Genomic DNA, 55964 nt, shown 5'->3' with positions numbered 1-55964 from the left:
CCGACCGGCCCGGGCGGGTGGCAGGGCCAGGCGCTGGCCCGACGACCACGACTGCACACAAGGAGACACGCAGATGGCACAGCGCAGCAAGGCGTACCGCCGTTCCGAGGAGCTGATCGACCGCTCCCGCCTGTACGCCCCTCTCGAGGCGATCCGCCTCGCCCAGAAGACCTCGACGATCAAGTACGACGCGACCGTCGAGGTCGTGTTCCGCCTCGGGGTCGACCCTCGCAAGGCCGACCAGATGGTCCGCGGAACCGTCAACCTGCCCCACGGCACCGGCAAGACCGCCCGGGTCATCGTGTTCGCGACCGGTGAGCGTGCCGAGCAGGCTCGGGCCGCGGGTGCCGACGAGGTCGGCGGCGACGAGCTCATCGCCAAGGTGGCCGACGGCTACACCGACTTCGACTCCGCGGTCGCGACCCCGGACCTGATGGGCAAGGTCGGGCGCCTGGGCAAGGTCCTCGGGCCCCGTGGGCTGATGCCCAACCCGAAGACTGGCACCGTCACCATGGACGTGGCCAAGGCCGTGGGCGACATCAAGGGCGGCAAGATCGAGTTCCGTGTGGACAAGCACGCGAACCTGCACTTCATCATCGGCAAGGCCTCGTTCAGCGACGTCCAGCTGGTCGAGAACTACGCCGCGACCCTCGACGAGGTCCTGCGGCTCAAGCCGTCGTCGTCCAAGGGGCGTTACATCATCAAGGCGTTCGTGACCACGACGATGGGTCCGAGCATCCCGCTCGACCAGAACAAGACGCGCAACCTCACGTCCGAGGACGACGCCGCCTGACGGCCCGTCCCGTCACGTCACCGCAGGCCGGTCCCGCTCGGGACCGGCCTGCGGTCGTCCCGGGCGGGTGCGACGACGCCCGTGCCTGGCGAAGGGGACCGACCCGATTTGGTCCTGGCCGGCCGATCCCGTAACCTGCTTGAGCCCAAGACCGCAGGTCGTCGTTCGCAAGCCTCCGGGCCAGTGATCGACCGAAGCTCCGCACTGAGCGGGGGCCGGCGCAGGTGAGTGACTCCGATGTGGTGGACCGTCAGCGGTCGTGCCCTACGAGCCCCGCGCCTGCGCGGGGCTCTTCTCATGTCCGGGGCGTGCACGACGCAGACCTGCGGCACCACCACCGGAAGGATTGCCATGGCGAGGCCGGACAAGGCAGCCGCAGTCGAGGAGCTCGCGGGTCAGTTCCGCGACTCCAACGCTGTCATGCTGACCGAGTACCGCGGGCTCAGCGTGGCGCAGCTCAAGCAGCTGCGTCGGTCGCTGAGCGGCAACGCAAGCTACGCCGTGGTGAAGAACACGCTGTCGGCCATCGCGGCCAAGCAGGCGGGCGTCGAGGGCCTCGACGACCACCTCAAGGGCCCGTCGGCCGTCGCCTTCGTGACCGGTGACCCGGTCGAGGCGGCCAAGGGACTGCGTGACTTCGCCAAGGCGAACCCCCAGCTCGTCATCAAGGGCGGTGTCCTCGACGGGCGCGTCCTGAGCGCGGGGGACGTCACCACGCTCGCGGACCTCGAGTCCCGCGAGGTGCTGCTGGCCAAGCTGGCCGGCGCGTTCAAGGCGTCGCTCTACCAGGCGGCGTACATGTTCACCGCGCCCACGGCCCAGGCCGCGCGCACCATCGATGCCCTGCGTGAGAAGCGGGCGACCGAGGACCAGGCAGCCTGACCTCAGGTCGGCACCTGCCCTCGACACACCACCCCACCTGCTCACGTGAGCAGGGCAACCAGGAAGGAACGCCACCATGGCGAAGCTCACCACCGACGAGCTGATCGACGCTTTCAAGGAGCTCACCCTCATCGAGCTCTCCGAGTTCGTGAAGGCCTTCGAGGAGGTCTTCGAGGTCACGGCGGCTGCCCCCGTCGCCGCTGTTGCCGCCGCGCCCGCCGGCGGCGGCGGCGAGGCCGCTGCCGAGGAGGAGAAGGACGAGTTCGACGTCGTCCTCGAGGCTGCCGGTGACAAGAAGATCCAGGTCATCAAGGAGGTGCGTGCGCTGACGAGCCTGGGCCTGAAGGAGGCCAAGGACCTCGTCGACGGCGCCCCCAAGCCCGTGCTCGAGGGCGCGAACAAGGAGACCGCGGAGAAGGCCAAGGCTGCCCTCGAGGGCGCCGGCGCCACCGTCACCCTCAAGTGATCGACGGCGTGCCCCACGAGGGCGCGCCGCGTTCAGCACCACCACGAGGCCCGCACCGATGGTGCGGGCCTCGTGCGTGCCGGGGCCCCGGCACCTGGGGACGACACGTGGCTGTCGGTCTCGGGCGCTAGCCTGGCGAGTGGCGGCTCGAGCCTGGGCTGGACACGCTTTGGGCGACCGGCTACGCTAGCGCTTTGCGCTGGCTTGTGCCTGCCCCCCTCAACTCGACCCTTCGGACCGCCCCTCGTGCAGTGGCCGGACCGAAGGTCGTGGGTGTGTGAGGACGGGCGTGCTGTCGGCCCGCGCGCGTGCACTCGATCCGCAGGGAAGGACCCCTCTTGGCTGCCTCGCGCACCCCTTCTGCTCCGTCCGCTGACGCTATCGCGAACCGCACCGCTTCGCGTCGCGTCTCCTTCGCAAAGATCTTCGAGCCGCTCGAGGTCCCTGACCTCCTCGGGCTGCAGACCGAGAACTTCGACTGGCTCCTGGGCAACGCCGCGTGGCAGGAGCGTGTGGCGGCCGCTCTGGAGGCGGGCCGACAGGACGTCCCCGAGACCTCGGGTCTGGAGGAGATCTTCGAGGAGATCTCCCCGATCGAGGACTTCGGCGGGACGATGTCCCTGTCCTTCCGCGACCACCGCTTCGAACCGCCCAAGTACACGGCGGAGGAGTGCAAGGAGAAGGACTTCACCTACGCGGCGCCGCTGTTCGTCACCGCGGAGTTCGTGAACTACACCACCGGCGAGATCAAGAGCCAGACGGTGTTCATGGGGGAGTTCCCCCTGATGACCGAGCGCGGCACGTTCATCATCAACGGCACCGAGCGCGTGGTCGTCTCGCAGCTGGTCCGTTCCCCGGGCGTGTACTTCGAGCGGACGCCGGACAAGACGTCCGACAAGGACATCTTCACCGCCAAGATCATCCCGAGTCGTGGTGCGTGGCTGGAGTTCGAGATCGACAAGCGCGACGCCGTCGGTGTCCGCGTGGACCGCAAGCGCAAGCAGTCGGTCACGATCCTACTCAAGGCCCTGGGCCTGAGCGAGGCGGAGATCCGCGAGGAGTTCGCCGAGTTCCCGGCGGTCCTGGAGACCCTGGAGAAGGACCACGTGTCCACCCAGGACGACGCGCTGCTGGACATCTACCGCAAGATCCGTCCGGGCGAGCCGCCCACGGTCGAGGCCGGTCGGGCGCTGCTCGAGAACTTCTACTTCAACCCCAAGCGGTACGACATGGCCAAGGTCGGTCGCTACAAGGTCAACAAGAAGCTCGGCATCGACGCACCCCTGTCGGACTCGGTGCTGTCCGTCAGCGACGTCGTCGCGACGGTCAAGTACATGGCGGCGCTGCACGCCGACGTCACGGCCCTGCCGGGTACCCGAGCGGGCGAGAGCGTCGAGGTCCGTGTCGAGACCGACGACATCGACCACTTCGGCAACCGCCGCATCCGTGCGGTCGGTGAGCTCATCCAGAACCAGGTGCGTACGGGTCTGTCGCGCATGGAGCGCGTCGTCCGTGAGCGGATGACGACGCAGGACGTCGAGGCGATCACCCCGCAGACCTTGATCAACATCCGCCCGGTCGTGGCGTCGATCAAGGAGTTCTTCGGCACGTCCCAGCTGTCGCAGTTCATGGACCAGAACAACCCGCTCGCCGGCCTGACGCACAAGCGTCGCCTGTCGGCCCTGGGCCCGGGCGGTCTGTCCCGGGACCGCGCGGGCATGGATGTGCGTGACGTGCACCCCTCCCACTACGGCCGCATGTGCCCGATCGAGACCCCTGAGGGTCCGAACATCGGTCTGATCGGCTCGCTCGCGACCTACGGCCGGATCAACGCGTTCGGGTTCGTCGAGACCCCGTACCGCAAGGTCACCGACGGCAAGGTCACCGACGAGGTCCACTACCTCACGGCCGACGACGAGGACCGGTACGTCATCGCGCAGGCCAACGCCGAGCTCGGTGAGGACGGCGGGTTCGTCGAGGACCGCGTGCTCGTGCGCGTCAAGGGCGGCGAGGTCGAGATCGTGCCGCCCACGATGGTCGACTACATGGACGTCTCGCCGCGCCAGATGGTGTCGGTCGCCACGGCGATGATCCCCTTCCTGGAGCACGACGACGCCAACCGTGCGCTCATGGGCGCGAACATGCAGCGCCAGGCCGTGCCGCTGGTCCGCTCCGAGGCGCCGCTGGTGGGTACGGGCATGGAGCGCCGTGCCGCCGTCGACGCCGGCGACGTGATCGTCGCGACCAAGCCGGGCGTGGTGACCGAGGTCTCCGCCGACCTGGTGACCGTCGCGAACGACGACGCCACGACGTCCACGTACCGGGTCGCGAAGTTCCGCCGCTCGAACCAGGGCACGTCCTACAACCAGCGGGTGCTGGTCGACGAGGGCGCCCGGGTCGAGGTCGGCTCGGTCCTCGCCGACGGTCCGGCCACCGACGAGGGCGAGCTCGCCCTGGGCCGCAACCTGCTGGTCGCGTTCATGTCCTGGGAGGGCCACAACTACGAGGACGCGATCATCCTCAGCCAGCGCCTGGTGCAGGACGACGTCCTGACCTCGATCCACATCGAGGAGCACGAGGTCGACGCCCGTGACACCAAGCTCGGGCCCGAGGAGATCACCCGTGACATCCCGAACGTCTCCGAGGAGGTCCTCGCGGACCTCGACGAGCGCGGGATCGTGCGGATCGGTGCCGAGGTCAGTGCCGGTGACGTGCTGGTCGGCAAGGTCACCCCGAAGGGCGAGACGGAGCTGACCCCGGAGGAGCGCCTGCTCCGCGCGATCTTCGGCGAGAAGGCGCGCGAGGTGCGCGACACCTCGCTCAAGGTGCCGCACGGCGAGTCCGGGACGGTCATCGAGGTCCGCACCTTCAACCGTGAGGACGGCGACGAGCTGCCCGCCGGCGTGAACGAGCTGGTGCGGGTGTACATCGCCCAGCGCCGCAAGATCACCGACGGTGACAAGCTCGCCGGGCGTCACGGCAACAAGGGCGTCATCGCCAAGATCCTGCCGGTGGAGGACATGCCGTTCCTCGCCGACGGGACCGCCGTGGACATCGTCCTGAACCCGCTGGGTGTGCCTGGCCGAATGAACGTCGGCCAGGTCCTGGAGACCCACCTGGGGTGGGTGGCCAAGCAGGGGTGGGACATCGAGCTCGCCGCGGACGGTGCGCAGTGGGCGGCGGACGTCCCGCCGGCTGCCGAGCGCAGCGCGCCGGGGACCCCGGTCGCGACGCCGGTGTTCGACGGTGTGCCCGAGAACGTCCTGACCGGTCTGCTGGACGTGACGCACACCAACCGTGACGGTGACCGGCTGGTCGACTCCTCGGGCAAGACGCGCCTGTTCGACGGCCGCTCCGGTGAGCCGTTCCCGGAGCCGGTCGCGGTGGGCTACATGTACATCCTCAAGCTCCACCACCTGGTGGACGACAAGATCCACGCGCGCTCGACCGGCCCGTACTCGATGATCACGCAGCAGCCGCTGGGTGGTAAGGCGCAGTTCGGTGGTCAGCGGTTCGGTGAGATGGAGGTGTGGGCGCTGGAGGCGTACGGCGCGGCCTACACCTTGCAGGAGCTGCTCACCATCAAGTCCGACGACGTGCCTGGTCGCGTCAAGGTCTACGAGGCGATCGTCAAGGGCGAGAACATCCCCGACTCGGGAATCCCGGAGTCGTTCAAGGTCCTCCTGAAGGAGATGCAGTCGCTCTGCCTGAACGTCGAGGTCCTCAACTCCGAGGGCGGGCACATCGACATGAAGGAGTCCGACGACGAGGTCTACCGGGCCGCGGAGGAGCTGGGCATCGACCTGTCCCGCCGCCCCAACGCCTCGAACGTCGAAGAGATCTGATCCGCTGCGGCCGGGGAGCGTCCCACGCTCCCCGGCGCCAGCCACCGGCTCCCACCGGCCTTGAACGGTGATACGGACTGACGAAGGAAGTAGGAACCTTGCTCGACGTCAACGTCTTCGACGAGCTGCGCATCGGCCTGGCGACCGCGGAGGACATCCGCAGCTGGTCGCACGGTGAGGTCAAGAAGCCCGAGACCATCAACTACCGGACGCTCAAGCCGGAGAAGGACGGGCTCTTCTGCGAGAAGATCTTCGGTCCCACCCGGGACTGGGAGTGCTACTGCGGCAAGTACAAGCGCGTGCGCTTCAAGGGCATCATCTGTGAGCGCTGCGGCGTCGAGGTGACGCGCTCCAAGGTCCGCCGTGAGCGGATGGGCCACATCGAGCTCGCCGCCCCGGTGACCCACATCTGGTTCTTCAAGGGTGTGCCCTCGCGGTTGGGGTACCTGCTGGACCTGGCTCCGAAGGACCTCGAGAAGGTCATCTACTTCGCGGCCTACATGATCACCGAGGTCGACGAGCAGGGCCGGGACGAGGACCTCCCCAACCTCCAGAACGAGATCGACCTGGAGAAGAAGGAGATCACCAACCGCCGCGACGTCGACATCGACAAGCGCGCCCGTCGCCTGGAGGAGGACCTGGCCCAGCTGGAGGCCGAGGGCGCCAAGGCCGACGCGCGCCGCAAGGTCCGCGACTCCGCCGAGCGCGAGATGGCCCAGCTGCGCAAGCGTGCGGATGCCGAGCTGGACCGCCTGGACCAGGTGTGGGACAGGTTCAAGAACCTCAAGGTCGCCGACCTCGAGGGTGACGAGCTCCTGTACCGCCAGCTGCAGGACCGTTACGGCAACTACTTCACCGGTGCGATGGGCGCTGCCGCGATCCAGAAGCGCCTGCAGGACTTCGACCTCGTGGCCGAGGCGGAGAACCTCCGCGAGATCATCCGGTCGGGCAAGGGGCAGCGCAAGACGCGTGCGCTCAAGCGCCTGAAGGTCGTGAACGCGTTCCTGACGACGACGAACAACCCTCAGGGCATGGTCCTGGACGCCGTGCCGGTCATCCCGCCGGACCTGCGTCCGATGGTCCAGCTCGACGGTGGCCGTTTCGCCACCTCGGACCTGAACGACCTGTACCGCCGGGTCATCAACCGCAACAACCGGCTGAAGCGTCTGCTGGACCTCGGTGCACCCGAGATCATCGTCAACAACGAGAAGCGGATGCTCCAGGAGGCCGTCGACGCGCTGTTCGACAACGGCCGCCGCGGACGTCCGGTGACCGGTCCGGGCAACCGGCCGCTCAAGTCGATCTCGGACATGCTCAAGGGCAAGCAGGGGCGTTTCCGCCAGAACCTGCTCGGTAAGCGTGTCGACTACTCGGGCCGTTCGGTCATCGTGGTCGGCCCCGAGCTCAAGCTGCACCAGTGCGGCCTGCCCAAGCAGATGGCTCTCGAGCTGTTCAAGCCGTTCGTGATGAAGCGGCTCGTGGACCTCAACCACGCGCAGAACATCAAGAGCGCCAAGCGCATGGTCGAGCGTGCACGCCCGCAGGTGTGGGACGTGCTCGAAGAGGTCATCACCGAGCACCCGGTTCTGCTCAACCGCGCGCCGACGCTGCACCGTCTGGGCATCCAGGCGTTCGAGCCGGTGCTGGTGGAGGGCAAGGCCATCCACCTGCACCCGCTGGTCTGCGGTGCGTTCAACGCCGACTTCGACGGTGACCAGATGGCGGTCCACCTGCCGCTGAGCACCGAGGCGCAGGCCGAGGCCCGCATCCTGATGCTGTCGAGCAACAACATCCTCAAGCCGTCGGACGGCCGTCCGGTGACCATGCCCTCGCAGGACATGATCATCGGCCTGTTCCACCTGACGACGGACAAGGACGAGGCGCTCGGCGACGGGCGTGCGTTCTCCTCCGTGGCCGAGGCGATCCTCGCGTTCGACCAGGGGACGTTGGACCTCAACGCGCGCATCCAGCTGCGCTTCCCCGAGGTCGTGCCGCCCACGGGTCTGGAGGTGCCCGAGGACTGGGCGCCGGGCGACCCGCTGCGCATGGAGACCACGCTGGGTCGGGCGCTGTTCAACGAGCTGCTCCCGGTCGACTACCCGTACATCAACGAGGAGGTCGACAAGAAGCGCCTCTCGGCCATCGTCAACGACCTCGCCGAGCGTTACCCGAAGGTCGAGGTCGCGGCGAGCCTGGACGCGCTCAAGGACGCCGGGTATCGGTGGGCCACGCGTTCGGGTGTGACCATCGCGATCTCGGACATCCCGATCCCTGAGGCGAAGACGGCCATCCTGGAGGACTACGAGGCGCGTGCGGCTCGTATCCAGGGCCAATACGACAAGGGTCTGATCACCGACGACGAGCGACGTCAGGAGCTCATCGAGATCTGGACGCAGGCGACCGACGAGGTCGCCAAGGCGATGCAGAAGAACTTCCCGCGCCACAACGGGCTGAACCGCATGGTCGGTTCGGGTGCGCGAGGGAACTGGATGCAGGTCCGTCAGATCGCCGGTATGCGTGGCCTGGTGGCCAACCCCAAGGGTGAGATCATCCCGCGGCCCATCAAGTCGAACTACCGTGAGGGTCTGTCGGTCCTCGAGTACTTCATCGCGAGCCACGGTGCGCGTAAGGGTCTGGCCGACACCGCCCTGCGTACCGCCGACTCGGGCTACCTCACCAGGCGCCTGGTCGACGTGTCGCAGGACGTCATCATCCGCGAGGACGACTGCGGTACCGAGCGGGGCCTGACCCTGCCGGTGGCGGAGAAGCTCGCGGACGGCACCCTGGTGCGCCACGAGAAGGTCGAGACGAGCATCTACGCCCGGACCGTCGCCACGGACGTGACGGCCGCTGACGGGTCCGTCGTGGCCCACGCCGGCGACGACGCGGGTGACGTGCTGATCGGCACGCTGCTCGAGGCCGGCGTCACGGAGATCAAGGTCCGCTCGGTCCTGACGTGCGAGTCGCGGGTGGGCACCTGTGCCCGGTGCTACGGCCGGTCCCTGGCCACGGGCAAGCTGGTCGACATCGGTGAGGCCGTGGGCATCATCTCGGCCCAGTCGATCGGTGAGCCCGGCACCCAGCTGACGATGCGGACGTTCCACACCGGTGGTGTGGCCTCGGCCGACGACATCACCCAGGGTCTGCCGCGTGTCCAGGAGCTGTTCGAGGCGCGCACCCCGAAGGGTGAGGGCACGATCGCGGAGTTCTCCGGGCGGGTCACGATCGACGAGTCCGAGCGGACGCGTCGAATCCTGCTCACCCCGGACGACGGCTCCGAGGAGATCGCGTACCCGATCACCAAGCGGTCCCGGCTGCTGGTCGAGGACGGTGACCACGTCGAGGTCGGCACCCAGCTGGTCCAGGGTGCGATCGACCCGAAGAAGGTGCTGCGGATCCTGGGCCCGCGTGCGACCCAGAAGCACCTGGTGGACGAGGTCCAGGAGACCTACCGTTCCCAGGGTGTGGACATCCACGACAAGCACATCGAGGTGATCGTCCGGCAGATGCTGCGTCGGGTCACGGTGCTGGACTCCGGGGACACGGACCTGCTGCCGGGCGAGCTCGCCGAGCGTGGGCGCTTCGAGGACGCGAACCGTCGGGCCATCGCCGAGGGCGGTCAGCCTGCCTCGGGTCGTCCGGAGCTGATGGGCATCACGAAGGCGTCGCTCGCGACGGACTCGTGGCTGTCGGCGGCGTCCTTCCAGGAGACGACGCGGGTGCTCACCGAGGCCGCGATGAGCGGGCGGAGCGATCCGTTGCTCGGCCTCAAGGAGAACGTCATCATCGGTAAGCTCATCCCGGCCGGTACCGGCCTGCCCCGGTACCGGAACGTGCAGGTGGAGCCCACCGAAGAGGCGAAGGCCGAGCTGTACCCGAGCTTCGGGTACGACGAGATCGACTTCCCGCCGTTGGGTGTCGGTTCCGGTGAGGCGATCCCGCTCGAGGACATCGACTTCGGCGACCTTCGCTGACAGCGTCCTGATGCGTCGGGGACCTGCCGTGCGGCAGGTCCCCGACGGCGTTGCGGCGCGCTTTGACGCTGTAGGGACCACCGGGTAACGTAAGCCCCTGTGCCCGCGTCGTCGGGCTCTCGTGCGTGCACCGCTCCGTTCGTAGCCTCCCGTGGGGAGGTCAGGCGGGTGCGGGGCCGGGGTGCAACCCGTGGGCACGGCCCCAACCGCTCTGCTCAAGGCGGTCGGTGTCGGGCCCGAACGGGGCGACACGCCCGGGTGCGGGGGTCGGAGTATGGCGTCGACGGGACGAAAGACCCCAGGAGCGGCGTCGTCGCTCCTCGTGACCGACCATCCGGCGGTCGACCAGACGAGCAGTACCGAGAGACACGGAGATGTAGTGCCCACGATCCAGCAGCTCGTGCGCAAGGGGAGGACGTCGAAGGCGTCCTCCTCGAAGACGCCGGCCCTCAAGGGCAGCCCGCAGCGGCGCGGTGTGTGCACCCGCGTCTACACCACCACACCCAAGAAGCCGAACTCCGCACTGCGCAAGGTGGCGCGTGTGAAGCTCTCGAGCCAGATCGAGGTCACGGCCTACATCCCCGGCGTGGGGCACAACCTGCAGGAGCACTCGATCGTGCTCGTGCGTGGCGGCCGTGTGAAGGACCTTCCCGGCGTGCGCTACAAGATCGTCCGCGGTGCTCTCGACACGCAGGGCGTCAAGAACCGCAAGCAGGCACGGAGCCGGTACGGCGCCAAGAAGGAGAAGAGCTGATGCCTCGTAAGGGCCCGGCCCCCAAGCGGCCGCTCGTCGCCGACCCCGTCTACGGGTCGCCCGTCGTCACCCAGCTGATCAACAAGGTGCTGCAGGACGGCAAGAAGTCCGTCGCAGAGTCGATCGTGCACGGCGCCCTCGAGGGTGCGCGCGAGAAGACCGGTGGCGACCCCGTCGTCGTCCTCAAGCGCGCGCTCGAGAACGTGCGCCCCGCGCTCGAGGTCAAGTCGCGTCGTGTCGGTGGTGCGACCTACCAGGTGCCGGTCGAGGTCCGTCCCGTCCGCGCGACCACGCTCGCGCTGCGGTGGCTCGTCGACTTCGCCCGCGCCCGTCGCGAGAAGACGATGACCGAGCGCCTCATGAACGAGATCCTCGACGCGAGCAACGGCCTGGGTGCCGCTGTCAAGCGTCGCGAGGACATGCACAAGATGGCAGAGTCGAACAAGGCGTTCGCGCACTACCGCTGGTGATCCCGGCGTCGACCCGGCGCCCCCGACTGCTTCGAAGAAGGGCTTCACACCGTGGCACTTGACGTGCTGACCGACCTCAAGAAGGTCCGCAACATCGGCATCATGGCCCACATCGACGCCGGTAAGACGACCACGACCGAGCGGATCCTGTTCTACACCGGGGTCAACTACAAGATGGGCGAGACGCACGACGGCGCCTCGACCATGGACTGGATGGAGCAGGAGCAGGAGCGCGGCATCACGATCACGTCGGCCGCGACGACCTGCTACTGGAAGAACAACCAGATCAACATCATCGACACCCCTGGTCACGTCGACTTCACCGTCGAGGTGGAGCGGTCGCTGCGGGTGCTCGACGGTGCGGTCGCGGTGTTCGACGGCAAGGAGGGTGTCGAGCCCCAGTCCGAGACGGTGTGGCGCCAGGCGGACAAGTACGACGTTCCGCGCATCTGCTTCGTCAACAAGATGGACAAGCTGGGCGCCGACTTCTACTTCACGGTCGACACGATCATCAACCGGCTGAAGGCGAAGCCGCTGGTGATGCAGCTGCCGATCGGGTCCGAGAGCGACTTCGTCGGCGTCGTGGACCTGCTCGAGATGAAGGCCCTGACCTGGCGTGGGGAGACCCCCCTGGGTGAGGCCTACACGACCGAGGAGATCCCGGCGGACCTCCAGGCCAAGGCCGAGGAGTACCGCGGCCAGCTGGTCGAGGCCGTGGCCGAGGCTGACGAGGAGCTCCTCGAGAAGTACCTCGGCGGGGAGGAGCTCACGCTCGCCGAGCTCAAGGCGGGTATCCGCAAGCTCACGGTCTCGAGCGAGGCGTACCCGGTCTTCTGCGGCTCGGCGTTCAAGAACAAGGGCGTGCAGCCCATGCTCGACGCCGTGATCGACTACCTGCCGACGCCCCTGGACGTGGCGTCGGTCTCCGGTCACGCGGTCGGCAACGAGGACGAGGTGATCACTCGCGACCCCTCGACGTCGGAGCCCTTCTCGGCACTGGCGTTCAAGGTCGCGACCCACCCGTTCTTCGGCAAGCTGACCTACGTCCGCGTGTACTCGGGCAAGGTCCCCTCCGGTGCCCAGGTCGTGAACTCGACCAAGGGCAAGAAGGAGCGCATCGGGAAGCTCTTCCAGATGCACTCCAACAAGGAGAACCCGGTCGAGGAGGCCATCGCCGGCCACATCTACGCGTTCATCGGACTCAAGGACGTCACCACGGGTGACACGCTGTGCGACCCCGCCAAGCAGGTCGTGCTGGAGTCGATGACGTTCCCCGAGCCGGTGATCGACGTGGCCATCGAGCCCAAGACCAAGGGCGACCAGGAGAAGCTCTCCACCGCGATCCAGAAGCTCGCCGAGGAGGACCCGACGTTCCGCGTCCGCCTCGACGAGGAGACCGGCCAGACCGTCATCGGCGGGATGGGCGAGCTCCACCTGGACATCCTGGTGGACCGGATGCGACGCGAGTTCAAGGTCGAGGCGAACGTCGGCAAGCCTCAGGTCGCGTACCGCGAGACGATCCGCCGCAAGGTCGAGAAGATCGACTACACGCACAAGAAGCAGACCGGTGGTTCGGGCCAGTACGCGAAGGTCCAGATGACCTTCGAGCCGCTGGAGTCCGAGGACGGCGAGCTGTACGAGTTCTCGAACGCCGTCACCGGTGGCCGCGTCCCGCGTGAGTACATCCCGAGCGTCGACGCCGGGATCCAGTCCGCGATGGAGCTCGGTGTGCTCGCCGGCTTCCCGCTCGTCGGGATCAAGGCCACGCTCCTGGACGGCGCGTCGCACGACGTCGACTCCTCGGAGATGGCGTTCAAGATCGCCGGCTCGATGATCCTCAAGGAAGCGGTCCGCAAGGCCGACCCGGTTCTCCTCGAGCCGGTCATGGCCGTCGAGGTCCGTACTCCTGAGGAGTACATGGGCGAGGTCATCGGCGACATCAACTCGCGTCGCGGCATGATCCAGTCCATGGAGGACGCGACGGGCGTGAAGGTCGTCCGCGCTCAGGTGCCCCTGTCGGAGATGTTCGGCTATGTCGGTGACCTGCGTTCCAAGACGCAGGGTCGCGCGGTGTACTCGATGCAGTTCGACAGCTACGCCGAGGTTCCTCGGGCTGTTGCCGAGGAGATCATCAAGAAGACCCGGGGCGAGTAGTCCCACAGGTCGACCACCAGTAACAACCATCAACCTGTAGAGACAGCCGCGCCCCGCAGGCGTCATCCGGCACCTGCAACGTTCGGCACAACTACCCGAGTCCGAGGAGGACCCCAGTGGCGAAGGCCAAGTTCGAGCGGACCAAGCCGCACGTCAACATCGGGACCATCGGTCACGTCGACCACGGCAAGACGACGCTGACCGCTGCGATCTCGAAGGTGCTGCACGACCAGTACCCCGAGCTGAACCCCTTCACGCCGTTCGACGAGATCGACAAGGCGCCTGAGGAGAAGCAGCGCGGTATCACGATCAACATCGCGCACGTCGAGTACCAGACCGAGAAGCGTCACTACGCGCACGTCGACGCTCCCGGTCACGCGGACTACATCAAGAACATGATCACGGGTGCCGCGCAGATGGACGGCGCGATCCTCGTGGTGGCCGCGACCGACGGTCCGATGGCGCAGACGCGTGAGCACGTGCTGCTCGCCCGCCAGGTCGGCGTTCCCTACCTGCTGGTCGCCCTGAACAAGTCCGACATGGTCGACGACGAGGAGATCCTCGAGCTCGTCGAGATGGAGGTGCGTGAGCTCCTCTCCTCGCAGGGCTTCGACGGGGACGACGCCCCGGTCATCCGGGTCTCGGGTCTGAAGGCGCTCGAGGGCGACGCCACCTGGGTCAAGTCGGTCCAGGACCTCATGGAGGCTGTGGACGAGAACGTCCCGGAGCCCGTTCGCGACATGGACAAGCCGTTCCTCATGCCGATCGAGGACGTCTTCACCATCACGGGCCGTGGCACCGTCGTCACCGGCAAGGTCGACCGCGGCAAGCTCGCGATCAACTCCGAGGTCGAGATCGTGGGTATCCGCGAGGCTCAGAAGACCACGGTCACCGGTATCGAGATGTTCCACAAGCAGATGGACGAGGCGTGGGCCGGCGAGAACTGCGGTCTGCTGCTCCGTGGTACCAAGCGTGAGGACGTCGAGCGCGGTCAGGTCGTCGTGAAGCCGGGTTCCATCACCCCGCACACCGACTTCGAGGCCCAGGTCTACATCCTGGCGAAGGACGAGGGCGGGCGTCACAACCCGTTCTACTCGAACTACCGCCCGCAGTTCTACTTCCGCACCACCGACGTCACCGGCGTCATCACGCTGCCCGAGGGCACCGAGATGGTCATGCCCGGCGACAACACCGAGATGACGGTCGAGCTGATCCAGCCGATCGCCATGGAGGAAGGCCTCGGCTTCGCCATCCGTGAGGGTGGCCGCACCGTGGGTTCGGGCAAGGTCACCAAGATCATCAAGTGACGTCCACGAGGGCCCGGGCGCTGAGGCGCCCGGGCCCTCGGCCTGTGCGCCCGTCAACGGGCGCGGCGGCACCCGCCCCACGTCGACCGTCCTCGGAGGATTGGTCAACGCGGCGGATGTCTGGCACACTGTTCAGGTTGCCCGGCGCGGTCATGTCCGCGGTGCGGTGCCCGGAGGCGCTCGTCGCCTGCAGGACGGTCGCAGGCCGGCAACCACGTACGAAGACAGACGTTGAGGATCAGGTTCTGCGCGAAGCGCGGAGCGGGTCCAGACAGCATCCAACGACCTCGTGCCTCACGGTGCGCAGCGCAAGGATGTGTCGCGACAAGCGACACGCCCGAGTGCGGGGGTCGGACAGCTAGCGGTTCGAGAGAGAGAGTCAGACGACGCCATGGCGGGACAGAAGATCCGCATCCGGCTCAAGTCCTACGACCACGAGGTCATCGACAGCTCGGCGCGCAGGATCGTCGACACGGTGACGCGCGCTGGTGCGACGGTCGTGGGTCCGGTGCCGCTGCCGACGGAGAAGAACGTGTTCTGCGTCATTCGGTCGCCTCACAAGTACAAGGACAGCCGCGAGCACTTCGAGATGCGCACGCACAAGCGCCTCATCGACATCATCGATCCCACGCCGAAGGCAGTCGACTCGCTCATGCGACTCGACCTGCCCGCGGACGTGAACATCGAGATCAAGCTCTGAGGCCGGGCAGGAGATCACGATGACCACCCTTCCCCAGAACGCGAAGCCCGTGACCGCGGCGCTCGGCACCAAGCTGGGCATGACCCAGGTGTGGGACGAGGCCGGCAAGCTCGTCCCGGTGACGGTCGTGCAGGTGGGCACCAACGTGGTGACCCAGGTGCGGACCGCTGAGACCGACGGCTACGCCGCGGTTCAGCTCGCCTACGGGCAGATCGACCCCCGTAAGGTCACCCAGCCCCTCAAGGGCCACTTCGAGAAGGCCGGCGTCACGCCGCGCCGGCACGTGGCCGAGATCCGGACGTCGGACGCCGCCGAGCACCAGCTCGGGCAGGAGATCACCGCCGAGGCCTTCACGGCCGGGCAGCAGGTGGACGTCGTCGGGACGACCAAGGGCAAGGGCACCGCCGGTGTCATGAAGCGTCACGGCTTCGCCGGCGTCGGTGCCTCGCACGGTGCCCACCGCAACCACCGCAAGCCCGGGTCGATCGGTGGCGCGTCCACCCCGTCCCGCGTCTTCAAGGGCCTGCGCATGGCCGGCCGGATGGGCCACGTGCGCCAGACCACCCAGAACCTGACCGTGCACGCGGTCGACGCCGAGAGGGGTCTTCTCCTCGTCAAGGGTGCCGTCCCCGGCCCCAAGGGCGGCGTCGTGCTGGTGCGCTCTGCCGCGAAGGGGGCGTGAGCATGACCACGCTGACCGTCGACGTCGTGGACGCCAAGGGCAAGAAGGCCGGCACCGCCGACCTGCCTGCCGAGGTGTTCGACGTCCAGACCAACGTCCCGCTGATCCACCAGGTCGTCGTGGCGCAGCTCGCGGCCGCCCGGCAGGGGACGCACGCCACCAAGACCCGCGGCGAGGTCCGCGGCGGTGGCAAGAAGCCCTACAAGCAGAAGGGCACCGGCCGTGCCCGCCAGGGCTCGACCCGCGCTCCCCAGTTCGCCGGCGGTGGCACCGTCCACGGTCCGCAGCCACGTGACTACAGCCAGCGCACGCCCAAGAAGATGAAGGCGGCTGCGCTACGGGGTGCCCTCTCGGACCGTGCTCGCGCCGGTCGGGTGCACGTGGTCGACGGCTTCGCGGTCGAGGGCAACCCCTCGACCCGTACCGCGCTGGCGACGATCGACGCGCTGACCACCCGTCGCCACGTGCTCGTGGTGCTGGAGCGGGGTGACGAGCTGACCTGGAAGTCGCTGCGCAACGCCGAGCGTGCGCACCTGCTCTTCGCGGACCAGCTCAACACCTACGACGTCCTCGTCTCCGACGACGTCGTGTTCACCCGCGGCGCGCTCGACGCGTTCCTCAACCGCCCCGCCGGACGTGGGGCCAAGGCCGTGGCGACCTCGACCGAGGCTTCGGCCGCCGACGCGGAGGAGACCAAGTGACCACCGTGAACAAGGACCCACGCGACATCCTCATCTCGCCGGTCGTCTCGGAGAAGAGCTACACGCTGCTCGACGAGGGCAAGTACACCTTCGTCGTCGACCCGCGCGCGAGCAAGACCGAGATCAAGATCGCCGTCGAGCAGGTCTTCGGCGTGAAGGTCGCATCGGTCAACACCGCCAACCGCAAGGGCAAGGCCCGGCGGACCCGCTTCGGGATCGGTAAGCGTAAGGACACCAAGCGCGCAATCGTGACGCTGCGCGAGGGCACCATCGACATCTTCGGCGGACCGGTCGGCTGACGCCGGACCGACGAGACACAAGGGACTGACCTCCATGGGAATCCGTAAGTACAAGCCGACGACGCCCGGGCGCCGCGGCTCGAGCGTGGCCGACTTCGTCGAGATCACGCGCTCGCAGCCCGAGAAGTCGCTGGTGCGTCCGCTGCACAAGACCGGTGGTCGCAACAGCACGGGTCGCGTGACCATGCGCCACCAGGGCGGTGGCCACAAGCGCGCCTACCGTGTCATCGACTTCCGTCGCCACGACAAGGACGGCGTTCCGGCCAAGGTCGCTCACATCGAGTACGACCCCAACCGCACCGCACGCATCGCGCTCCTGCACTACGCCGACGGCGAGAAGCGTTACATCATCGCGCCCAACCGGCTCAGCCAGGGCGACATGATCGAGAACGGCCCCGGCGCGGACATCAAGCCCGGCAACAACCTGCCGCTGCGCAACATCCCCACCGGTACCGTGATCCACGCCATCGAGCTGCGACCCGGAGGCGGCGCGAAGATCGCCCGGTCCGCCGGTGCGTCGGTCCAGCTCGTCGCCAAGGACGGCCCCTACGCCCAGCTGCGTATGCCGTCCGGTGAGATCCGGAACGTGGACCTGCGCTGCCGCGCGACCGTGGGCGAGGTCGGCAACGCCGAGCAGTCCAACATCAACTGGGGCAAGGCCGGCCGGATGCGCTGGAAGGGCAAGCGGCCCTCGGTCCGTGGTGTCGCCATGAACCCGATCGACCACCCGCACGGTGGTGGTGAGGGCAAGACCTCCGGTGGTCGGCACCCGGTCAGCCCGTGGGGACAGCCTGAGGGCCGTACCCGGCGTCCCAACAAGCCGAGCGACAAGCTCATCGTCCGTCGCCGCCGTACCGGCAAGAAGCGCTGAGAAGGAGCCTGACAGATGCCACGCAGCCTGAAGAAGGGCCCCTTCGTGGACGACCACCTGCAGAAGAAGGTGGACGCCCATAACGAGTCCGGGGCAAAGACGGTCATCAAGACCTGGTCGCGCCGGTCGATGATCACTCCGGACTTCCTCGGCCACACGTTCGCCGTGCACGACGGCCGGAAGCACGTCCCGGTCTTCGTGACCGAGTCGATGGTCGGTCACAAGCTCGGCGAGTTCGCCCCCACGCGGACCTTCCGCGGCCACGAGAAGGACGACCGCAAGGGCCGTCGCCGCTGACCCCGGGTCAGGTGACACTCTGCGGGTCGACATGACGACACAAGAAGGCAGGACAGCAATGGAAGCCAAGGCGCAGGCGCGGTTCGTCCGTGTCACGCCCCAGAAGGCCCGGCGCGTCGTGGACCTCATCCGTGGCAAGCAGGCCGACGAGGCCGTCGCGACGCTGAAGTTCGCGCCGCAGGCCGCGGGGGAGACCGTCCGCAAGGTGGTCGAGAGCGCGATCGCGAACGCGCGCGTCAAGGCCGACCGCGCGAACGAGGCGTTCGACGCCTCGGCGCTGGTCGTCGCGGCCGCGTACGTCGACGAGGGCCCGACCCTCAAGCGGTTCCGTCCCCGCGCTCAGGGCCGGGCGAGCCAGATCCTCAAGCGGACGAGCCACATCACCGTGGTCGTCGCGCCGGTCGAGAAGAAGGAGAGGGCCCGATAGTGGGACAGAAGGTCAACCCGCACGGGTACCGCCTCGGCATCACCACCGACCACCGGTCGCGATGGTTCGCCGACAGCACCAAGCCCGGGCAGCGCTACCGTGACTACGTCCGCGAGGACGTGCAGATCCGCAAGCTCATGTCCACCGGGCTCGAGCGTGCAGGAATCGCGAAGGTCGAGATCGAGCGGACGCGGGACCGCGTGCGCGTCGACATCCACACCGCACGTCCCGGAATCGTCATCGGCCGCCGCGGCGCCGAGGCGGACCGCATCCGCGGTGAGCTCGAGAAGCTCACGGGCAAGCAGGTCCAGCTGAACATCCTCGAGGTGAAGAACGCCGAGATCGAGGCCCAGCTGGTCGCCCAGGGGATCGCCGAGCAGCTCGCGAGCCGTGTCTCGTTCCGCCGCGCGATGCGCAAGGGGATGCAGTCGGCACTGCGCGCCGGCGCCAAGGGGATCCGGGTGCAGTGCTCCGGTCGTCTTGGTGGGGCCGAGATGAGCCGTTCGGAGTTCTACCGCGAGGGCCGTGTGCCTCTGCACACCCTCCGGGCGAACATCGACTTCGGCACCTTCGAGGCCCGGACCACCTTCGGCCAGATCGGCGTGAAGGTCTGGATCTACAAGGGCGACATGACCGAGAAGGACTTCGCGCGCGAGCAGGCCGCAGCCGGTCCCCGCCCGTCGCGTGGTGGCCCCCGTGGTGACCGTCCCCGTGGGCGCCGCGGCAGCGAGCGCCCCGAGACCCCTGCCCCCGCGCAGGCCGCGCCGGCTGACGCCGCCCCGGCCACGCCGGCAGCCGATTCCGGAACGGAGGCCTGAGCATGCTGATCCCGCGCAGGCTCAAGCACCGCAAGCAGCACCACCCCTCGCGCTCCGGCGCGGCCAAGGGTGGTACCACGGTGGCGTTCGGTGACTTCGGCATCCAGGCCCTGGAGCCCGCCTATGTCACGAACCGTCAGATCGAGGCCGCTCGTATCGCGATGACCCGCCACGTCAAGCGTGGCGGGAAGGTCTGGATCAACATCTACCCCGACCGTCCGCTGACCAAGAAGCCGGCGGAGACCCGGATGGGTTCCGGGAAGGGGTCCCCCGAGTGGTGGATCGCGAACGTCAAGCCGGGCCGCGTGCTCTTCGAGCTCGCCGGTGTCCCGGAGCCTCTGGCCCGTGAGGCCATGCGTCGTGCGATGCACAAGCTCCCGATGAAGTGCCGTTTCGTGGTACGCGAGGGTGGTGGCAGCTGATGGCTATCGGTTCCAAGGAGCTCGCTCCGAGCGCGCTCGACGGCATGGACGACGACGCTCTGGTCGCCGAGCTGAAGAAGGCCAAGGAGGAGCTGTTCAACCTCCGCTTCCAGTCGGCCACCGGTCAGCTCGAGAGCCACGGGCGGCTCAAGGCCGTGCGCCGCGACATCGCCCGGATCTACACGATCCTGCGCGAGCGCGAGCTCGGCATCCGTACCGCACCCAGCGCCAGCGCTGAGTGAGCGAGAGGTCACACATGAGTACTGAGACGAACAGTGCCGAGGGCACCGCGACCGCAGTGCAGCGTCCCTACCGCAAGACGCGGCGCGGCTACGTGGTCAGCGACAAGATGGACAAGACCGTCGTGGTCGAGGTCGAGGACCGGGTCAAGCACCCGCTCTACGGCAAGGTCATGCGACGGACGAGCAAGGTCAAGGTCCACGACGAGGCCAACTCGGCCGGCGCTGGTGACCTCGTCCTGATCATGGAGACCCGCCCGCTGTCCGCGACCAAGCGGTGGCGCCTGGTGGAGATCCTCGAGAAGGCCAAGTAGTTCCGACGCCGCGGGGCCAGCGCTCCGCGGCGGTCGGTGGCTGACCAGACATCCGTTCCGGCCAGGCTCGACGAGCTGACGACGAGAACCGGCCAGACGACAGGAGTAGGTAGATGATCCAGCAGGAGTCGCGACTCAAGGTCGCCGACAACACGGGTGCGAAGCAGATTCTCTGCATCCGTGTTCTCGGTGGATCCGGCCGTCGCTACGCCGGTATCGGCGACGTCATCGTCGCGACCGTGAAGGACGCGATCCCCGGCGGCAACGTCAAGCGTGGCGACGTCGTGAAGGCGGTTGTCGTGCGCACGACCAAGGAGCGCCGTCGTCCCGACGGCTCGTACATCAAGTTCGACGAGAACGCCGCGGTGATCCTCAAGAACGACGGCGAGCCCCGGGGGACCCGAATCTTCGGGCCTGTCGGGCGCGAGCTCCGCGACAAGAAGTTCATGAAGATCATCTCGCTGGCTCCGGAGGTGCTCTGAACCATGGCGAAGATCAAGAAGGGCGACCTCGTCGTCGTCATCTCCGGTCGTGACCGGGGCAAGACCGGGCGTGTGCTCGAGGTCTTCAAGGAGACCGACCGGCTCATCGTCGAGGGCGTGCAGCGCATGACCAAGCACGTCAAGGCCGGCCAGACGGCTCGTGGCACCCGCACCGGGGGCATCGAGACGATCGAGGCACCGATCCACGTCAGCAACGTGATGCTGGTGGACCCGGAGACCAAGAAGGGCACCCGCGTCGGGTACCGCACCGAGCAGGTCGAGCGCGACGGCCGTACCCGTACCGTCCGGGTCCGTGTCGCCAAGCGTTCCGGTAAGGACATCTGATGAGCACTGAGACCGTCGAGACCCAGGCACGCCCCGTGCCTCGACTCAAGACCCGCTACGCCGACGAGATCCTCCCCGCGCTGCGCGAGGAGTTCGGGCACGCCAACGTCCACCAGGTTCCCCGGCTGGTCAAGGTCGTGGTCAACATGGGTGTCGGTGACGCCGCGAAGGACTCCAAGCTGATCGAGGGCGCGATCCGCGACCTGACCGCGATCACGGGGCAGAAGCCTCAGGTGACCAAGGCCCGCAAGTCCATCGCCCAGTTCAAGCTGCGCGAGGGGATGCCGATCGGCGCGCACGTGACGCTGCGCGGCGACCGTATGTGGGAGTTCGTGGACCGCCTCACGGCGCTCGCCCTCCCGCGCATCCGTGACTTCCGTGGGCTGTCGCCCAAGCAGTTCGACGGTCACGGCAACTACACCTTCGGCCTGACCGAGCAGGTGATGTTCCACGAGATCGACCCGGACAAGACCGACCGGCAGCGTGGCATGGACATCACCATCGTGACGACCGCGACCAACGACGACGAGGGCCGCTCGCTGCTCCGCCGTCTGGGCTTCCCGTTCAAGGAGAACTGACATGGCGAAGACTGCCCTGATCACGAAGGCGGCCCGCAAGCCCAAGTTCGCGGTGCGCGCCTACACGCGCTGCCAGAAGTGCGGGCGACCGCACTCGGTGTACCGCAAGTTCGGCCTCTGCCGCATCTGCCTTCGCCAGATGGCTCACCGTGGTGAGCTCCCCGGCGTCACCAAGGCCAGCTGGTAACGACTACGTCGCAGGTCCCCTTGCGCGTGAGCGTGGGGATACCCCGACGAGGAAGGGCACAAGCCCGATGACGATGACCGACCCCATCGCAGACATGCTCACCCGTCTGCGTAACGCGAACTCCGCGTACCACGACTCCGTGACGATGCCCTTCTCGAAGCTGAAGGCCAACATCGCCGACATCCTCAAGGCCGAGGGATACATCGCCGGCTGGACGGTCGAGGACGCCCCCGTGGGCAAGAACCTCACCATCCAGCTCAAGTTCGGCCCCAACCGTGAGCGCTCGCTCGCCGGTGTCCGCCGCGTCTCGAAGCCGGGTCTGCGTGTGTACGCCAAGTCCACCAACCTGCCGCGGGTGCTCGGCGGCCTCGGCGTGGCGATCCTGTCCACGTCCTCAGGTCTCCTGACCGACAAGCAGGCTTCCAAGAAGGGCGTGGGTGGGGAAGTCCTCGCCTACGTCTGGTAACCCCGGAACCGAGAGGAGAGAACCATGTCTCGCATCGGCAAGGTCCCCGTCCCGGTCCCGACCGGGGTGGACATCACGATCGACGACGCGCTGGTGACGGTCAAGGGTCCCAAGGGGACCCTCAGCCACAGCGTGCCCGGCCCGATCTCCGTCGCCCACGAGGACGGCACGATCGTCGTGACCCGCGCGGACGACGAGCGCGCCTCGCGCTCGCTGCACGGACTCACCCGCACCCTGATCGCCAACCTCGTGACCGGCGTCACCGACGGGTACACCAAGAAGCTCGAGATCGTCGGCACCGGTTACCGCGTCACCGCCAAGGGCACCGACCTCGAGTTCGCGCTCGGTTTCAGCCACCCGGTGGTCGTGTCCGCGCCGGAGGGCATCACCTTCCAGGTCGAGTCGCCCACCAAGTTCTCCGTGAGCGGCATCGACAAGCAGCAGGTCGGTGAGGTCGCGGCGAACATCCGCAAGATCCGCAAGCCCGAGCCCTACAAGGGCAAGGGTGTTCGCTACGCCGGCGAGCAGGTGCGACGCAAGGCCGGAAAGGCTGGTAAGTAACCGTGGCAATCACCATTCGTGGCAAGGGCAAGTCCGTCGCCCGGGCCCGCCGCCACCTGCGGCTCCGCAAGAAGATCGCAGGTTCGGCCGCGCGTCCGCGCCTGGTCGTGAGCCGCTCCAGCCGGCACATGGTCGCGCAGGTCGTCGACGACTCGATCGGCCGTACCGTCGCGCACGCCTCGACCCTGGAGCCCGAGCTCCGCGGGCTCGAGGGCGACAAGACCGCCAAGGCACGCCGTGTCGGGGAGCTCGTCGCCGAGCGTGCGAAGGCAGCCGGCGTCGAGGCCGTGGTCTTCGACCGTGGCGGCAACAAGTACCACGGGCGGGTCGCCGCCGTCGCTGACGGCGCTCGCGAGGGCGGGCTCTCGCTATGACGACGATGACCACCACCGTTCGGAAGAAGAGGACTCACTGATGGCTGCACCTCAGCGCAGCAACACCGGCGCCCAGGGCGGCGCCGGCGGCGACCGACGTGACGGTGGTCGCCGCGACGGCGGGCGCCGTGGGGACGCCGCCGACAAGAGCGCGTTCGTGGAGCGCGTGGTCACCATCAACCGGGTGTCCAAGGTCGTCAAGGGCGGTCGCCGCTTCAGCTTCACGGCCCTCGTGGTCGTGGGCGACGGTGACGGCACTGTCGGCGTCGGCTACGGCAAGGCCAAGGAAGTTCCGGCCGCCATCGCCAAGGGTGTGGAAGAGGCCAAGAAGAGCTTCTTCCGCGTCCCCCGCATCCAGGGCACCATCCCGCACCCCATCACGGGCGAGGCAGCCGCAGGCGTCGTGTTCCTGCGCCCCGCGTCGCCGGGTACCGGTGTGATCGCCGGTGGTCCCGTGCGTGCGGTCCTCGAGTGCGCGGGTATCCACGACGTGCTCTCGAAGTCGATGGGGTCCACCAACGCCATCAACATCGTCCACGCCACCGTCGCAGCTCTGCGCGGCCTCGAGGAGCCCGAGTCGGTCGCCGCGCGCCGTGGACTGCCGCTCGAGCACGTGACCCCCGCTGCCATGCTGCGGGCCCGTGCCGAGGGCGCTGCCGCGAAGGCGGGTGCATGATGGCACGTCTCAAGGTGATCCAGACCAGGTCCGCCATCGGCGGCAAGCAGAACCAGCGTGACACGCTGCGGAGCCTCGGCCTCAAGCGCATTGGCGACGTCGTCGTCAAGGAGGACCGGCCCGAGATCCGCGGCATGGTCACCACGGTGGCGCACCTCGTCACCGTCGAGGAGGTCGAGTGACCATGGCAGAGGCCAAGAAGTCCAAGTCCGGCGCGTCCGCCGACGCTGCTCCCGCAGCCTCCAAGACGACCGCCAAGAAGGCCACGACCAAGAAGGACGCAGGTGCCCAGGCACCTGAGTCCAGCACCAGCACCCTGAAGGTGCACCACCTGCGCCCGGCGCCCGGTGCCAAGACCGCCAAGACCCGCGTGGGTCGAGGTGAGGCGTCCAAGGGCAAGACCGCCGGCCGTGGGACGAAGGGCACCAAGGCCCGGTACCAGGTGCCCGAGCGGTTCGAGGGTGGCCAGATGCCGCTCCACATGCGGCTCCCGAAGCTGCGTGGGTTCAAGAACCCGTTCCGCACCGAGTACCAGGTCGTGAACCTGGCCAGCCTCGCGGCGCTGTACCCCGAGGGTGGCGAGGTCACCGTCGAGGACCTCGTCGCCAAGGGCGCGGTCCGCAAGGGCTCGCTCGTGAAGGTCCTCGGGACGGGCGACGTGAACGTCAAGCTCACGATCACCGCCGACGCGGCCTCCGCATCGGCCAAGGAGAAGGTCGAAGCCGCCGGCGGCTCGATCGAGCTGAACTGATTCGGACACAGGGGCCGGGCCGCACCGCGACCCGGCCCCTGTGCCGTCCGGCAGCGGATCTCCGCTAGGGTTCCAGAGGCCTGGTGCGGTGACCCTTCACCGGGTACGGCACACCGGCGTGACGACACACCGCCTACGGGCGAGCAGGAGGACAAGTGCTCAGCGCATTCGTGCGGGCGTTCAGGACGCCCGATCTGCGGCGCAAGCTGCTGTTCACGATCTCGATCATGGTGATCTTCCGGATCGGGTCGTTCATCCCGACCCCCGGGGTGGACTACGGCAACGTGCAGCAGTGCATCGCGGCCATGGATGCCGGCAACAACCTGCTCGGCCTCGTGAACCTCTTCAGCGGGGGAGCGCTCCTCCAGCTGTCGGTGTTCGCGCTCGGGATCATGCCGTACATCACCGCGAGCATCATCGTCCAGCTCCTCCGTGTGGTGATCCCTCGGTTCGAGGCGCTCCACAAGGAGGGCCAGCAGGGCACCGCGAAGCTCACCCAGTACACGCGCTACCTGACCATCGGGCTCGCCGTGCTGCAGTCGACCACGGTCATCACCGTGGCTCGCAACGGGCTGCTGTTCCCCGAGTGCCCCGTGCCGCTCATCCCGGACGACCGCGTCACGACGATCATCCTGATGGTCATCACGATGACCGCCGGCACCGCCCTGATCATGTGGCTCGGCGAGCTCATCACCGAGCGCGGCATCGGCAACGGCATGTCGCTGCTGATCTTCACCTCGATCGCCGCGACGTTCCCCGGCGCGATGTGGTCGATCGCCGGTGGTGACAACGGCGTGGCCAACTTCATCATCGTCATGATCATCATCCTGCTGGTGATCGCTCTCGTGGTCTTCGTCGAGCAGTCCCAGCGTCGCGTGCCCGTGCACTACGCCAAGCGCATGGTGGGGCGCCGGATGTACGGCGGCTCGAGCACCTACATCCCGATCAAGATCAACATGGCGGGCATCATCCCGGTGATCTTCGCCTCGTCGCTGCTGGCGATCCCAGGGCTGGCTGCGCAGTTCGGCGACCAGGCCGCAGGCTGGGTCATCTGGACCCGTGACTACGTGGCCGACCCCGGGGCCCCGCTCCACATCGCGATCTACTTCGTGCTCATCATCTTCTTCGCGTACTTCTACACGGCGATCACCTTCAACCCGGAGGACGTCGCCGACAACATGAAGAAGTACGGGGGCTTCATCCCGGGCATCCGTGCGGGCAGGCCGACGGCCGAGTACCTGGACTACGTGATCTCGCGGATCACAGCCCCCGGGTCGCTGTACCTCGCCCTGGTCGCCCTCATCCCGACCATCACCTTCATCATCCTGGGGGTCGGCGCGAACATCCCGTTCGGTGGCGCATCGATCCTCATCGTGGTCGGCGTCGGCCTCGAGACCGTGAAGCAGATCGAGTCCCAGCTGCAGCAGCGGCACTACGAAGGGTTCCTGCGGTGAGCGCGCGTCTGGTGATCATGGGTCCGCAGGGGGCCGGCAAGGGAACGCAGGCCAGCCGGCTCGCCGAGCACCTCGCCGTGCCCGCCATCTCGACCGGTGACATCTTCCGGGCCAACATCAAGGGCGGCACCGAGCTGGGCGCACTCGCCCAGTCGTACACGTCCAAGGGCGAGCTCGTTCCCGACGAGGTCACCAACGCCATGGTGCGCGACCGGCTCGGCCACGACGACGCCGGCGAGGGGTTCATCCTCGACGGCTACCCGCGCAACGCGGCCCAGGTCGACGAGCTCGACTCCATCCTCGGAGACCTCGGCGTGGCGCTCGACGGCGTCGTCGAGCTGATCGCCGACCGCGACGAGCTCCTCGCGCGGCTGGCGAAGCGAGCCCAGGTCGAGGGACGCGAGGACGACACGCCCGAGGCGATCGAACGGCGCCTGGACATCTACGCGCAGCAGACGGCGCCCCTCACCGACGCGTACGCCGCGCGAGGACTCCTCGTCCGGGTCGACGGGATCGGCGCCGTCGCCGAGGTCACCGACCGCCTCGTGGCTGCCCTCGACGCCCGTTCCTGAGGTCACCGTGTTCGGGCGCGAACGTATCGAGTACAAGTCGGCGGAGCAGGTCAGAGCCATGCGTCGCGCGGGACTGGTCGTCGCGGCCGCCCACGAGGCCGTCCGCGAGGCAGTCCGCCCCGGGGTGACGACCGCCTCGTTGGACGCCGCCGCGGCCCGGGCCATCGCCGACCACGGCGCCACGTCGTCCTTCCTGGGTTACCACGGGTACCCCGCTACGATCTGCGTGTCCGTGAACGAGGAGATCGTCCACGGGATCCCCGGTGAGCGCGTCCTGGAGGCGGGAGATGTCGTCTCCGTCGACTGCGGCGCCGTCGTGGACGGCTGGCACGGCGACGCGGCCTTCACGACCGTGCTCGACCCGGCCGACCCGCTCGACCTCGCGCTCAGCGACGCGACGGAGCAGGCGATGTGGGCGGGGATCGCCGCACTCGCCAAGGGAGACCGCCTCGGTGTCGTCGGCGACGCGGTCGAGGACGTCGTCGCCGCCTCAGGCACGACGTACGGGATCGTCCAGGAGTACGTCGGCCACGGGATCGGCAGTGCGATGCACCAACCCCCCGAGGTCCTGAACTACCGGACCCGGGACAAGGGGCCGCGACTCCGCCCCGGCCTGTGCGTGGCGATCGAGCCGATGCTCACCCGCGGGTCGCGAGCGACCCAGGTGCTGGAGGACGACTGGACCGTCGTCACCGTCGACGGGCACCGAGCAGCCCACTGGGAGCACACCGTCGCCATCGGCCCCGACGGCATCTGGGTCCTCACGGCGCCGGACGGCGGTGCGGCACGCCTGGCAGACCTCGGCGTGACCGTCGCGCCCTGGGAGTGAACGGCCCGTTTACGGCACCGGTCCCGATGGCGTAACATATCCCGTTGGGTGTGTGCCTGCTGCGTGATCAAGGGCACCCATCCGTCCACGTGCGAGGCCTCGAGAAGACCCGCGCGTGGATCCGATCAGTATCCCGAGAGTTAGCGGAGGACATGGCGAAGAAGGACGGTGTCATCGAGATCGAGGGCAGCGTGGTCGAGGCTCTGCCGAACGCGATGTTCCGCGTGGAGCTGGCCAACGGTCACAAGGTTCTCGCCCACATCTCGGGCAAGATGCGCCAGCACTACATCCGGATCCTCCCCGAGGACCGCGTCGTGGTGGAGCTCAGCCCCTACGACCTGTCCCGCGGTCGGATCGTCTACCGCTACAAGTAGCCCGCCGGCGGCCTTGCGGTCGCCCCCGATCGACACTGCCGCCCGTCGCACGCTCCCGTGCGCGTGCGGCGGCGGAGGAACGAGCATGAAGGTCAAGCCCAGCGTCAAGAAGATCTGCGACAAGTGCAAGGTGATCCGCCGGCACGGTCGCGTGATGGTCATCTGCGACAACCTGCGGCACAAGCAGCGCCAGGGCTGAGCCCGGCGACCGGCTCCGTGCCGGTGCCCGCAGGTCGACACAGTCGGCCCTGACCCGCCAGGCGGGTCGAACAGCGCACGATCAGCATCGCACCTCTGCGAGGCAGCCCCCGGTCGGAGGCCGGGGCCCGTGACAACGGGACGATCGTGCGGAAGACCTCCGACGTAGTACAGGAGCACCTGAACCATGGCACGTCTCGTCGGCGTCGACCTCCCCCGCGACAAGCGGCTCGAGGTGGCGCTCACCTACATCTTCGGCGTCGGGCGCACCCGCGCCCAGCAGACCCTCGCAGCGACGGGCATCGACCCGAACCTGCGTGTGCGTGACCTCGGTGACACCGAGCTCGTCGCACTCCGTGACCACCTCGAGGGCAGCTACAAGCTCGAGGGTGACCTCCGTCGTGAGGTCGCCGCCGACATCCGCCGCAAGGTCGAGATCGGCAGCTACGAAGGCCTTCGGCACCGCCGCGGTCTGCCTGTCCGCGGTCAGCGGACCAAGACCAACGCCCGCACCCGCAAGGGCCCCAAGCGCACCGTGGCCGGCAAGAAGAAGGCCGGGCGCAAGTAGCCAGCAGTCCGGGCGGCAGGCGTGGGGTGACCCGCATCCGCCCGGTCCGACGACCTCAGACCAGGAAGAGACCACCGAATGCCTCCCAAGACCCGCTCCGCCGGCGTCCGCAAGCCGCGCCGCAAGGACAAGAAGAACGTCGCCGTGGGCCAGGCCCACATCAAGAGCACCTTCAACAACACGATCGTCTCGATCACCGACCCCTCCGGTGCGGTGATCGCCTGGGCCTCCTCCGGCCAGGTCGGCTTCAAGGGCTCGCGCAAGTCGACCCCGTACGCCGCCCAGATGGCTGCCGAGGCCGCCGCCCGCCGCGCGCAGGAGCACGGCATGAAGAAGGTCGACGTGTTCGTCAAGGGGCCCGGCTCCGGTCGTGAGACCGCGATCCGGTCCCTGCAGGCGACCGGCCTCGAGGTCGGCTCGATCCAGGACGTCACGCCCCAGGCGCACAACGGGTGCCGTCCGCCCAAGCGTCGCCGCGTCTGAGACGACTCCCGGAAGGGCGGGCGACGTGCCCGCCCTTCCGCACAGGTGGCGGCACGAGCCGCACCACTGCACGACCCTGCCGGTGGACCGAGACCGCGCAGGCGGCATGACGTGAGGCGTCATATGGCGGACGCCCACTGAGAGGATCTGAACGTGCTCATCGCACAGCGACCCACCCTGACCGAAGAGGTCATCGCCGACGACCGCTCGCGTTTCGTCATCGAGCCGCTCGAGCCCGGCTTCGGCTACACCCTCGGCAACTCCCTGCGCCGCACCCTGCTCTCCTCGATCCCGGGCGCGGCCGTGACGTCGATCCGCATCGACGGTGTGCTCCACGAGTTCAGCACGGTGACCGGTGCCAAGGAGGACGTCACCGAGATCATCCTGAACATCAAGGAGCTCGTGGTCTCCTCCGAGAACGACGAGCCCGTCGTGATGTACCTGCGCAAGCAGGGCCCCGGCACCGTGAGCGCCGCTGACATCACGCCTCCGGCCGGCGTGCAGGTGCACAACCCCGACCTGCACATCGCGACCCTCAACGGCAAGGGCAAGCTCGAGATCGAGCTGACCGTCGAGCGCGGGCGCGGGTACGTCTCCGCCTCGCAGAACAAGTCGTTCGACGCCGAGATCGGTCGTATCCCGGTGGACTCGATCTACTCGCCGGTCCTCAAGGTCACCTACAAGGTCGAGGCCACCCGTGTCGAGCAGCGCACCGACTTCGACAAGCTGATCGTGGACGTGGAGACCAAGTCCGCGATCGCACCCCGGGACGCCCTCGCCTCCGCCGGCAAGACCCTCGTGGAGCTGTTCGGCCTGGCGCGCGAGCTGAACGTCGAGGCCGAGGGCATCGAGATCGGCCCCTCGCCGACCGACGCCGCACTTGCCGCCGACCTCGCGCTCCCCATCGAGGAGCTGCAGATGACCATCCGGTCCTACAACTGCCTCAAGCGAGAGGGCATCCACACGGTGGGTGAGCTCGTCGCGCGCTCGGAGGCGGACCTCCTGGACATCCGGAACTTCGGTGCGAAGTCGATCACCGAGGTCAAGGAAAAGCTCCAGGGCCTCGGCCTGTCCCTCAAGGACAGCCCGCTCGACTTCGACCCCTCGACCGCGGCGTACTACGACGAGGGCGAGTACACCGAGGACGAGCTGTCCTGACCCGCTCCGGGGCCGCTCGCGCGGACTCCGGCTGAATGTCCACCACTGAGGAGTACAGACAATGCCTACGCCCACCAAGGGTCCGCGGCTCGGGGGAGGGCCCGCCCACGAGCGGCGCATCCTCGCGAACCTCGCGACGAGCCTCTTCGAGCACCGTCGGATCACCACCACCGAGACGAAGGCCAAGCGCCTGCGGCCCCTGGCCGAGCGCATGATCACCTTCGCCAAGCGCGGCGACCTGCACGCGCGGCGCCGGGTGCTGACCGTCGTCCGCGACAAGTCGGTCGTCCACGAGCTGTTCACCGAGATCGCGCCGGCGATGGCCGAGCGGCAGGGTGGTTACACGCGGATCACCAAGGTCGGCAACCGCAAGGGTGACAACGCCCCCATGGCCGTCATCGAGCTCGTCCTGGAGCCCGTCAGCCCCAAGCAGGCGACGGTCCGCGAGGCGGAGAAGGCGACCAAGAAGGCCGCGCCTGCTGAGGAGCCGAAGGCCACGGACGACGACACCGCCGCTGAGGCAGGTGCCGACGAGGCCACCGAGGACGAGGCGAAGGCCTGACGTCCGCCGGATGACACCACGGGAGGGGCCCGGGACCGCGACGGTCCCGGGCCCCTCCCGTCATCCGTATCGCGACGGCCACCAGGGCCGGCACGCGTCTGGTCCATCGTCTGTACCGTGAACGGGTGAACGCACCCGTGGGCCAGCCCGTCGTGCTCGTCCACGGCAGCCGAACCTCGCGCACCATGTGGCGGCGCCAGGTCGCTGCGCTCGAGGCCGCGGGGCACCGGCCCCTCGCGATCGACCTGCCCGGGCACGGGAGCCGGCGGGGCGAGTCGTTCACCGTGGACCGCGCGCTGCACGTGATCGACGGCGCCGTCGACGAGCTGGGTGGCAGCGCCCTGGTCGTCGGGCTCTCACTTGGTGGCTACCTGGGCATCGGCTACGCGGGACGCCACCCCACCAAGGTGCGTGGGCTGGTGGCGGCCTCCTGCAGCACCGACCCCGACACCTGGTTGACCGACGCGTGGCTCACCGTGGCGCGGTGGATCGGGCGCCGCGGGGACTCCGGCGCAGCGCTCAACCAGAGGATGGTCGACCTGTTCCTCCAGGAGGACGCCGCCCGGGACGTCGCCGCCGGGGGGTTCGCCCTCGACGTCATGGGCGACATGCTCACCGGGATGCGCGCGACGCGCCCCCTGGACGACCTCGCCCGCATCCCGTGCCCCGTCTGGATCGTGAACGGGCGCTGGGACCACTTCCGGGCCCAGGAGCGGACCTTCGTGCGGGCGGCCCCGGATGGGCGGCTGGTGGTGATCCGTGACGCCACGCACCTGGTGAGCCTGGTCAAGCCGGTCGCCTTCACCCGGGTCGTCCTCGAGGCCGCCGACGAGGTGGGGCGCGCCGAGGCCTGAGGACGAAGCCTGGAGCGGCACCCTGAGCCCCCCCGGGCGCACCGTACGCCTGGGTGGCGTCACCTCCGGGTGCATGATCCCTGGGTACGGTGTGGCCGTGGATCGCACCCCCCCGCAGTCTCCTGACCCGGACCCGGTCCGGGTCCGCCTGGACCTGGCGTACGACGGAACCCACTTCAGCGGCTGGGCCGCCCAACCGGGCCTCCGCACCGTCCAGGGCACCCTCGAGGCTGCGCTGGGGACGGTCCTGCGCTGCGAGCCACCACGACTGACCGTCGCAGGCCGCACCGATGCCGGGGTGCACGCCCGGGGCCAGGTGGCGCACCTGGACCTCCCACCGGACACCTGGTCCGACGTGACAGGTCGCATGGGGGGGCTTGCGGGGGAGGCGCTCGTGCGGCGCCTGGCCGGCGTGCTCCCGCGTGACGTGGTGGTCCGTCGGGCCGCGCTGGCACCGGACGGGTTCGACGCCCGGTTCTCGGCGCTGGAACGCCGCTACGCCTACCGTCTGGCCGACCGGCCCCCGCTGCAGGACCCGCTGCGTCGGGCGTGGGTCGTGCGCCACCGTCTACCGCTGGACGTGGTCGCGATGGCAGACGCTGCGGGAGCGCTCGTGGGTCAGCACGACTTCGCCGCCTTCTGCAAGCAGCGCGAAGGGGCGACCACCATCAGGACCTTGCAGGTCCTGGACGTGCGGCGGGAGGCGACGGGACCGGACCAGGGCCTGGTCGTGGTGGACGTCCGCGCGGACGCCTTCTGCCACTCGATGGTCCGGGGCCTGGTCGGTGCCCTGCTGGTGGTGGGGGAGGGGCGTCGTCCCGTCACGTGGCCCGGGGAGCTGCTCGCCGGGAGGCGCCGCGGGGGCCCGGTCGCCCCCGCACTCGGCCTCACCCTCGAAGAGGTGGCGTACCCTCCCCACGAGCAGCTGGCCGCGCGCGCGCACCAGACCCGGGCCAGGCGGACCCCCGCCGTGTGACCGCGGTGCGCGGCGTCACTCCTCGACGATGTGGACGGCCGCCTCCTCGGCGGACGCCGCACCGCCGGCGATCCCCGCGTCCTCGGCGATGACGGTCTGGGCGGCGCCGCCGGTCGGGTCGGGGTCAGACGCCGTCAGTCGTCCTGCGCGGTCGGGCTCCGCGGAGGAGGTGGGGCGACCGTCGACCTCCCACACCTCGGGCTGCTCCTGAGCGAGCCGGTCGTCGAGGCTCTCGCCCTCGCGGTCCTCCGCCGCCGTCTCGTGGCGGAAGGGGTTCGGCGGGCGGTCGGGTGGGGAGTACCCCTCGTCGAGGATCTCCTTGACACCGCGGTCCAGGAGCGTGTCCTCCTGGGGGAGCTGGTCCGAGTCGCCCTCGGCGACCATCTCCGGGTCCGGTGACGTGGACGAGGTGTGGCCCTCGGGCATCGGGTTGCTCATGTCCTCACGGTGGCACCGGATCCGCACCGACGCATCCGCACCGACGCATCCGCACGGCACGGCGTCCGTGGTCACCGCCGCGCCGCGGGTCCGGTCACTGCCAGGCGGCGGCCACCTCGGCGTCGGTGGTGGTGAAGGTCTCACGGCTGGACCAGACGGCGTGGTTGAGCCGGGCGAGGACCGAGGTCATCTCGAGCAGGTGCGTCGCATAGGCCGACATCGCGTAGTGGTAGGCCTGGGACGCGTCGCCGGTCCAGTCGTGCTGCAAGGGCGCCAGGCGGTGCCGGAGCACGTCGATCTCACCGGTGACGGCCTCGTGCGCCCGGGCGAGGTCCGCCGAGACGCTGCGGAGGTGGTCGGCGTCCACTCGGATCGTCTCGGTCATGGGAGTCCTTCCGTCGGGTCCGCGCACAAGATTAGGGCAGGTCCGCAGGCTGTTGACGGACGTCAACAGGTCCCTCAGCCCGCTAACCTGCCGCGGTGGTCGTGATCCGGTGGCTCCGTCTCGTCGTCGTCGCACCCGTGCTGGCGGTGCTCCTCACGGTGGCCACCACCGGGCTCATGCTCCCGGTCCTGGCGATGGCGCTGAACCAGCACGTCTTCATGGGGTTCCTCATCGGCTGGGTGCCGATCGCGTGGCTGTGCGCCTCGGTGATGGCGGTGCGACGCCTGACGCTGCTCAGCAACCGGGGTGCCGCGGTGCCTCACGACGACCAGGTCCGGGCGGTCGCGGCGGCCTGCCGGGCTGCCGGGGTGCCCGTCCCGACCTGCTTCGTGGTGCAGAGGGGGCCCGACCGGCCGGTGACGCTCCGTGGTCTGCGCCGGTTGCACGTCCTGGCCCGGGCCGAGGTGTACGCCCGCCCGGACCTGGTGGCCGAGGCGGTGCGCCAGGACCTGCGCTCGGGGGACGCGTGGCTCCTGCCGCTGTTCTCCACGATCTGCTCGGCGTTCCACGACTGGTCCGCTGCTCTACGTCGGTCGCGGACGTGGTTGCTCGGCGTCACCTCGATGGAGGTGTGGCTGTTCTACTGGGTCCCCTGGGCCCTCGCGCTGCCGGTGCTGCTGCCGGGCTGGGCCGTGGCGTGGGTGACGGTGCACGTGGCGAAGCTGCTCGTGCCCCGTCGGTTCGTCCGGGACCTGCTGCTGGTGTTCGGGACGAATGAGGACGTCAGGCCCTTGATGATCGAGCAGCCGCGCTTCGGGTACCGGCTCGGCCTACCGGTCCGGGTCCCGATGACGTCGGACCTCGTGCCGCGGGAGGAGTGCGGCCCGCCCCGGCTGCGTACCCGGTGGAACACCCCGACCGCGCTGGGCTCGGGGTTCCGGTGGTCGATGCTGTTCTCCGCGATGACGCTGATAACGAACATGCTGCTGGTGACCGGTGCGTCGTACGCCGGGGTCGGCATGTTCCCGGCCCAGCGCGTCGTCTGGCCGCACGAGGAGCGGGTCACCATCACGGTGGAACAGGTCCAGGTCGACGACCAGTCCCAGAACTCCGTCATGGGCAGGGCGGGGTACGACATCGGGAGCACGTACTGGCCCCGGGGTGTTGCCGACGACGGTCGCCGCGCCGTGCTCGCCTACGGGTCGACGCCGGTGCATCCCGGCGACGTGGTGGTCGCTGCCGCGGACAGGGAACGTCTGGCCGAGGGCAACGTGGTGTTCGCGCGGTCGCTGACGCAGGACCAGCTCCTGGACATCCTGGTGACGTCGTTGATCGTGCTCGGGTTCGCGCTGGGTGTCTCGCGCATCCTGCGGGGTCTGTTCAACCTGGAGGTGATCGACGGCTCCGCCCGGCTGTCCCCGGTCCGGGAGATCGCTGTGCGCGAGTACGACCAGAAGGTGGCCATCGGTGCGCGTGTGAGGGGACGGCGCCCCAAGCAGGCGAGCTTCCGCGTGACCTGAGGCGGGCGCGCCCGACCGTCAGCCTCAGGGTGTCTGGTCGGGCCGGGGCCGGGTCGTGAGGCGCTCGAGCGTGGCACGCATCTGCTCGACGGTGCGTTCGAGCTCGGCGAGCTGCTCGGTGTGGCTGCGACTCGGGTCGGTGCGCAGCTGGACGCTGGTCTCGACCAACCGGTGCGCGGCCCGGTCCATGAGGGCCGCGGCCTCGGGGGAGGCGTCCCGACCGTCGAGCACAGCCGCCAGGGTCGTCTGCCCGGAGTCGATGCGCCGCTGCACGACCTGCCAGTCGGGCCCCAGGTCGCCGTTGCGCGCGGCGCGCTCGCGGGCGCGGTCGGTCTCGGCCTGCTCGCGGGCGAACGCCTGACGGTCCCGCTGGGTCTCCGCCGTCACCCGCCGGGCGTCGGCGGTGGCGGACCGGATGTCGGCGAGCAGGGAGGCGATCTCCGGGTCGCGTGCGGTCATGGTGAGACTCCGAACGACTGGGCGACAGCGCCGTCGGCCATGGTGACCGTTCGGATGTTACCGCCCGCGGCGCCGATGTTCGCCGTGGTGCTCAGGAGCCGGGCGAGGCGTTCGAGGATGGCGGCGATCCGCACCACGGTCGTGATCACGTGCCGGTAGCGCTCGACCGCGCTCAGGAGCGTCTGCAGGACCTGGTAGGCCCGCTGCAGCCGGAAGATGAGGATGCCGCTCGAGACGGCGCCGTCGACGGTGCCCGTCACCCAGCCGGCGACGGGGATGGCTGCCTGGATCGCGATCCGGGTGAGGGCGTCGCCGATGAAGCCCAGGATCGAGGCGATCGTCTCGGCGGTGGCCTGGCACAGCTCGAACAGGGCCTCGGTCACCTCGGCCATCACCCGGCAGCCGTCGCCGTACTCGTGGAAGTCCTCGGCGAGCATGCGGGCGCGGGCGCTGAACGCCTCGGCGCCGGGCCCGGTCCAGGTGCCGGTGACCTGGTCGCCGGCGGCACCGAGGTTCGTCGCGATCCCGTCCACGGCGACAGCTGTCCGGGACCAGGCCTCGGCGCCGGCGGCGAGTCGCGACCAGTCCCCGGCGAGCGGCTTGACGAAGTTCTCCAGGGCGGACGTGCCCGTGAGCTCGACCAGCAGCCAGTCGAGACCACCCAGGAGCAAACCGGCGCTCGACTGCAGCTCGCGGACCATGTCGACCGGCGGCGCGCTGGGCGCGGCGAGGACGGTCCGGGGGTCGACGGTTTCGGTGACGGTCATCGGTTCTGGGCCCAATCGCTGGAGCGGGTGTTGGCCGGGCCGCGTGCCTGGTCCGCGACGGCCTCGGCGCGGGCGTGGGCCGCACCGGCGTCCTGCACGGAGCCGACCGCGTCGGTCACGGCGCGTCCGGCGGAGACGACGCGGTCCACGTCCCGGGCGACCTCCCAGATCTGCGCCCCGGCACCGTCGGTGACCCAGGGCGAGGGAGCGGTGTGCGCGCCCTCGTCGCGGAGCGCCGAGTAGCCGGCCTCGTAGCCCTCCAGGTACCGGCCCTGCTGGATCGTCGTGAAGCGCTCCCGGAGCGTGGAGGTGTCGTGGGGGATGCCGAAGCGGTTGTCGAGGGCCTCCCAGGCGCGGTCCTCCGCGAGGCCGAGGAGGTGCTCGCGGGGGCTGAGATACTTCTGCGTCCAGGCGTCGACCGCGTCGACGCGGCTGTGCACGGGGTGCTGCGCGCGGTACAGGCGGTCGGACGGGCTCATGACCTCGGGAACGACCGAGTTTCCGAGCTCCTTGGTGACGCCCCACACCGGTGCGTCACCATTGCCGCCGGCGGACCCGTCGCCCGTGGCGAACGCCCCGGCCGAACGGGCCGGTCCGAGGACGGGGTCGACCGGCGCGGTCCAGCCGGGTGGCTCGCCGAGCGTGTCGCCCACCGCGGCCACGACGGCGTCGTGCGCGAACCTGTCGGCCGCGCGGTAGCCGTCCCGGGACTCGGTGGCGCGCTGCTCGGTCGCCCGGCAGACCTGGTGGGCCTCACGCAGACCCCGCAGCAGGGTGGTCCGGGCCTCGTCGTACTGGTTGCCGAGCACCTGCATCACCAGGCCCCCGGTGCCGTCGAGGCAGGTGGCGCCCTCCACGTAGGCCGTGACCGCGTCGACGTGGTCGGCCTGACGTCGGGCCAGCTGGGCGAGAAGGTCCAGCGTGCCGGGTTCGACGTGGAACCTGCTCATGGGGCCTCCTGCAGGGCTGGTGGGCGTGCACGTTGACGCGACCTTATCGACGGCCCCGGGTGTGACCGGGACGATCCACAACGGGGCCTCGGCGCGGTTTTGACCCGTGCGGGTGCGTCCAGGTACTCTGCATAGTCGTTGTGCGTCCCAGCAGGTCGGGTGCTCCCACTCGCCGCGACCGGTGGACGGCGCCGACGCCCGACCTCATCAGAGCCACGGGTGCTGACGAGCGCGTTGCGCCGCCGGTTCCGAGCCCTGGTGCCACATTCAGCTACATGAAACGAAGGCTACGACCGTGCGCACGTACACCCCGAAGCCCGGCGACGTCGAGCGGACCTGGCACGTCATCGACGCGACCGACGTCGTCCTGGGCCGGCTCGCCTCGCAGGTCGCCACGCTGCTGCGCGGCAAGCACAAGGCGACCTTCGCCCCCCACGTCGATGCTGGTGACTTCGTCATCGTCATCAACGCGGACAAGGTCGCGCTGACCGGCAACAAGCGCGAGCAGAAGCTGGCGTACCGCCACTCCGGCTACCCGGGCGGCCTGCGTGCGGTGCCGTACTCCGAGCTGCTGGCCAAGAAGCCGGAGCGGGCCGTGGAGAAGGCCGTGCGCGGCATGCTGCCGAAGACCTCCCTCGGGCGGGCCCAGATCGGCAAGCTCAAGGTCTACGCCGGGTCTGAGCACCCGCACGCGGCGCAGAAGCCGCAGCCCTTCGAGATCACCCAGGTCGCTCAGTAGGCCCCGGCCCGCTGTCACCACCCGAACAGGACGCGAGGACATTACCCGTGGCTGACACCACCGCCGAGATCGACGTCGAGGGCGACGACACGCCCACGAGCTACACCTCCGAGACCGCTGCCCCGACCGGGCGTGGCCAGAGCCTCACCGCCCCCGGCCAGGCCCTGGGCCGCCGCAAGGAGGCGGTGGCCCGGGTGCGCCTGGTGCCGGGCACGGGGCAGTGGAAGATCAACGGGCGCGAGCTCGAGGAGTACTTCCCGAACAAGGTCCACCAGCAGCTGGTCAACAGCCCGCTGAAGCTCGTCGACGTCGAGGGCCGCTTCGACGTCATCGCGCGCATCCACGGCGGTGGGGTGTCCGGTCAGGCCGGCGCCCTGCGTCTGGGCATCGCCCGTGCGCTCAACGAGATCGACGCCGAGCACAACCGGCCGTCGCTGAAGCGCTCGGGCTTCCTCTCGCGTGACCCGCGCGTGGTGGAGCGCAAGAAGGCCGGCCTCAAGAAGGCCCGCAAGGCGCCTCAGTACTCCAAGCGCTGACCTGGTCCTGACCGACGGCCCCGATGGACACCATCGGGGCCGTCGGTCGTCCTGCGTCCGCCGCGGACGGCGGGACGCGCTGACGGTGAACCGGTGCAGGGCCCGGCGTGGTGACCACACGCGCCGAGCCGGTGTGGGACAGTCGTGGTGACGAGGAGGTCGAGGCATGGGGCGCTTGTTCGGTACCGACGGTGTGCGGGGTCTGGCCAACAAGGACGTGACCGCGGAGCTGGCGTTGGACGTGTCCGTCGCCGCCGCGCACGTGCTGGGCACGGCGGGGGAGTTCGAGGGGCACCGGCCCCGCGCGGTCATCGGCCGTGACCCACGGGCCTCCGGTGAGTTCCTGTCCGCGGCCGTGGCTGCGGGCCTGGCGAGCGCGGGCGTCGACGTCGTCGACGTGGGTGTGCTGCCCACCCCCGGGGTCGCGCACCTCACGGCCACCCTCGGTGTGGACCTCGGGGTGATGCTGTCCGCGTCCCACAACCCCATGCCGGACAACGGGATCAAGTTCTTCGCCAAGGGTGGGCGCAAGCTCCCCGACGAGGTCGAGGACGCGATCGAGAAGCGCATGCGCGAGGAGTGGGACCGTCCCGTCGGTACGGCGGTCGGGCGGATCACCCAGGACGTCGGGGCAGCCGGCGAGCGGTACGTGGATCACCTGGTGGCGACCATCCCCGCGGGCCTCGAGGGCATGCGGATCGTCGCCGACTGCGCCAACGGCGCCGCGAGCGAGGTCGCCCCGGCGGCACTGCGGGCCGCCGGCGCCGACGTCGTGGTCATCAACGCCTCGCCCGACGGGCGCAACATCAACGAGCAGTGCGGGTCCACGCACCCGGAGCAGCTGCAGGCCTCCGTGGTCGCCGCGCACGCCGACCTCGGTGTCGCGCTCGACGGGGACGCCGACCGCTGCCTGGCGGTCGACGCCCACGGGGAGCTGGTCGACGGGGACCAGATCATGGGGATCCTGGCCGTGGCGCTGCGCGACCGGGGGGACCTGGCCCATGACACCCTCGTCACCACCGTCATGAGCAACCTGGGTCTGCGCCTGGCGATGGACGCCGCGGGAATCCGGACCGTGCAGACCGCGGTCGGCGACCGGTACGTCCTGGAGAAGATGCGCGCCGAGGGCTTCAGCCTGGGCGGGGAGCAGTCCGGGCACCTCATCCTCGCCGAGCACTCCACGACCGGTGACGGGACCCTCACGGCGTTGCAGCTGGCGTCCCAGGTCGCGGCGACGGGCCGGAGCCTGCGTGAGCTCGCGGCGTCGATCACCCGGCTGCCGCAGGTCCTGGTGAACGTCCGCGGGGTGGACCGGGCGCGGGCCCGCACCGACGAGGGCCTCCTTGCCGCGGTCGCGGCCGTCGAGGCCGACCTCAAGGGGCACGGGCGGGTCCTGCTGCGCCCCTCCGGCACCGAGCCGGTCGTCCGGGTCATGGTCGAGGCACCCGAGCAGGGCCAGGCCCAGCGCATCGCCGACGACCTCGCGGGGGTCGTGCGCGACCGACTCGCCCTGTGACGACGTCCCGGGCTGCTCTGCGCTCACAGGTCGCCGAGCTCCTGGACCGTGAGGGCCCGTTGCCGATCGTGCAGGTCGGGGACCCGGTGCTGCGCCACCCGGCCGTCCCGTACGACGGCCAGCTCGACGACGACCAGCTCCGGGCCCTGATCGAGGCCATGCGCGTGACGATGCACGCCGCGCCCGGCGTGGGGCTGGCGGCACCCCAGGTCGGGCTCGGCCTGGCACTCGCCGTGGTCGAGGACGCCTGGCCCGTGGACCCGGAGGTCGCGGTGGCGCGGGAGCGGACGCCCGTGGCGTTCCGCGCGCTGGTCAACCCGCGTTACCTGCCCGTGGGGGACGAGCGTGCCTTCTTCTACGAAGGCTGTCTGAGCGTGACGGGCTGGCAGGCGGTCACACCCAGGTGGCGGTCGGTGCACGTGACGGCCCAGGACGAGGTCGGTGCGGTCACCGAGGAGGTGCTGCACGGGTGGCCGGCGCGCATCGTCCAGCACGAGACCGACCACCTCAACGGCAGGCTCTACGTCGACCTCGCCGAGATGCGCTCGCTCGTCGCGGGTGAGCACGCCCTGCGGTGGGCGGACGCCACACCGCACCGGGCCGCCACGGAGCTCGGCTTCACCCTTCCATGACCGGTCCCAGGGGTACGTGGGTGACTTCCCCCATTCCTGCGGGGCGTCCGGGGACGTACCGTGGGCCCAGGGCCTGGGACCGTGACCACCACGGACGAGGGTGCCGTGGTCGACGGGTCCGGACGGGGAGCTGAGGGGTCGTGGTCGAGGAGTGGGTCATCACCCTGGCGGGTTCACCGTGGGTGTTCGTCGCGCTGTACGCGTTCGCCGTGATCGACGGGATCTTCCCGCCGGTGCCCAGCGAGTCGGTGGTCATCGCACTGGCGGCGCTCTCGGTGGCCGGCGGCGAGCCGAACCTGTGGCTCCTGGTCGCCGTGGCTGCCCTCGGCGCGTTCACAGGTGATCAGATCGCCTACCAGACGGGCAGGCACATCCCTGTCCGCAGGCTCCGGGTCATGTCCTCGCGCAGGGCGCAGCGCACCCTGGACTGGGCCGAGCGGGCACTGACCCAGCGGGGGGCCGCGCTGATCCTCGGGGCCCGCTACATCCCTGTGGGCCGGGTGGCGGTCAACCTCACCGCAGGCACGGTCGCCTACCCCCGACGTCGGTTCGTGGGACTCGCCGGGCTCGCCGCGGTGACCTGGGCCGGTTACTCCACCCTGCTCGGGGTCGGAGCGGGCGTGTGGTTGAAGGAGCATCCCCTGGTCGCGGTCGGCGTCGGTGTGGCCGGTGGCATCACGATCGGGCTGGTGGTCGACGCGGTCCTGCGCCGGGTGCTGGAGCGCCGCCGGGCGGCCGCGCCCGCGGGTGCCGTTGCGGGGGGACAGGTCCCGCACCAGGGCGCCCCGGTTCCCGAGCGCCAGCAGGTGCCCTGACGGCGCCGGTCCTCAGAGCTTGCGCAGCCGCACGCGTTCGACGGCGTGGTCGTGGCCCTTGCGCAGCACCAGGGTCGCCCGCCCGCGCGTGGGCAGGATGTTCTGCTCCAGGTTGGGGGCGTTGATCGAGTCCCAGATCTGCTCGGCTCGCTCGACGGCCGCACGGTCGTCGAGCGAGGCGTACCGGTGGAAGTAGGAGTCCGGGTCGGCGAACGCCGAGCTGCGCAACGACAGGAACCGGTCGACGTACCACTGGCGCACGTCCCCGGTCCGGGCGTCGACGTAGATGGAGAAGTCGAAGAAGTCGCTGACGGCCAGGCTCGTGCCGCCGCCGCCGCCGTCGCCGCCTGCTCCTGGCGGACGGGCGGGCTGGAGCACGTTGAGGCCTTCGACGATGAGCACGTCGGGGCTGCGCACCACGACGTGCTCCCCGGGGACGATGTCGTACGTCAGGTGCGAGTAGACCGGGGCCCGCACCTCTGGCCTGCCCGCCTTGACCGCGGCGAGGAAACGTAGGAGCGCGCGCCGGTCGTAGGACTCGGGGAAGCCCTTGCGGTCCATGATCCCCCGCCTGGCCAGCTCGGCGTTGGGCCGCAGGAACCCGTCGGTGGTGACCAGCTCGACGTGAGGGGTCTCGGGCCAGCGGGCGAGCAGCTCGCGCAGGATCCGGGCCGTCGTGGACTTGCCGACGGCGACCGAGCCGGCGACCCCGATGACGTACGGGGTCCGGGCGGCCGCCTCCCGCAGGAACGTCGAGGAGGCCGCGTGCAGGGCTCCGGTGGCGGTGACGTAGAGGTTCAGCAGGCGGGACAGGGGCCGGTAGACGGCGTCGACCTCGGCGAGGTCGATCGGGTCGCCCAGCCCCCGCAGCCGTGCCACGTCGGTGCTCGTCAGCGGGAGCGGCGTGGAGGCCGAGAGCCGGCTCCACGCCTCGCGGTCGAGGTCGACGTAGGGCGTCGCGGGAGCCAGGTCGGTGGGGGCCACGGGCACAGTCTGCCGGTGCCGGGGCGGTGTGGGCGACAGCGGGGGCGTGCGGCAGGTGTGGTGAGGGCGCGGCGCGGTCGCGCGGGACACTAGAGTACGCGCCATGTGTGGAATCGTGGGGTACGTCGGTGACCGGCCGGCCGGGGGCCGACCGCTCGAGGTCGCGATGGGTGGGCTGGCTCGTCTGGAGTACCGGGGGTACGACTCGGCGGGCGTGGCGGTGATCACCGGCAACGGTGACGGCCTGGCCACGGCCAAGAAGGCCGGGAAGCTCAAGAACCTCGCGGCGCTGCTCGAGGCCGACCCGCTGCCGGCGGGCACGGCATCCATCGGGCACACCCGGTGGGCGACCCACGGGGCCCCGAACGACGTCAACGCCCACCCGCACCTGAGCGAGGACGGCGCGCTGGCGGTCATCCACAACGGGATCGTGGAGAACTTCGCGAGCCTGCGTGAGGAGCTCGTGGGGGCGGGGGTCGCCCTCACCTCCGAGACCGACACGGAGGTCGTGGCCCACCTCGTCTCACGGGCCTACGACGACGGCAAGGACCTCACCGACGCGGTGCGGACCGTCGCGCTGCGTCTGCGCGGCACGTTCACGATCCTCGCCGTGCACGCGGACTCCCCGCGCACCGTGGTCGGGGCACGCCACGACTCGCCCCTGGTCGTGGGGCTGGGTGAGGGCGAGAACTTCCTGGGGTCGGACGTCGCCGCGTTCATCGCCCACACCAAGGAGGCCATGGAGCTCGGCCAGGACCAGGTCGTGACGATCACCCCGACGTCGGTGGACGTGGTGGACTTCGCCGGCAACCCGGTCGAGGCCAAGCGGTACACGGTGACCTGGGACGCGGCCGCCGCCGAGAAGGGCGGCTTCGCGACGTTCATGGACAAGGAGATCCACGACCAGCCCAAGGCCGTGGCGGACACGCTCCTGGGCCGTACGGATGACGCCGGCCGGTTGCGGCTCGACGAGGTGCACGTGGACGAGGCCGTGCTGCGTCAGGTCGACAAGATCATCGTGGTGGCGTGCGGGACGGCTGCGTACGCCGGCCAGGTCGCCCGGTACGCGATCGAGCACTGGTGCCGCATCCCGGTGGAGGTCGAGCTCGCGCACGAGTTCCGCTACCGGGACCCGATCGTGGACGCTCGCACGCTGGTGGTCGCGGTGTCCCAGTCGGGTGAGACGATGGACACCCTGATGGCGGTGCGTCACGCGAAGGAGCAGGGCGCGACCGTCCTGGCGATAGTGAACACCCACGGCTCCACGATCCCCCGTGAGGCCGACGCGGTGCTGTACACGCACGCAGGCCCGGAGATCGCGGTCGCGTCCACCAAGGCTTTCCTCGCCCAGATCACTGCCGCGTACCTGCTGGGCCTGTACCTGGCCCAGCTGCGCGGCACCAAGTTCACCGACGAGATCACCGACGTCCTGGACGACCTCCGCGGCATCCCGGAGAAGATCCAGCGGGTCATCGACGGCGCCGGACGCGTCCGCGAGATCGCCGGTTGGATGGCCGACACGTCCTCCGTGTTGTTCCTGGGTCGGCACGTGGGGTACCCGGTGGCGATGGAGGGTGCCCTCAAGCTCAAGGAGCTGGCGTACATCCACGCCGAGGGCTTCGCGGCCGGTGAGCTCAAGCACGGTCCGATCGCCCTGATCGAGCCTGGCCAGCCCGTCTTCATCATCGTGCCGAGCCCGCGTGGCCGGGACTCCCTGCACAGCAAGGTGATCTCCAACATCCAGGAGATCCGCGCGCGGGGCGCACGCACCCTGGTCATCGCGGAGGAGGGCGACGACGACGTGCTGCCGTTCGCGGACGAGGTGTTCCGCGTCCCGCAGACCCCGGTGCTGCTCGCACCCCTGGTGTCGGTGGTCCCGCTGCAGATCTTCGCGTGCGAGCTGGCCACGGCTCGTGGCCTGGACGTGGACCAGCCCCGCAACCTGGCGAAGTCCGTCACGGTCGAGTGAGGACCGCCGCGCAGGCGGCAGGCAGGTGGTGCACCGGTGGGTGTGGTGGGCGTGGGCATCGACGTGGTGGACGTCGCCCGGTTCCTCGCGACCCTCGAACGGGTGCCGCGGATGCGTGAGCGCCTCTTCACCGAGGCCGAGCGCAGCCTGCCGCCCGAGTCCCTCGCGGCCCGGTTCGCGGCGAAGGAGGCGCTCGCCAAGGCGCTGGGCGCCCCGGGGGACCTGCGCTGGCACGACGCGACCGTCCGCCGCCGGCCGGGCGCGCCCCCGCTGCTGGAGGTGACAGGTACCGTCGCGGCGCGTGCGGCGGAGCTGGGCGTCGGGACGTTCCACGTCTCGTTGTCCCACGACGCGGGGATCGCCACGGCTCTGGTCGTGGCCGAGTCGCTGTGACCGCACGGACCGGCCCGGACCTCCTGTCTCACCAGGTGGACATCCGCCGGTGCGCGCTCAAGCGCGGGGGCGCGGGTGCCGATAAAAGCCCTGTGACAGGTGCGGGTCCGGGGGCCGTGGCATCGAGTGGGTGGCCCTCGCCCACCCGCACGGATGTGCACCTGGACCGTCAGCCCTCCACCTGGGACGCCTGGATCGGCACGGCCGCGGACGTCGACGAGCACGCACTGCGTGCGAGGCTGGTGCGCTCGGCACCGGACGCCTGGAAGGGGTACCGCGAGCGGGCCCTGGAGGAGTCGCTGTCGCTCCTCCTCGCTGGTGAGGCGCTCGCTGCACGCGGTGTCCTTCTGGCCCTGGGTGCCGAGCAGGCCAGGGGAGCTCCCGGCACGGGACCCGCTGGGCTGGAGACGGTGCTGGGTGCCGCCCTGGACGCCACGGACGGTGACGACGATGCGTACGCCTGGCTCGTGGACCACGAGGAGCGGCACGCGCTGCAGGACCCGCGTCTGACCCGGCTCCTGGCGGTGGTGGCCGACTCCCGGGACGAGACCGAGGTCGCCGACCGGGCCTGGTCCGAGGTGATGGCCCAGGCCGTGCGCCTGGACCCGGCACGTGCCCGACGGGCCGTCGTCGCGCTCGTGTCGCGCCGTGAGCGTGACGGGCTGATCGGGCCGATGGTCGCCGACCTGCTCTCGTGCGTGGCGCTGGTGCGCTCCACCCAGGTCGAGGACTGGGACCAGGTCGCGGTCGACGCCGCCCACGACCTGCGGGCCCGGGGGGACGTGGCCGGTGCCCGGTTGCTGCTCCGGGCGTTCCGGGCCGCCGCCCCACCGACGGCGCCGGTGGACCGTGCCCGTCGGGCCCTGACCCCGGCAGCCGTCTCGGTGCGGGCCGTCGCGAATGCCGTGGTCTTCACCGTGCTCGCCGCAGGTGCGTTGGCACTCGCGGTCCGCTGGGGCAACCCCTTGCCGTTGTTCGCACTGGCGGTGCTGGCGGTGGCCGGTGCCCGGGTCGTGCACGTGCCCGGCATGACCGAGCAGGAGGGCAACGTCTGGCAGCGTCTGGGCGCGGTGGAGCTCGACCCGCGGCGCGGGATCGTGGAGACCGGGGCGGGACTGGCCTGGTTCGCGGTCCTCGGGGTGGCCGGGGCGTTGTCGGGCCTGACCGCCACGTCGGCCGCGACGAGCCAGCTGCGCGAGGCCGGTCGCCATGGCGCGTGGCTGGACGGCGGTGGGGGGCTGGCGCTGTGGTTCGTGGGGATGCTCGCGGGCGCCGTCGCCGCTGTGCTGATGGGCAGGTGGCTGCACACGGCCGTGCGTCGGCACGAGACGGCCCGCCGGTGGGCGGCCGCGGATCGTGAGGGCGTCAGCCCGGGTGCGGCGTGCCGGTGCTGGCAGGTCTCGGCCCTGGTCGACGAGCGGGCGCTGGGGTACGCCGGTGAGCATCTGCTCCCGCTGGACCGTCACCGTGGGGTCGGTGACCCGTTGGACCGTGGTGACGACCTGTGGCAGTGCCCCGAGAGCGACACCTTGTGGCTGCTCACCGGCCCCGGTGGGAGTGGTCGCACGGTGGCTCTACGGGGCACCGCCGTCGGGTGACGGCGGCCCTCCTGGGGCCGTCCGGGCGCGTCAGCGCAGGGCGGGGACGACCTCGCGCTCGAACAGCTCGATGCCGCTGCGGTCGTAGGCGGCCTCCACGAAGTACGTGATGGCGTACGTCATGCCCAGGTCGCGGAGCCCGGTGAGGGTCTCGACGACCTGCTCGGGGGTGCCGACGAGCGGCCCGGTGCGCAGCTGCTCGACGGTCTCGGCGGCCTTCTGCTCGCTGACGCACCCGCGGTAGTGGTCGGCGATCCACGCGAGGCGGTCGTCGACCTCGGCCTGGTCCCGTCCCATGACGACGTTGTAGTTCGCCGACCGGGTGATCTCCCCGTAGTCACGCCCCACGTCCTGGCAGTGCCGGCGCAGCACCTCGGACTTGTGCGCGAAGCCTTCGGGCGTCCCGTCGAAGTTCGTGTACCGGGCGTACCGTGCCGCGGTGCGCAGGGTCTTGCGCTCCCCGCCGCCGGCGACCCACAGGGGGATGCCCCCGGGCTGCAGCGGCCGCGGCTGCACGCGGGCGTCCTGCACCTGGTAGTGGGTGCCCTCGAACGTGACGCTCCCGGTGCGCCACGCCTGCTCCATGATCTGCACGCCCTCGTCCAGGGCCCGCAGCCGGTCACCGGCCCCGGGGAACCCGTACCCGTAGGCGCGCCACTCGTGCTCGTACCACCCGGCGCCGATGCCCATCTCGACCCGGCCCCCGCTGATCAGGTCGGTGGTGGCGGCGACCTTCGCCAGGTAGGCGGGGTTGCGGTACGCCATGCACGTGCACATCTGCCCGAGCCGTACCCGTGAGGTGGCGGCCGCGTAGGCGGCCATGAGGGTCCACGCCTCATGGGTGGCGTCGTCGGTGGGTTCGGGCACGGTGTGGAAGTGGTCGTAGACCCAGATCGACTCCCACGCGTCACCGGTGTCGGCGTGCTCGGCCAGGGACCGCATGGTGGCCCAGTGGTGAGCGGGGTCGATGCCGACGAGGTCCATCCGCCAGCCCTGCGGGATGAAGAGTCCGAAGCGCATCCTCGCAGGCTACGGCAGTGGCGGGTGCCGGGCCCGGTCAGTCGGGCGTGTACCCCAGGTTGGGGGCGAGCCACGTCTCGGCCTCGTCCAGGGTCCAGCCCTTGCGGGCGGCGTAGTCCTCCACCTGGTCCCGACCGATCGGCCCGACGGCGAAGTACTTGGAGTCGGGGTGGGCCAGGTAGATCCCGGACACGGCCGACGGCGGGTGCATGGCGTAGGACTCGGTGAGCGTCAGGCCGACCTCACCGGCGTCCAGCAGGTCGAACACGGTCTGCTTCTCGGTGTGGTCGGGCTGGGCGGGGTACCCGGGTGCGGGACGGATCCCGGGGTAGCGCTCGCGGACGAGGTCCTCGATGCTGAGGTCCTCCTCGGGGGCGTACCCCCAGTGGTGCACGCGCACCTCACGGTGCAGCCACTCGGCGAACGCCTCGGCCAGGCGGTCCGAGACGGCCTTGACCAGGATGGACGTGTAGTCGTCCCCGGCGTCCTGGTACCGGTCGGCGAGCTCCTCGGTGCCGTGGATGGCGACGGCGAACGCCCCGACGTGGTCGTGGGTGGTGGACAGGAGGTCCGCGAGCGCGGCGTAGGCCCCGGTGCGGCGTCGTTGCTGGCGCAGGGTGTGCAGGACGGCGGTGGGTGTTCCGGGCCGGTCGTGGGTGGGCAGGCCGTCGGTGTGGATCTCGATGTCGTCGCCGACGCGTCGTGCGGGCCACAGGCCCCAGACGCCGCGGGGGGTGAGGAGGTCCTCGGCGATGATCCTGTCGAGCAGGGTGGTGGCGTCGGCGAACACGGCGCGGGCCTGCTCGCCCTGGCGGGGGTCGTCGAGGATCTTGGGGTAGGTGCCGCGCAGCTCCCAGGTGCTGAACAGGGGGGTCCAGTCGATCACGGGGGCGATCTCGGTGAGGGCCGGTTCGACGACGTGGCGGCCCGGGGTCCTGGGTGGTGGGGGTGTGGGGGTGGTGAGCCGGATCGGTCGGGCGCGCGCCTCGGTCAGGGGGACCAGGGGCTGGTCCTTCTCCTGGTGGCGTTCGCGGAGGCGTGCGTACTCGCCGCTGATGCGTTCGGCGGTCTCGGTGGGTCGGCCTAGCAGGTCCGAGACGACTCCGACGGCTCGGCCGGCGTCCTGGACGTGGACGACCGTCCCGTCGTAGGCGGGGTCGATCTTGACGGCGGTGTGGGCGCGGCTGGTGGTCGCCCCGCCGATGATCAGGGGGGTGGTCAGCCCGCGGCGGGTCATCTCCTTGGCGAGGTGGACCATCTCGTGGAGGCTGGGGGTGATGAGCCCGGAGACCCCGATGACGTCGGCGTCGACCTCGGCCGCGGCGGCGAGGATCCGGTCGGAGGGGACCATGACGCCCAGGTCGTGCACGACGTAGTCGTTGCAGGCCAGGACCACCCCGACGATGTTCTTGCCGATGTCGTGGACGTCGCCCTTGACGGTGGCCATGATGACGGTGCCCTTGCCTCGTGCGGGTCCGCCGGCGGCGGCGCGGGCCGCGGCCTCGGCCTCGAGGTAGGGGGTGAGGTGGGCGACGGCGGCCTTCATGACGCGTGCGGACTTCACGACCTGGGGCAGGAACATCTTGCCGGCCCCGAACAGGTCGCCGACGACGTTCATGCCGTCCATGAGGGGCCCTTCGATCACCGCCAGGGGGGAGCCGAGGGCCTGGTAGGCCTCTTCGGCGTCTTCCACCGCGTGGTCGACGATCCCGTGGATCAGCCCGTGCTGGAGGCGCTCGGCGACGGGCAGCTCCCGCCAGGCGGCCTGCGCGGCTGCCTCCCGGGTGACGCCCTTGTAGGACTCGGCGAGGGTGATGAGCCGGTCGGTGGCGTCCTCGCGCCGGGCCAGGACGACGTCCTCGACGGCTTCGCGGAGCCGGGGCTCGAGGTCGGTGTCGATGGTGAGCATCCCGGCGTTGACGATGCCCATGTCGAGGCCGGCGGCGATGGCGTGGGTGAGGAACACCGCGTGCATGGCCTCGCGCACGTGGTTGTTGCCGCGGAACGAGAACGACACGTTGCTGATGCCGCCGGAGGTGAGCGCACCGGGCAGGTTCTGCTTGATCCAGGCGACGGACTCGATGAAGTCCTTGGCGTACCGGTCGTGCTCGGGCATGCCGGTGGCGACCGTGAGCACGTTGGGGTCGAAGATGATGTCGTGCGGGGCGTACCCGGCCTCCTCGGTGAGGAGGCGGTAGGCGCGGGTGCAGATCTCGATGCGGCGGGGCAGGTCGTCGGCCTGGCCCTGCTCGTCGAACGCCATGACGACGACGGCGGCCCCGTACCGGCGCACGCGGCGGGCCCGTTCGAGGAATGCGGCCTCGCCGTCCTTGAGGGACAGGGAGTTGACGACGCCCTTGCCCTGGAGGTGCTTGAGTCCTTCCTCCAGGACGGTCCAGTCCGAGGAGTCGACCATCACCGGGATGCGGGCGGTGTCCGGTTCGGCGGCCATGCGGTCCAGGAACGCGCCCATGGTCTGCGGGCCGTCGAGCATGCCCTCGTCGACGTTCACGTCGATGATCTGGGCGCCCCCGGTGACCTGCTGGGCGGCGATCGCGACGGCGGCCTCCTCGTCGCCGGCGGTGATGGCCTTGGCGAAGCGGGGGCTGCCGGTGACGTTGGTCCGTTCACCGACGTTGACGAACGGGATCTGCCCGGTGAGCTCGAACGACTCCAGCCCTGACAGCCGCAGGTGGTCGGGGGGTGGTGGCGGCACGCGCGGGGGGAGCCCGGCGACGGCGTCGGCGATGGCCCGGATGTGCTCGGGTGTGGTGCCGCAGCACCCGCCGACGACGTTCACCAGCCCGGCCTCGGCGAACTCCTTCAGGGTCTCGGCGGTCTCCTCGGGGGTCTCGTCGTACTCGCCGAACGCGTTGGGCAGCCCGGCGTTGGGGTGGGTGGAGACGAGGGCGGTCGCGGTGTCGGCGAGCTCGCGCAGGTGGGGGCGCAGCAGGTCGGCGCCCAGGGCGCAGTTCAGGCCGACCGACAGCAGGTCGGCGTGCTCGGTGCTGATGACGAACGCCTCGGGCGTCTGCCCGGACAGGGTGCGGCCCGAGGCGTCGGTGATGGTGCCGGACAGCATGATCGGTGCGCGGCGGCCCGCGGCGGTGAAGGCCTCCTCGCACGCGAACAGGGCGGCCTTGCCGTTGAGGGTGTCGAACACGGTCTCGATGAGCAGCAGGTCCGCGCCCCCGGCGAGCAGTGCGGTGATCTGCTCGGTGTACGCCTCGACGAGCTCGTCGAACGTGACCGCCCGGTACCCGGGCCGGGTCACGTCGGGCGACAGGGACGCGGTCCGGTTGGTGGGGCCCACCGCGCCGGCGACCCACCGGGGGTGGCCGTCGCGTGCGGTGGCCGCGTCGGCCTCGGCGCGGGCGATGCGTGCGGCGGCCTCGTTGAGGCGGGTGACCAGGTGCTCGGCGCCGTAGTCGGCCTGGGCGATGGAGGTGGAGCTGAAGGTGTTGGTGCTGGTGATGTCGGCCCCGGCGTCCAGGTACGCGCGGTGGATCCCGGCGACGACGTCAGGACGGGTCAGCTGCAGCAGGTCGAAGTTCCCCTGGTACTCCCGGCCCGGGTCGGCTCCCTCGAAGCGGAAGTCGGCCTCGGTGAGGCCGGCCTTCTGGAGCATGGTGCCCCACCCGCCGTCCAGCACGACGATCCGCTCGCGGCACACCGCGGCGAGGTCGGGAGCACCGGTCACACCGTCACCTCGCAGTCGGGTCCTGCGCCGGGTGGCGCTGTACGACGTCCCTACGGTGCCCGATCCGAGCCCGATGGTCGGTGCCGTCCCGGGGTACGGACGGCACCGGCCGGACCATGTGCCTGCGGTCGGTGCCGTCCCACCCGGAACACCTTGTCGCTGTGACTGCTCCTTCGCTATCATTCGGGCGCGAGGTCATGGCGTTATGACTGAATTGTGAGGCATGGCCTGGCGTAGTGGTCCAAGGGGGCGGCCCGACGAGCGGGCCGTGACGACAAGCAGGGGGACACATGAGACTCAAGCGCGCGCGTAGATCTGCCATCGCGGCTGCCGCGATGGCAGTGATCATGATGGTGCCGACATCGGCCACCGCGGCGACGACCAGCCTGAGCGGCACGGTCAACTGCACCGGCACCCGGACCGTCTACAACACGGTCCGGACCATGGCTGAGCCATCGCGCACGGACCTGTTCCTGACCAAGGCCGCGGGTGGTGCACGAAGCGGGTACAGCATGTACATCGGTGTCTACATCGTGGCGAACGGGAACTACCACCGGGCCTACTTCGCCAGCGCGAACCGGTACGGCACCCTCCAGTCCGGGAACAACTACGTGGTCAACACCCGGTTCCGGATGACTGCTCAGATGGCGCAGGCGTCGCGGGGCACGTGCTCCAACTCGTGGGGAGGCACGTTGACCTTCTGATCGAGTCGGCCACGCCCCCAGGCCACCCCTCTGCCGCCCCCACCTGAGGAAAGTTGGTTGCATTCCGTGAACAGCAGCAACGGTCGTCGTCGACCGGCCCGACTCGCCGGGGTGGTGGTCGCGGTCGCGCTGGCGACGGCGTGCACCGCAGACGCCCCTGACGCACCCGTGGAGCAAGAGGGGCAGGGGTTCGTCGAGGGCGAGGGGTACATCGCGGAGTACGAGCAGGCCGCGGAGGCGCTGGAGTGGCCCGGCGGCGTCGAGCCGCCGGGCCCGAGCCCCGACGCCGGGACCAGCTACCAGGTCGGTGTCGGGGAGTCACAGGCGACCATGGAATGGAACTGTGCGTGGGGGCGGGAGTGGTTGAGCCTGCGGGAGCAGGGCGGGGACGAGGCTGACCACGCTCTCGAGATGTACGCGGGCTTCCTGGAGACGAGGACGTTCCGGGAGATGTTCGACCCGGAGAGCGCGCAGCCGGTCGTCAGACAGATCGTCGAGGACGCCAGGCTGGGCGATCCGTCCGGCGTCCAGCGTGACGTGGAGACCAACTGCCCCACGGACGGGCGGTGAACAGGCGCCGTACGGTGCGTGCTGCTCGCTCCGTCGGGGCGGCGGTCGTCCTGGGGGCACTCGTCGCGTGCACCTCGGGGGGCGGACCCCAGGGGGACCCGCCCCCCGAGGTGACGGACGCTGCGGACGCCGTCGTCGACGTCGTCAGGCAGGACGTGGTGTCCGTCGTCGCCCACGGGGGGCGGGTCGTGGCGACACCATCGGTCCTCGTCCGTGCCGGTGCCGACGGTGAGCTGCGTGCGGGGGTCGAGCTGGACGGTCAGCTCGAGCCCGGCGAGCCGATCGCGATGGTCGCCGACCGGCCGGTCCTGGCCCCGGCGCAGGGGCGCCTGTCCCGATGGTCGGTCCCCGACGGCTCCGTGGTGGCCGCCGACACCCCGGTCGCGCTGCTCACGTACGGGGGGTTCGGGGTCGAGGTCGACGTCCCCGCAGGTGACGCCTACCGGATCTACACGGTGCCCACCAGCGGCAGGGCGAACGTGGACGGCGGCCCCGGTGGGCTCGAGTGTGACGTCGTGCCCGGCGAGACCGATGAGCGGGAGCCCGCCACGGGCGGGGACGAAGGGATCCGGTTCTTCTGCCTGCTGCCGATGGACGCCCAGGTGCTCGCGGGCCTGAGCGCGCGGGTGGGCATCGAGACCGGCCGGGTCGAGCAGGCTCTCGTGCTCCCGGTCGAGGCCGTGACCGGCTCGGTCCAGACGGGCACCGTCACGAAGGTCACCGATGGCGCCCGGGCGACGGTGGACGTCGGGCTGGGCATCACCGACGGCGTGGTCATCGAGATCACCTCCGGCCTGGAGGAGGGCGACACCGTCCTCGCCTACGCTCCCGGGCTGTCGCGTCACCGGTGATCGAGCAACCGACCGAGGCCGTCCTGGAGGCCGACAGCCTGTGGCTCGACGTCGAGGTCGCCCCCGGGCGGGTGCTGACCCTCGCCCGAGGGATCGATCTGACGGTTCGTGCGGGGGAGTCCGTGGCCCTCGTCGGCAGATCAGGGTCTGGCAAGTCCACCCTGCTGGCCGCCTTCGGCCTGCTGCGACGTCCTGATCGCGGCAGGGTCGTCGTCGACGGGCAGGACGCGGCCGAGCTGTCGGACGCGCGTGCGGCCATGCTGCGCAACCAGCGCATCGGGTTCGTCTTCCAGGACTACTCGCTGGTCGGTCACCTCTCGGTCGTCGACAACGTCATGCTGCCGTTCGAGTACGGTCGGCCCGCGCCGAGGCGTCGAGCGCGTGACCGCGCGGTCGAACAGCTGGACGCGGTGGGGCTGGCCGGGTTCGAGGGGAGACGACCTGCCCAGCTGTCCGGCGGTGAGCAGCAGCGCGTCGCGATCGCGCGGGCCCTGGTCCGGGAACCGGCACTGGTGCTCGCAGACGAGCCGACAGGTGCGTTGGACACGGACACCGGTGACGCCGTGATCGAGAACCTCCTGGAGGCGACCCGACGTGCGGGGGTCGCCGCGGTGGTCGTCACCCACGACCCTGCGCTCGCAGCCCGCATGGATCGCTCCTTCGAGCTCGTCGACGGTCATCTGCTCACCCGCGACGGTCACGGTCACGCCCAGAGGGATCGTCGGAGCGACGGGCAGGTGCCGGCATGACGCGCGCGTTCCGGACCTCCCTGGCCGACCTTCGAGCCCGTCCGCTGCGTTCGTTCCTCACGGGGCTGAGCATGCTCGTCGGGGTCCTGGCCGTCGTCGGGGTCTCAGCCGCGGACCAGCTCTCGACCGGGTACGTGATCGCGGCCCACGAGCAGCTGCAGGGCCGGGAGGCGACCTACGCGGCCCACGTGCGGGTGGGCGCCGCTGAGGCCGGTGCGGTCACGAGGCTGAGCGACGGGATCGCCGCGCGCATCGGCCCGCAGGACGCCGCTCACGTCCTGCTCCTCTCGGCGGACCGCACCCTGGCCCGCGGCGACCGGTCGACGAACGCGACGGTGCACTGGGTGGACGGCGACCTCGAGGGCGTGTTCCGCCGACCCCTGGTCCAGGGGGAACGGGCCGGGGACGCCGGTTCCCGCGCCCTGGCCGTGGTCGTCAACGAGGAGCTCGCGCGCGTCCTGGGCCTGGAAACCCTGCCGACGACGATCGAGCTGGCCGCAGGGGGCGCGGACCCGCACGTGGTGGTGGTGACCGGCGTGCTGGCGGACGCCGACGACGAGCCGGTCGCCTACGGGGTGCTGACCGCTGCGGCGCGGGTGGCGCCCGACGTGTTCCGGGACGGGTCCTTCGCCGTGCACCTCACGGCCGGGACCGGGTCTTTGGCGGCGGTGACCGGCACGATCAAGGACGCCGTGTCCTACGCGGGCCTGGAGCTGGTCGAGGACGTCCGCCGTGTGGACACCGTCGAGCGTGCCCGGGAATCGGCGCAGGTGGTGGAGCGCGCGTTCGTGGCTGCGGCGCTCGCAGCGTTGACGGTCGCGGTGATCGGGATCCTCAACATCGGGCTCGCCTCCCTCGCCGAGCGTGCGCGCGAGCTGGTGGTCCGCAGGGCCCTGGGCGCGCGGCGGGTCGACGTCTTCTCCCAGGTCCTCGGCTCGAGCATGATCCTGGCGATGCTCGTCGCCGGTACGGCCCTCGTCGCGGTGCTCCTCGGGGTCTACGTGGTCGCGCCCGCGGCCACTCCCGTGACCTTCATCGCCGACCCCGTGCAGCCCCCGTGGGGAGCCCTGCGCAACGGCGTGCTCGCGGCCGTCACCACGGCGCTCCTGGGTGCGGCTGCCCCGGCGGTCAAGGCCACCCGGTTGCCCGTCGCCCTGGCACTGCGCGCCTGACCGGCGCCCGCCCGGCAGGATGGGGGTGTGATCGAGGCCTACACCGCAGCCGACGTCCGTGCCGCCGAGGAGCCGTTCCTGGCCCGGGAACGGTCCTTCCACGGTGGGTTGATGCACCGGGCGGCGACGGCGCTGGCCGGTCAGGTGCGCGCCGAGCTCCGTGCCCGTGGCCACCACGTCTACGGGGCCACGGTCGTGGGCCTCGTCGGGCCCGGCAACAACGGGGGCGACGCCCTGCACGCCCTGGCGCTGCTCGCGGGCCGGGGTGTCCGGGCCACCGCGGTCCTCACGACCACCACCGTCCACGACGAGGGTCTGGCCGCGTTGCGTGCGGCGGGCGGTCGCGCCGTGTCGGTCGCACCGGACGGCGGACAGGACGCCATCGGGGCGGAGGTCTGGTCCGGGGACGCGCTCGCGGAGGCTTTCGCCGCCGACGTCGTGCTCGACGGGTTGCTGGGCATCGGTGGGCGCGGTGGGCTGCGGGGTGCCGCCGCGGTCCTGGTCGAGCGCCTGCAGGCCCTGAACGACGGCGCACCGGCCGCTGCCCGGCCGGTGGTGGTGGCAGTGGACCTGCCCAGCGGGACCGGGGCCGACGACGGCACCGTCCCCGGTCCGGTGCTGCACGCGGACGTGA

The 55964-nt window shown here is 70.1% G+C and carries 64 protein-coding genes; 56 read left to right on the top strand and 8 right to left on the bottom strand.

What is annotated here, in order from left to right; all coding sequences use genetic code 11:
- Positions 1–73: 73 nt before the first annotated feature.
- The 41 genes from rplA (at position 74) to truA (ending at position 32863) form a co-directional block, all read left to right on the top strand.
- A complete protein-coding gene (gene rplA / locus N869_RS00325) occupies positions 74–793 on the top strand; it encodes a 50S ribosomal protein L1 (protein ID WP_035056212.1) in 720 nt (239 codons plus the stop codon).
- 351 nt (positions 794–1144) lie between these two features.
- Positions 1145–1675, top strand: coding sequence for a 50S ribosomal protein L10 (rplJ, locus tag N869_RS00320; RefSeq protein WP_035056209.1), 531 nt, complete (start codon positions 1145–1147; stop codon positions 1673–1675).
- Between the two features lie 76 nt (positions 1676–1751).
- On the top strand, positions 1752–2141 hold the full coding sequence (gene rplL / locus N869_RS00315) for a 50S ribosomal protein L7/L12 (RefSeq protein ID WP_035056206.1): 390 nt from the start codon (positions 1752–1754) through the stop codon (positions 2139–2141).
- Positions 2142–2479: 338 nt separating this feature from the next.
- On the top strand, positions 2480–5986 hold the full coding sequence (rpoB, locus tag N869_RS00310; protein WP_035056203.1) for a DNA-directed RNA polymerase subunit beta: 3507 nt from the start codon (positions 2480–2482) through the stop codon (positions 5984–5986).
- Between the two features lie 98 nt (positions 5987–6084).
- The gene (locus tag N869_RS00305) at positions 6085–9960 is read left to right on the top strand and encodes a DNA-directed RNA polymerase subunit beta' (protein ID WP_035056201.1); all 3876 of its coding nucleotides are present in this window, start codon (positions 6085–6087) and stop codon (positions 9958–9960) included.
- Between the two features lie 379 nt (positions 9961–10339).
- Positions 10340–10714, top strand: coding sequence for a 30S ribosomal protein S12 (rpsL, locus tag N869_RS00300; protein ID WP_035056198.1), 375 nt, complete (start codon positions 10340–10342; stop codon positions 10712–10714).
- A complete protein-coding gene (gene rpsG / locus N869_RS00295; RefSeq protein WP_035056195.1) occupies positions 10714–11184 on the top strand; it encodes a 30S ribosomal protein S7 in 471 nt (156 codons plus the stop codon). The genes rpsL and rpsG overlap by 1 nt, the downstream gene beginning before the upstream one ends.
- A gap of 51 nt (positions 11185–11235) precedes the next feature.
- Positions 11236–13338, top strand: coding sequence for an elongation factor G (gene fusA / locus N869_RS00290; RefSeq protein ID WP_035056191.1), 2103 nt, complete (start codon positions 11236–11238; stop codon positions 13336–13338).
- Between the two features lie 116 nt (positions 13339–13454).
- On the top strand, positions 13455–14645 hold the full coding sequence (gene tuf / locus N869_RS00285; RefSeq protein WP_035056187.1) for an elongation factor Tu: 1191 nt from the start codon (positions 13455–13457) through the stop codon (positions 14643–14645).
- Positions 14646–15036: 391 nt separating this feature from the next.
- Positions 15037–15345: a 30S ribosomal protein S10 gene (rpsJ, locus tag N869_RS00280; protein ID WP_035056184.1), complete on the top strand. Its 309-nt coding sequence runs from the start codon at positions 15037–15039 to the stop codon at positions 15343–15345.
- A gap of 19 nt (positions 15346–15364) precedes the next feature.
- The gene (gene rplC, locus N869_RS00275) at positions 15365–16027 is read left to right on the top strand and encodes a 50S ribosomal protein L3 (protein ID WP_035056181.1); all 663 of its coding nucleotides are present in this window, start codon (positions 15365–15367) and stop codon (positions 16025–16027) included.
- A gap of 2 nt (positions 16028–16029) precedes the next feature.
- The gene (gene rplD / locus N869_RS00270; protein ID WP_035056179.1) at positions 16030–16728 is read left to right on the top strand and encodes a 50S ribosomal protein L4; all 699 of its coding nucleotides are present in this window, start codon (positions 16030–16032) and stop codon (positions 16726–16728) included.
- Positions 16725–17027 carry a 50S ribosomal protein L23 gene (gene rplW, locus N869_RS00265; RefSeq protein WP_035056176.1) on the top strand — a complete coding sequence of 101 codons (303 nt, stop codon included), beginning with the start codon at positions 16725–16727 and terminating at the stop codon, positions 17025–17027. The genes rplD and rplW overlap by 4 nt, the downstream gene beginning before the upstream one ends.
- A gap of 34 nt (positions 17028–17061) precedes the next feature.
- A complete protein-coding gene (gene rplB / locus N869_RS00260) occupies positions 17062–17898 on the top strand; it encodes a 50S ribosomal protein L2 (protein ID WP_035056173.1) in 837 nt (278 codons plus the stop codon).
- Between the two features lie 15 nt (positions 17899–17913).
- Complete coding sequence (gene rpsS / locus N869_RS00255; protein WP_035056170.1) at positions 17914–18195, top strand: 30S ribosomal protein S19; 282 nt, start codon at positions 17914–17916, stop codon at positions 18193–18195.
- A 58-nt stretch (positions 18196–18253) separates the two neighbouring features.
- On the top strand, positions 18254–18622 hold the full coding sequence (rplV, locus tag N869_RS00250; RefSeq protein WP_035056167.1) for a 50S ribosomal protein L22: 369 nt from the start codon (positions 18254–18256) through the stop codon (positions 18620–18622).
- Positions 18622–19440 (top strand): 30S ribosomal protein S3, encoded by an 819-nt coding sequence (gene rpsC, locus N869_RS00245; RefSeq protein ID WP_035056164.1) that lies wholly within the window; start codon positions 18622–18624, stop codon positions 19438–19440. Before rplV ends, rpsC begins: the two co-directional genes overlap by 1 nt.
- Before the next feature lie 2 nt (positions 19441–19442).
- Positions 19443–19862: a 50S ribosomal protein L16 gene (gene rplP, locus N869_RS00240; RefSeq protein ID WP_035056161.1), complete on the top strand. Its 420-nt coding sequence runs from the start codon at positions 19443–19445 to the stop codon at positions 19860–19862.
- Positions 19862–20104, top strand: coding sequence for a 50S ribosomal protein L29 (gene rpmC / locus N869_RS00235; RefSeq protein WP_035056158.1), 243 nt, complete (start codon positions 19862–19864; stop codon positions 20102–20104). Before rplP ends, rpmC begins: the two co-directional genes overlap by 1 nt.
- 14 nt (positions 20105–20118) lie before the next feature.
- Positions 20119–20415: a 30S ribosomal protein S17 gene (gene rpsQ, locus N869_RS00230; RefSeq protein WP_035056155.1), complete on the top strand. Its 297-nt coding sequence runs from the start codon at positions 20119–20121 to the stop codon at positions 20413–20415.
- A 113-nt stretch (positions 20416–20528) separates the two neighbouring features.
- Positions 20529–20897, top strand: a complete 369-nt coding sequence (gene rplN, locus N869_RS00225) for a 50S ribosomal protein L14 (protein ID WP_035056152.1) — start codon at positions 20529–20531, stop codon at positions 20895–20897.
- A gap of 3 nt (positions 20898–20900) precedes the next feature.
- Positions 20901–21242 (top strand): 50S ribosomal protein L24, encoded by a 342-nt coding sequence (gene rplX, locus N869_RS00220; protein ID WP_035056147.1) that lies wholly within the window; start codon positions 20901–20903, stop codon positions 21240–21242.
- Positions 21242–21820, top strand: coding sequence for a 50S ribosomal protein L5 (gene rplE / locus N869_RS00215; protein WP_035056145.1), 579 nt, complete (start codon positions 21242–21244; stop codon positions 21818–21820). Before rplX ends, rplE begins: the two co-directional genes overlap by 1 nt.
- A 1-nt stretch (position 21821) precedes the next feature.
- Positions 21822–22007 carry a type Z 30S ribosomal protein S14 gene (locus N869_RS00210; RefSeq protein ID WP_035056142.1) on the top strand — a complete coding sequence of 62 codons (186 nt, stop codon included), beginning with the start codon at positions 21822–21824 and terminating at the stop codon, positions 22005–22007.
- 67 nt (positions 22008–22074) lie between these two features.
- Positions 22075–22473 carry a 30S ribosomal protein S8 gene (rpsH, locus tag N869_RS00205; protein WP_035056138.1) on the top strand — a complete coding sequence of 133 codons (399 nt, stop codon included), beginning with the start codon at positions 22075–22077 and terminating at the stop codon, positions 22471–22473.
- A 24-nt stretch (positions 22474–22497) separates the two neighbouring features.
- Positions 22498–23034, top strand: a complete 537-nt coding sequence (gene rplF, locus N869_RS00200; protein WP_035056135.1) for a 50S ribosomal protein L6 — start codon at positions 22498–22500, stop codon at positions 23032–23034.
- Between the two features lie 2 nt (positions 23035–23036).
- A complete protein-coding gene (gene rplR, locus N869_RS00195) occupies positions 23037–23408 on the top strand; it encodes a 50S ribosomal protein L18 (protein ID WP_035056133.1) in 372 nt (123 codons plus the stop codon).
- A 40-nt stretch (positions 23409–23448) separates the two neighbouring features.
- Positions 23449–24084, top strand: a complete 636-nt coding sequence (rpsE, locus tag N869_RS00190) for a 30S ribosomal protein S5 (protein ID WP_035056130.1) — start codon at positions 23449–23451, stop codon at positions 24082–24084.
- On the top strand, positions 24084–24266 hold the full coding sequence (gene rpmD, locus N869_RS00185; protein ID WP_035056127.1) for a 50S ribosomal protein L30: 183 nt from the start codon (positions 24084–24086) through the stop codon (positions 24264–24266). Before rpsE ends, rpmD begins: the two co-directional genes overlap by 1 nt.
- A gap of 2 nt (positions 24267–24268) precedes the next feature.
- Complete coding sequence (gene rplO / locus N869_RS00180; RefSeq protein ID WP_084136290.1) at positions 24269–24835, top strand: 50S ribosomal protein L15; 567 nt, start codon at positions 24269–24271, stop codon at positions 24833–24835.
- 155 nt (positions 24836–24990) lie between these two features.
- The gene (secY, locus tag N869_RS00175; protein ID WP_035056125.1) at positions 24991–26289 is read left to right on the top strand and encodes a preprotein translocase subunit SecY; all 1299 of its coding nucleotides are present in this window, start codon (positions 24991–24993) and stop codon (positions 26287–26289) included.
- A complete protein-coding gene (locus N869_RS00170) occupies positions 26286–26861 on the top strand; it encodes an adenylate kinase (protein WP_035056122.1) in 576 nt (191 codons plus the stop codon). Before secY ends, N869_RS00170 begins: the two co-directional genes overlap by 4 nt.
- A gap of 7 nt (positions 26862–26868) precedes the next feature.
- Positions 26869–27690 (top strand): type I methionyl aminopeptidase, encoded by an 822-nt coding sequence (gene map / locus N869_RS00165; RefSeq protein WP_035056119.1) that lies wholly within the window; start codon positions 26869–26871, stop codon positions 27688–27690.
- Between the two features lie 152 nt (positions 27691–27842).
- A complete protein-coding gene (infA, locus tag N869_RS00160) occupies positions 27843–28064 on the top strand; it encodes a translation initiation factor IF-1 (protein ID WP_012867920.1) in 222 nt (73 codons plus the stop codon).
- 85 nt (positions 28065–28149) lie between these two features.
- Positions 28150–28263 (top strand): 50S ribosomal protein L36, encoded by a 114-nt coding sequence (rpmJ, locus tag N869_RS00155; protein WP_003956441.1) that lies wholly within the window; start codon positions 28150–28152, stop codon positions 28261–28263.
- A gap of 186 nt (positions 28264–28449) precedes the next feature.
- On the top strand, positions 28450–28830 hold the full coding sequence (rpsM, locus tag N869_RS00150; RefSeq protein WP_035056111.1) for a 30S ribosomal protein S13: 381 nt from the start codon (positions 28450–28452) through the stop codon (positions 28828–28830).
- Between the two features lie 78 nt (positions 28831–28908).
- Complete coding sequence (rpsK, locus tag N869_RS00145) at positions 28909–29313, top strand: 30S ribosomal protein S11 (RefSeq protein WP_035056108.1); 405 nt, start codon at positions 28909–28911, stop codon at positions 29311–29313.
- Between the two features lie 153 nt (positions 29314–29466).
- The gene (locus N869_RS00140) at positions 29467–30471 is read left to right on the top strand and encodes a DNA-directed RNA polymerase subunit alpha (RefSeq protein WP_035056106.1); all 1005 of its coding nucleotides are present in this window, start codon (positions 29467–29469) and stop codon (positions 30469–30471) included.
- A gap of 61 nt (positions 30472–30532) precedes the next feature.
- Positions 30533–31033 (top strand): 50S ribosomal protein L17, encoded by a 501-nt coding sequence (gene rplQ, locus N869_RS00135; RefSeq protein ID WP_035056104.1) that lies wholly within the window; start codon positions 30533–30535, stop codon positions 31031–31033.
- A 125-nt stretch (positions 31034–31158) separates the two neighbouring features.
- Positions 31159–31887, top strand: coding sequence for an alpha/beta fold hydrolase (locus tag N869_RS00130; protein ID WP_232229523.1), 729 nt, complete (start codon positions 31159–31161; stop codon positions 31885–31887).
- A 97-nt stretch (positions 31888–31984) separates the two neighbouring features.
- Entirely contained in the window at positions 31985–32863 is an 879-nt protein-coding gene (gene truA, locus N869_RS00125) for a tRNA pseudouridine(38-40) synthase TruA (protein ID WP_052104790.1), read from the top strand.
- A 15-nt stretch (positions 32864–32878) separates the two neighbouring features.
- Here the strand turns inward: truA and N869_RS00120 are convergent, their stop codons facing one another.
- Both N869_RS00120 and N869_RS00115 read right to left on the bottom strand, forming a co-directional pair.
- Positions 32879–33301, bottom strand: coding sequence for a DUF5709 domain-containing protein (locus N869_RS00120; RefSeq protein ID WP_232229522.1), 423 nt, complete (start codon positions 33299–33301; stop codon positions 32879–32881).
- A 94-nt stretch (positions 33302–33395) separates the two neighbouring features.
- A complete protein-coding gene (locus tag N869_RS00115) occupies positions 33396–33686 on the bottom strand; it encodes a WXG100 family type VII secretion target (RefSeq protein ID WP_035056101.1) in 291 nt (96 codons plus the stop codon).
- 95 nt (positions 33687–33781) lie between these two features.
- On the opposite strand from N869_RS00115, the gene N869_RS16300 reads away from it, so the two are divergent.
- Complete coding sequence (locus N869_RS16300; protein WP_052104788.1) at positions 33782–35206, top strand: hypothetical protein; 1425 nt, start codon at positions 33782–33784, stop codon at positions 35204–35206.
- A 24-nt stretch (positions 35207–35230) separates the two neighbouring features.
- Here the strand turns inward: N869_RS16300 and N869_RS16295 are convergent, their stop codons facing one another.
- The 3 genes from N869_RS16295 to N869_RS00095 are packed head-to-tail and all read right to left on the bottom strand — an operon-like array spanning position 35231 to position 37382.
- On the bottom strand, positions 35231–35665 hold the full coding sequence (locus N869_RS16295; protein WP_052104787.1) for a hypothetical protein: 435 nt from the start codon (positions 35663–35665) through the stop codon (positions 35231–35233).
- A complete protein-coding gene (locus N869_RS00100) occupies positions 35662–36432 on the bottom strand; it encodes a WXG100 family type VII secretion target (protein WP_035056098.1) in 771 nt (256 codons plus the stop codon). Before N869_RS00100 ends, N869_RS16295 begins: the two co-directional genes overlap by 4 nt.
- Positions 36429–37382 (bottom strand): hypothetical protein, encoded by a 954-nt coding sequence (locus tag N869_RS00095; RefSeq protein WP_035056096.1) that lies wholly within the window; start codon positions 37380–37382, stop codon positions 36429–36431. Before N869_RS00095 ends, N869_RS00100 begins: the two co-directional genes overlap by 4 nt.
- A 295-nt stretch (positions 37383–37677) precedes the next feature.
- On the opposite strand from N869_RS00095, the gene rplM reads away from it, so the two are divergent.
- The 5 genes from rplM (at position 37678) to N869_RS00070 (ending at position 41620) form a co-directional block, all read left to right on the top strand.
- Positions 37678–38121, top strand: coding sequence for a 50S ribosomal protein L13 (gene rplM / locus N869_RS00090; RefSeq protein WP_035056094.1), 444 nt, complete (start codon positions 37678–37680; stop codon positions 38119–38121).
- A 47-nt stretch (positions 38122–38168) separates the two neighbouring features.
- Positions 38169–38657 (top strand): 30S ribosomal protein S9, encoded by a 489-nt coding sequence (gene rpsI, locus N869_RS00085; protein ID WP_035056085.1) that lies wholly within the window; start codon positions 38169–38171, stop codon positions 38655–38657.
- 166 nt (positions 38658–38823) lie between these two features.
- Positions 38824–40173, top strand: coding sequence for a phosphoglucosamine mutase (glmM, locus tag N869_RS00080; RefSeq protein ID WP_035056082.1), 1350 nt, complete (start codon positions 38824–38826; stop codon positions 40171–40173).
- On the top strand, positions 40170–40805 hold the full coding sequence (locus tag N869_RS00075) for a peptide deformylase (protein ID WP_035056080.1): 636 nt from the start codon (positions 40170–40172) through the stop codon (positions 40803–40805). The genes glmM and N869_RS00075 overlap by 4 nt, the downstream gene beginning before the upstream one ends.
- 140 nt (positions 40806–40945) lie before the next feature.
- Complete coding sequence (locus N869_RS00070) at positions 40946–41620, top strand: DedA family protein (RefSeq protein ID WP_035056079.1); 675 nt, start codon at positions 40946–40948, stop codon at positions 41618–41620.
- 12 nt (positions 41621–41632) lie between these two features.
- On the opposite strand, the gene coaA is transcribed toward N869_RS00070, so the two are convergent.
- Positions 41633–42709, bottom strand: a complete 1077-nt coding sequence (gene coaA, locus N869_RS00065) for a type I pantothenate kinase (RefSeq protein WP_084136285.1) — start codon at positions 42707–42709, stop codon at positions 41633–41635.
- On the opposite strand from coaA, the gene glmS reads away from it, so the two are divergent.
- The 3 genes from glmS to N869_RS00045 all read left to right on the top strand — a co-directional run bounded on the left by glmS (position 42708) and on the right by N869_RS00045 (position 46564).
- Positions 42708–44573 (top strand): glutamine--fructose-6-phosphate transaminase (isomerizing), encoded by a 1866-nt coding sequence (gene glmS / locus N869_RS00060; protein WP_035056071.1) that lies wholly within the window; start codon positions 42708–42710, stop codon positions 44571–44573. The genes coaA and glmS overlap by 2 nt on opposite strands.
- 36 nt (positions 44574–44609) lie before the next feature.
- Positions 44610–44966 carry a holo-ACP synthase gene (locus tag N869_RS00055; RefSeq protein ID WP_084136284.1) on the top strand — a complete coding sequence of 119 codons (357 nt, stop codon included), beginning with the start codon at positions 44610–44612 and terminating at the stop codon, positions 44964–44966.
- 155 nt (positions 44967–45121) lie between these two features.
- On the top strand, positions 45122–46564 hold the full coding sequence (locus N869_RS00045; RefSeq protein WP_052104786.1) for a hypothetical protein: 1443 nt from the start codon (positions 45122–45124) through the stop codon (positions 46562–46564).
- Positions 46565–46594: 30 nt separating this feature from the next.
- Here the strand turns inward: N869_RS00045 and N869_RS00040 are convergent, their stop codons facing one another.
- Both N869_RS00040 and metH read right to left on the bottom strand, forming a co-directional pair.
- Positions 46595–47584 (bottom strand): LLM class F420-dependent oxidoreductase, encoded by a 990-nt coding sequence (locus tag N869_RS00040; protein ID WP_035056059.1) that lies wholly within the window; start codon positions 47582–47584, stop codon positions 46595–46597.
- A gap of 37 nt (positions 47585–47621) precedes the next feature.
- Entirely contained in the window at positions 47622–51284 is a 3663-nt protein-coding gene (metH, locus tag N869_RS00035) for a methionine synthase (RefSeq protein ID WP_035056057.1), read from the bottom strand.
- 290 nt (positions 51285–51574) lie between these two features.
- Between metH and N869_RS00030 the strand changes: the two genes are divergently transcribed.
- The 6 genes from N869_RS00030 to N869_RS00005 all read left to right on the top strand — a co-directional run.
- The gene (locus tag N869_RS00030) at positions 51575–51988 is read left to right on the top strand and encodes a hypothetical protein (RefSeq protein WP_156968260.1); all 414 of its coding nucleotides are present in this window, start codon (positions 51575–51577) and stop codon (positions 51986–51988) included.
- Positions 51989–52054: 66 nt separating this feature from the next.
- Complete coding sequence (locus tag N869_RS00025; RefSeq protein ID WP_156968259.1) at positions 52055–52558, top strand: hypothetical protein; 504 nt, start codon at positions 52055–52057, stop codon at positions 52556–52558.
- Entirely contained in the window at positions 52555–53409 is an 855-nt protein-coding gene (locus N869_RS00020; protein WP_035056053.1) for an efflux RND transporter periplasmic adaptor subunit, read from the top strand. Before N869_RS00025 ends, N869_RS00020 begins: the two co-directional genes overlap by 4 nt.
- Positions 53406–54158 (top strand): ABC transporter ATP-binding protein, encoded by a 753-nt coding sequence (locus tag N869_RS00015; protein ID WP_232229517.1) that lies wholly within the window; start codon positions 53406–53408, stop codon positions 54156–54158. The genes N869_RS00020 and N869_RS00015 overlap by 4 nt, the downstream gene beginning before the upstream one ends.
- Complete coding sequence (locus N869_RS00010) at positions 54155–55330, top strand: ABC transporter permease (RefSeq protein WP_035056052.1); 1176 nt, start codon at positions 54155–54157, stop codon at positions 55328–55330. Before N869_RS00015 ends, N869_RS00010 begins: the two co-directional genes overlap by 4 nt.
- Before the next feature lie 27 nt (positions 55331–55357).
- Positions 55358–55964 (top strand): NAD(P)H-hydrate epimerase (locus N869_RS00005; protein WP_035056236.1); only part of this gene is annotated, 607 nt, incomplete at its 3' end.

The organism is Cellulomonas bogoriensis 69B4 = DSM 16987, assembly GCF_000767165.1.
In the GTDB taxonomy this organism is placed as follows: Bacteria; Actinomycetota; Actinomycetes; order Actinomycetales; family Cellulomonadaceae; genus Actinotalea; species Actinotalea bogoriensis.
The sequence above is the reverse complement of the archived record's forward strand: the minus strand, read 5'-3'. Positions and strand labels throughout refer to the sequence as shown.

Bases quoted from the DNA above. Each gene is read 5' to 3' on its own strand.
- rplA (WP_035056212.1), top strand. From the start codon at position 74: ATGGCACAGCGCAGCAAGGCGTACCGCCGTTCCGAGGAGCTGATCGAC.
- rplJ (WP_035056209.1), top strand. From the start codon at position 1,145: ATGGCGAGGCCGGACAAGGCAGCCGCAGTCGAGGAGCTCGCGGGTCAG.
- rplL (WP_035056206.1), top strand. From the start codon at position 1,752: ATGGCGAAGCTCACCACCGACGAGCTGATCGACGCTTTCAAGGAGCTC.
- rpsG (WP_035056195.1), top strand. From the start codon at position 10,714: ATGCCTCGTAAGGGCCCGGCCCCCAAGCGGCCGCTCGTCGCCGACCCC.
- rpsJ (WP_035056184.1), top strand. From the start codon at position 15,037: ATGGCGGGACAGAAGATCCGCATCCGGCTCAAGTCCTACGACCACGAG.
- rplC (WP_035056181.1), top strand. From the start codon at position 15,365: ATGACCACCCTTCCCCAGAACGCGAAGCCCGTGACCGCGGCGCTCGGC.
- rplD (WP_035056179.1), top strand. From the start codon at position 16,030: ATGACCACGCTGACCGTCGACGTCGTGGACGCCAAGGGCAAGAAGGCC.
- rplB (WP_035056173.1), top strand. From the start codon at position 17,062: ATGGGAATCCGTAAGTACAAGCCGACGACGCCCGGGCGCCGCGGCTCG.
- rpsS (WP_035056170.1), top strand. From the start codon at position 17,914: ATGCCACGCAGCCTGAAGAAGGGCCCCTTCGTGGACGACCACCTGCAG.
- rplV (WP_035056167.1), top strand. From the start codon at position 18,254: ATGGAAGCCAAGGCGCAGGCGCGGTTCGTCCGTGTCACGCCCCAGAAG.
- rplP (WP_035056161.1), top strand. From the start codon at position 19,443: ATGCTGATCCCGCGCAGGCTCAAGCACCGCAAGCAGCACCACCCCTCG.
- rpmC (WP_035056158.1), top strand. From the start codon at position 19,862: ATGGCTATCGGTTCCAAGGAGCTCGCTCCGAGCGCGCTCGACGGCATG.
- rpsQ (WP_035056155.1), top strand. From the start codon at position 20,119: ATGAGTACTGAGACGAACAGTGCCGAGGGCACCGCGACCGCAGTGCAG.
- rplN (WP_035056152.1), top strand. From the start codon at position 20,529: ATGATCCAGCAGGAGTCGCGACTCAAGGTCGCCGACAACACGGGTGCG.
- rplX (WP_035056147.1), top strand. From the start codon at position 20,901: ATGGCGAAGATCAAGAAGGGCGACCTCGTCGTCGTCATCTCCGGTCGT.
- rplE (WP_035056145.1), top strand. From the start codon at position 21,242: ATGAGCACTGAGACCGTCGAGACCCAGGCACGCCCCGTGCCTCGACTC.
- N869_RS00210 (WP_035056142.1), top strand. From the start codon at position 21,822: ATGGCGAAGACTGCCCTGATCACGAAGGCGGCCCGCAAGCCCAAGTTC.
- rpsH (WP_035056138.1), top strand. From the start codon at position 22,075: ATGACGATGACCGACCCCATCGCAGACATGCTCACCCGTCTGCGTAAC.
- rplF (WP_035056135.1), top strand. From the start codon at position 22,498: ATGTCTCGCATCGGCAAGGTCCCCGTCCCGGTCCCGACCGGGGTGGAC.
- rpsE (WP_035056130.1), top strand. From the start codon at position 23,449: ATGGCTGCACCTCAGCGCAGCAACACCGGCGCCCAGGGCGGCGCCGGC.
- rpmD (WP_035056127.1), top strand. From the start codon at position 24,084: ATGGCACGTCTCAAGGTGATCCAGACCAGGTCCGCCATCGGCGGCAAG.
- rplO (WP_084136290.1), top strand. From the start codon at position 24,269: ATGGCAGAGGCCAAGAAGTCCAAGTCCGGCGCGTCCGCCGACGCTGCT.
- infA (WP_012867920.1), top strand. From the start codon at position 27,843: ATGGCGAAGAAGGACGGTGTCATCGAGATCGAGGGCAGCGTGGTCGAG.
- rpmJ (WP_003956441.1), top strand. From the start codon at position 28,150: ATGAAGGTCAAGCCCAGCGTCAAGAAGATCTGCGACAAGTGCAAGGTG.
- rpsM (WP_035056111.1), top strand. From the start codon at position 28,450: ATGGCACGTCTCGTCGGCGTCGACCTCCCCCGCGACAAGCGGCTCGAG.
- rpsK (WP_035056108.1), top strand. From the start codon at position 28,909: ATGCCTCCCAAGACCCGCTCCGCCGGCGTCCGCAAGCCGCGCCGCAAG.
- rplQ (WP_035056104.1), top strand. From the start codon at position 30,533: ATGCCTACGCCCACCAAGGGTCCGCGGCTCGGGGGAGGGCCCGCCCAC.
- N869_RS00120 (WP_232229522.1), bottom strand. From the start codon at position 33,301: ATGAGCAACCCGATGCCCGAGGGCCACACCTCGTCCACGTCACCGGAC.
- N869_RS00115 (WP_035056101.1), bottom strand. From the start codon at position 33,686: ATGACCGAGACGATCCGAGTGGACGCCGACCACCTCCGCAGCGTCTCG.
- N869_RS16295 (WP_052104787.1), bottom strand. From the start codon at position 35,665: ATGACCGCACGCGACCCGGAGATCGCCTCCCTGCTCGCCGACATCCGG.
- N869_RS00100 (WP_035056098.1), bottom strand. From the start codon at position 36,432: ATGACCGTCACCGAAACCGTCGACCCCCGGACCGTCCTCGCCGCGCCC.
- N869_RS00095 (WP_035056096.1), bottom strand. From the start codon at position 37,382: ATGAGCAGGTTCCACGTCGAACCCGGCACGCTGGACCTTCTCGCCCAG.
- glmM (WP_035056082.1), top strand. From the start codon at position 38,824: ATGGGGCGCTTGTTCGGTACCGACGGTGTGCGGGGTCTGGCCAACAAG.
- glmS (WP_035056071.1), top strand. From the start codon at position 42,708: ATGTGTGGAATCGTGGGGTACGTCGGTGACCGGCCGGCCGGGGGCCGA.
- coaA (WP_084136285.1), bottom strand. From the start codon at position 42,709: ATGGCGCGTACTCTAGTGTCCCGCGCGACCGCGCCGCGCCCTCACCAC.
- N869_RS00040 (WP_035056059.1), bottom strand. From the start codon at position 47,584: ATGCGCTTCGGACTCTTCATCCCGCAGGGCTGGCGGATGGACCTCGTC.
- N869_RS00030 (WP_156968260.1), top strand. From the start codon at position 51,575: ATGAGACTCAAGCGCGCGCGTAGATCTGCCATCGCGGCTGCCGCGATG.
- N869_RS00010 (WP_035056052.1), top strand. From the start codon at position 54,155: ATGACGCGCGCGTTCCGGACCTCCCTGGCCGACCTTCGAGCCCGTCCG.